Source organism: Brevundimonas sp. (assembly GCF_041911375.1).
Taxonomy (GTDB): domain Bacteria; phylum Pseudomonadota; class Alphaproteobacteria; order Caulobacterales; family Caulobacteraceae; genus Brevundimonas.
This window is the reverse complement of sequence record NZ_JAYRPA010000025.1, coordinates 107,626-160,410: the sequence shown is the minus strand read 5'-3', so window position 1 is coordinate 160,410 and position 52,785 is coordinate 107,626. Positions and strand designations below refer to the sequence as shown.

The 52,785-nt window shown below is 67.8% G+C and carries 61 protein-coding genes, 2 tRNA genes and 1 other RNA gene (2 of these 64 cut by a window edge); 31 read left to right on the top strand and 33 right to left on the bottom strand.

Annotation, left to right across the window (positions count from 1 at the left end):
• Nucleotides 1-1,016: the 5' portion of a pyridoxal phosphate-dependent aminotransferase gene (locus ACE3PU_RS05865; protein ID WP_374387623.1), read on the bottom strand. 190 nt of this gene lie to the left of the window's left edge; only the first 1,016 of its 1,206 coding nucleotides appear in the window; it begins with the start codon at nt 1,014-1,016; its stop codon lies off the left edge, out of view.
• Between the two features lie 123 nt (nt 1,017-1,139).
• On the opposite strand from ACE3PU_RS05865, the gene ACE3PU_RS05860 reads away from it, so the two are divergent.
• The 7 genes from ACE3PU_RS05860 (at nt 1,140) to rodA (ending at nt 8,529) form a co-directional block, all read left to right on the top strand.
• The gene (locus ACE3PU_RS05860) at nt 1,140-1,853 is read left to right on the top strand and encodes a TVP38/TMEM64 family protein (RefSeq protein ID WP_374387621.1); all 714 of its coding nucleotides are present in this window, start codon (nt 1,140-1,142) and stop codon (nt 1,851-1,853) included.
• Nucleotides 1,854-1,936: 83 nt separating this feature from the next.
• Entirely contained in the window at nt 1,937-2,362 is a 426-nt protein-coding gene (locus ACE3PU_RS05855) for a hemerythrin domain-containing protein (protein ID WP_374387619.1), read from the top strand.
• A gap of 203 nt (nt 2,363-2,565) precedes the next feature.
• The gene (locus ACE3PU_RS05850; RefSeq protein ID WP_201215772.1) at nt 2,566-3,606 is read left to right on the top strand and encodes a rod shape-determining protein; all 1,041 of its coding nucleotides are present in this window, start codon (nt 2,566-2,568) and stop codon (nt 3,604-3,606) included.
• Between the two features lie 120 nt (nt 3,607-3,726).
• Entirely contained in the window at nt 3,727-4,857 is a 1,131-nt protein-coding gene (gene mreC, locus ACE3PU_RS05845) for a rod shape-determining protein MreC (protein ID WP_374387615.1), read from the top strand.
• A complete protein-coding gene (locus tag ACE3PU_RS05840) occupies nt 4,854-5,372 on the top strand; it encodes a hypothetical protein (protein ID WP_374387613.1) in 519 nt (172 codons plus the stop codon). The genes mreC and ACE3PU_RS05840 overlap by 4 nt, the downstream gene beginning before the upstream one ends.
• Nucleotides 5,369-7,369, top strand: a complete 2,001-nt coding sequence (mrdA, locus tag ACE3PU_RS05835) for a penicillin-binding protein 2 (protein ID WP_374387611.1) — start codon at nt 5,369-5,371, stop codon at nt 7,367-7,369. The genes ACE3PU_RS05840 and mrdA overlap by 4 nt, the downstream gene beginning before the upstream one ends.
• On the top strand, nt 7,366-8,529 hold the full coding sequence (rodA, locus tag ACE3PU_RS05830) for a rod shape-determining protein RodA (RefSeq protein WP_374387609.1): 1,164 nt from the start codon (nt 7,366-7,368) through the stop codon (nt 8,527-8,529). Before mrdA ends, rodA begins: the two co-directional genes overlap by 4 nt.
• A gap of 81 nt (nt 8,530-8,610) precedes the next feature.
• Here the strand turns inward: rodA and ACE3PU_RS05825 are convergent, their stop codons facing one another.
• Nucleotides 8,611-9,963, bottom strand: a complete 1,353-nt coding sequence (locus tag ACE3PU_RS05825; protein WP_374387607.1) for an MFS transporter — start codon at nt 9,961-9,963, stop codon at nt 8,611-8,613.
• A gap of 226 nt (nt 9,964-10,189) precedes the next feature.
• Between ACE3PU_RS05825 and cyoA the strand changes: the two genes are divergently transcribed.
• The 8 genes from cyoA (at nt 10,190) to ACE3PU_RS05785 (ending at nt 17,395) form a co-directional block, all read left to right on the top strand.
• Nucleotides 10,190-11,380 (top strand): ubiquinol oxidase subunit II, encoded by a 1,191-nt coding sequence (cyoA, locus tag ACE3PU_RS05820; RefSeq protein ID WP_374387605.1) that lies wholly within the window; start codon nt 10,190-10,192, stop codon nt 11,378-11,380.
• Between the two features lie 12 nt (nt 11,381-11,392).
• Nucleotides 11,393-13,396 (top strand): cytochrome o ubiquinol oxidase subunit I, encoded by a 2,004-nt coding sequence (gene cyoB, locus ACE3PU_RS05815; protein WP_374387603.1) that lies wholly within the window; start codon nt 11,393-11,395, stop codon nt 13,394-13,396.
• 3 nt (nt 13,397-13,399) lie between these two features.
• Entirely contained in the window at nt 13,400-14,041 is a 642-nt protein-coding gene (gene cyoC, locus ACE3PU_RS05810) for a cytochrome o ubiquinol oxidase subunit III (RefSeq protein WP_374387601.1), read from the top strand.
• Entirely contained in the window at nt 14,038-14,430 is a 393-nt protein-coding gene (cyoD, locus tag ACE3PU_RS05805) for a cytochrome o ubiquinol oxidase subunit IV (RefSeq protein ID WP_374387599.1), read from the top strand. Before cyoC ends, cyoD begins: the two co-directional genes overlap by 4 nt.
• Before the next feature lie 105 nt (nt 14,431-14,535).
• A complete protein-coding gene (locus tag ACE3PU_RS05800; RefSeq protein WP_374387882.1) occupies nt 14,536-15,192 on the top strand; it encodes an SURF1 family protein in 657 nt (218 codons plus the stop codon).
• Nucleotides 15,189-16,520 carry an ATP-binding protein gene (locus ACE3PU_RS05795; RefSeq protein ID WP_374387597.1) on the top strand — a complete coding sequence of 444 codons (1,332 nt, stop codon included), beginning with the start codon at nt 15,189-15,191 and terminating at the stop codon, nt 16,518-16,520. The genes ACE3PU_RS05800 and ACE3PU_RS05795 overlap by 4 nt, the downstream gene beginning before the upstream one ends.
• Nucleotides 16,510-17,046: a response regulator transcription factor gene (locus tag ACE3PU_RS05790; RefSeq protein WP_374387595.1), complete on the top strand. Its 537-nt coding sequence runs from the start codon at nt 16,510-16,512 to the stop codon at nt 17,044-17,046. The genes ACE3PU_RS05795 and ACE3PU_RS05790 overlap by 11 nt, the downstream gene beginning before the upstream one ends.
• Nucleotides 17,047-17,101: 55 nt before the next feature.
• Entirely contained in the window at nt 17,102-17,395 is a 294-nt protein-coding gene (locus ACE3PU_RS05785) for a hypothetical protein (protein ID WP_374387593.1), read from the top strand.
• Here ACE3PU_RS05785 and ACE3PU_RS05780 read toward each other — a convergent pair.
• Nucleotides 17,392-18,090 carry an MBL fold metallo-hydrolase gene (locus tag ACE3PU_RS05780; RefSeq protein ID WP_374387591.1) on the bottom strand — a complete coding sequence of 233 codons (699 nt, stop codon included), beginning with the start codon at nt 18,088-18,090 and terminating at the stop codon, nt 17,392-17,394. The two genes, ACE3PU_RS05785 and ACE3PU_RS05780, sit on opposite strands and share 4 nt — an antisense overlap.
• A 61-nt stretch (nt 18,091-18,151) precedes the next feature.
• Nucleotides 18,152-19,762: an amino acid permease gene (locus tag ACE3PU_RS05775; protein WP_374387589.1), complete on the bottom strand. Its 1,611-nt coding sequence runs from the start codon at nt 19,760-19,762 to the stop codon at nt 18,152-18,154.
• A 148-nt stretch (nt 19,763-19,910) separates the two neighbouring features.
• On the opposite strand from ACE3PU_RS05775, the gene hrpB reads away from it, so the two are divergent.
• Nucleotides 19,911-22,361 (top strand): ATP-dependent helicase HrpB, encoded by a 2,451-nt coding sequence (gene hrpB / locus ACE3PU_RS05770; protein ID WP_374387587.1) that lies wholly within the window; start codon nt 19,911-19,913, stop codon nt 22,359-22,361.
• Between the two features lie 56 nt (nt 22,362-22,417).
• On the top strand, nt 22,418-23,698 hold the full coding sequence (locus ACE3PU_RS05765; RefSeq protein WP_374387585.1) for an MFS transporter: 1,281 nt from the start codon (nt 22,418-22,420) through the stop codon (nt 23,696-23,698).
• Here ACE3PU_RS05765 and ACE3PU_RS05760 read toward each other — a convergent pair.
• Both ACE3PU_RS05760 and ACE3PU_RS05755 read right to left on the bottom strand, forming a co-directional pair.
• Complete coding sequence (locus ACE3PU_RS05760) at nt 23,695-23,913, bottom strand: ribbon-helix-helix domain-containing protein (RefSeq protein WP_374387583.1); 219 nt, start codon at nt 23,911-23,913, stop codon at nt 23,695-23,697. The two genes, ACE3PU_RS05765 and ACE3PU_RS05760, sit on opposite strands and share 4 nt — an antisense overlap.
• A 7-nt stretch (nt 23,914-23,920) precedes the next feature.
• Nucleotides 23,921-24,334: a YbaY family lipoprotein gene (locus ACE3PU_RS05755; RefSeq protein WP_374387581.1), complete on the bottom strand. Its 414-nt coding sequence runs from the start codon at nt 24,332-24,334 to the stop codon at nt 23,921-23,923.
• 107 nt (nt 24,335-24,441) lie between these two features.
• Here ACE3PU_RS05755 and ACE3PU_RS05750 point away from each other — a divergent pair, with 107 nt between their 5' ends.
• Nucleotides 24,442-25,326: a DMT family transporter gene (locus tag ACE3PU_RS05750; RefSeq protein WP_374387579.1), complete on the top strand. Its 885-nt coding sequence runs from the start codon at nt 24,442-24,444 to the stop codon at nt 25,324-25,326.
• Between the two features lie 3 nt (nt 25,327-25,329).
• On the opposite strand, the gene ACE3PU_RS05745 is transcribed toward ACE3PU_RS05750, so the two are convergent.
• Complete coding sequence (locus ACE3PU_RS05745; RefSeq protein ID WP_374387577.1) at nt 25,330-25,506, bottom strand: DUF4169 family protein; 177 nt, start codon at nt 25,504-25,506, stop codon at nt 25,330-25,332.
• Between the two features lie 72 nt (nt 25,507-25,578).
• Between ACE3PU_RS05745 and ACE3PU_RS05740 the strand changes: the two genes are divergently transcribed.
• Nucleotides 25,579-25,815 carry a DUF2171 domain-containing protein gene (locus ACE3PU_RS05740; protein ID WP_374387575.1) on the top strand — a complete coding sequence of 79 codons (237 nt, stop codon included), beginning with the start codon at nt 25,579-25,581 and terminating at the stop codon, nt 25,813-25,815.
• 71 nt (nt 25,816-25,886) lie between these two features.
• Here the strand turns inward: ACE3PU_RS05740 and fumC are convergent, their stop codons facing one another.
• Nucleotides 25,887-27,278 (bottom strand): class II fumarate hydratase, encoded by a 1,392-nt coding sequence (fumC, locus tag ACE3PU_RS05735; protein WP_374387573.1) that lies wholly within the window; start codon nt 27,276-27,278, stop codon nt 25,887-25,889.
• 76 nt (nt 27,279-27,354) lie between these two features.
• Between fumC and ACE3PU_RS05730 the strand changes: the two genes are divergently transcribed.
• On the top strand, nt 27,355-27,717 hold the full coding sequence (locus tag ACE3PU_RS05730; RefSeq protein ID WP_374387571.1) for a RusA family crossover junction endodeoxyribonuclease: 363 nt from the start codon (nt 27,355-27,357) through the stop codon (nt 27,715-27,717).
• Nucleotides 27,718-27,720: 3 nt separating this feature from the next.
• Here ACE3PU_RS05730 and ACE3PU_RS05725 read toward each other — a convergent pair whose 3' ends face one another.
• The 4 genes from ACE3PU_RS05725 to miaA form a co-directional block, all read right to left on the bottom strand.
• Complete coding sequence (locus tag ACE3PU_RS05725; RefSeq protein WP_374387569.1) at nt 27,721-28,191, bottom strand: SspB family protein; 471 nt, start codon at nt 28,189-28,191, stop codon at nt 27,721-27,723.
• Between the two features lie 110 nt (nt 28,192-28,301).
• Nucleotides 28,302-28,671, bottom strand: a transfer-messenger RNA (tmRNA) gene (ssrA, locus tag ACE3PU_RS05720).
• 1 nt (nt 28,672) lies between these two features.
• Nucleotides 28,673-28,846: a hypothetical protein gene (locus tag ACE3PU_RS05715; protein ID WP_374387567.1), complete on the bottom strand. Its 174-nt coding sequence runs from the start codon at nt 28,844-28,846 to the stop codon at nt 28,673-28,675.
• 30 nt (nt 28,847-28,876) lie between these two features.
• Nucleotides 28,877-29,773, bottom strand: a complete 897-nt coding sequence (gene miaA, locus ACE3PU_RS05710; protein WP_374387565.1) for a tRNA (adenosine(37)-N6)-dimethylallyltransferase MiaA — start codon at nt 29,771-29,773, stop codon at nt 28,877-28,879.
• A gap of 65 nt (nt 29,774-29,838) precedes the next feature.
• Here miaA and ACE3PU_RS05705 point away from each other — a divergent pair, with 65 nt between their 5' ends.
• Nucleotides 29,839-30,906 (top strand): Mrp/NBP35 family ATP-binding protein, encoded by a 1,068-nt coding sequence (locus ACE3PU_RS05705; protein WP_374387563.1) that lies wholly within the window; start codon nt 29,839-29,841, stop codon nt 30,904-30,906.
• On the opposite strand, the gene ACE3PU_RS05700 is transcribed toward ACE3PU_RS05705, so the two are convergent.
• The 6 genes from ACE3PU_RS05700 to ACE3PU_RS05675 form a co-directional block, all read right to left on the bottom strand.
• The gene (locus ACE3PU_RS05700) at nt 30,903-31,223 is read right to left on the bottom strand and encodes a YbjQ family protein (RefSeq protein WP_374387561.1); all 321 of its coding nucleotides are present in this window, start codon (nt 31,221-31,223) and stop codon (nt 30,903-30,905) included. The genes ACE3PU_RS05705 and ACE3PU_RS05700 overlap by 4 nt on opposite strands.
• An 11-nt stretch (nt 31,224-31,234) precedes the next feature.
• Entirely contained in the window at nt 31,235-31,762 is a 528-nt protein-coding gene (locus tag ACE3PU_RS05695) for a dihydrofolate reductase (protein WP_374387559.1), read from the bottom strand.
• Nucleotides 31,759-32,064 carry a phosphoribosyl-ATP pyrophosphohydrolase gene (locus ACE3PU_RS05690; protein WP_374387557.1) on the bottom strand — a complete coding sequence of 102 codons (306 nt, stop codon included), beginning with the start codon at nt 32,062-32,064 and terminating at the stop codon, nt 31,759-31,761. The genes ACE3PU_RS05695 and ACE3PU_RS05690 overlap by 4 nt, the downstream gene beginning before the upstream one ends.
• Nucleotides 32,065-32,068: 4 nt before the next feature.
• Nucleotides 32,069-32,560: a hypothetical protein gene (locus ACE3PU_RS05685; RefSeq protein WP_374387555.1), complete on the bottom strand. Its 492-nt coding sequence runs from the start codon at nt 32,558-32,560 to the stop codon at nt 32,069-32,071.
• A gap of 157 nt (nt 32,561-32,717) precedes the next feature.
• The gene (locus ACE3PU_RS05680; protein ID WP_374387880.1) at nt 32,718-33,563 is read right to left on the bottom strand and encodes a thymidylate synthase; all 846 of its coding nucleotides are present in this window, start codon (nt 33,561-33,563) and stop codon (nt 32,718-32,720) included.
• A gap of 82 nt (nt 33,564-33,645) precedes the next feature.
• The gene (locus tag ACE3PU_RS05675; RefSeq protein ID WP_374387553.1) at nt 33,646-34,188 is read right to left on the bottom strand and encodes a DUF924 family protein; all 543 of its coding nucleotides are present in this window, start codon (nt 34,186-34,188) and stop codon (nt 33,646-33,648) included.
• Between ACE3PU_RS05675 and ilvC the strand changes: the two genes are divergently transcribed.
• Complete coding sequence (ilvC, locus tag ACE3PU_RS05670; RefSeq protein ID WP_374387551.1) at nt 34,187-35,206, top strand: ketol-acid reductoisomerase; 1,020 nt, start codon at nt 34,187-34,189, stop codon at nt 35,204-35,206. The genes ACE3PU_RS05675 and ilvC overlap by 2 nt on opposite strands.
• A 29-nt stretch (nt 35,207-35,235) precedes the next feature.
• On the opposite strand, the gene ACE3PU_RS05665 is transcribed toward ilvC, so the two are convergent.
• A tRNA-Pro gene (locus ACE3PU_RS05665) sits at nt 35,236-35,312 on the bottom strand.
• A 201-nt stretch (nt 35,313-35,513) separates the two neighbouring features.
• Here ACE3PU_RS05665 and ACE3PU_RS05660 point away from each other — a divergent pair.
• Nucleotides 35,514-35,587: transfer RNA gene (locus ACE3PU_RS05660), tRNA-Gln, on the top strand.
• A 154-nt stretch (nt 35,588-35,741) separates the two neighbouring features.
• Here ACE3PU_RS05660 and ACE3PU_RS05655 read toward each other — a convergent pair.
• Nucleotides 35,742-35,939, bottom strand: a complete 198-nt coding sequence (locus tag ACE3PU_RS05655) for a DUF2842 domain-containing protein (RefSeq protein ID WP_374387549.1) — start codon at nt 35,937-35,939, stop codon at nt 35,742-35,744.
• Entirely contained in the window at nt 35,939-36,190 is a 252-nt protein-coding gene (locus tag ACE3PU_RS05650; RefSeq protein ID WP_374387547.1) for a transglycosylase, read from the bottom strand. The genes ACE3PU_RS05655 and ACE3PU_RS05650 overlap by 1 nt, the downstream gene beginning before the upstream one ends.
• A gap of 131 nt (nt 36,191-36,321) precedes the next feature.
• On the opposite strand from ACE3PU_RS05650, the gene ACE3PU_RS05645 reads away from it, so the two are divergent.
• Nucleotides 36,322-37,422, top strand: coding sequence for a COX15/CtaA family protein (locus tag ACE3PU_RS05645; protein WP_374387545.1), 1,101 nt, complete (start codon nt 36,322-36,324; stop codon nt 37,420-37,422).
• Here the strand turns inward: ACE3PU_RS05645 and ACE3PU_RS05640 are convergent.
• Nucleotides 37,391-38,788: an alkaline phosphatase PhoX gene (locus ACE3PU_RS05640; protein ID WP_374387543.1), complete on the bottom strand. Its 1,398-nt coding sequence runs from the start codon at nt 38,786-38,788 to the stop codon at nt 37,391-37,393. The genes ACE3PU_RS05645 and ACE3PU_RS05640 overlap by 32 nt on opposite strands.
• A gap of 263 nt (nt 38,789-39,051) precedes the next feature.
• On the opposite strand from ACE3PU_RS05640, the gene rplM reads away from it, so the two are divergent.
• From rplM to msrB, 4 genes are all read left to right on the top strand, one after another.
• Nucleotides 39,052-39,525 (top strand): 50S ribosomal protein L13, encoded by a 474-nt coding sequence (gene rplM, locus ACE3PU_RS05635; protein WP_292135499.1) that lies wholly within the window; start codon nt 39,052-39,054, stop codon nt 39,523-39,525.
• A 2-nt stretch (nt 39,526-39,527) separates the two neighbouring features.
• Nucleotides 39,528-40,022, top strand: coding sequence for a 30S ribosomal protein S9 (gene rpsI / locus ACE3PU_RS05630; protein ID WP_374387541.1), 495 nt, complete (start codon nt 39,528-39,530; stop codon nt 40,020-40,022).
• Between the two features lie 88 nt (nt 40,023-40,110).
• Nucleotides 40,111-41,046, top strand: coding sequence for an N-acetyl-gamma-glutamyl-phosphate reductase (argC, locus tag ACE3PU_RS05625; RefSeq protein WP_374387539.1), 936 nt, complete (start codon nt 40,111-40,113; stop codon nt 41,044-41,046).
• A 49-nt stretch (nt 41,047-41,095) separates the two neighbouring features.
• The gene (msrB, locus tag ACE3PU_RS05620) at nt 41,096-41,599 is read left to right on the top strand and encodes a peptide-methionine (R)-S-oxide reductase MsrB (RefSeq protein WP_374387537.1); all 504 of its coding nucleotides are present in this window, start codon (nt 41,096-41,098) and stop codon (nt 41,597-41,599) included.
• Nucleotides 41,600-41,679: 80 nt separating this feature from the next.
• Here msrB and ACE3PU_RS05615 read toward each other — a convergent pair whose 3' ends face one another.
• Nucleotides 41,680-42,504 carry an NAD(P)H-hydrate dehydratase gene (locus ACE3PU_RS05615; protein WP_374387535.1) on the bottom strand — a complete coding sequence of 275 codons (825 nt, stop codon included), beginning with the start codon at nt 42,502-42,504 and terminating at the stop codon, nt 41,680-41,682.
• A gap of 116 nt (nt 42,505-42,620) precedes the next feature.
• On the opposite strand from ACE3PU_RS05615, the gene ACE3PU_RS05610 reads away from it, so the two are divergent.
• Together ACE3PU_RS05610 and glnA are read left to right on the top strand one after the other, a co-directional pair.
• Entirely contained in the window at nt 42,621-42,959 is a 339-nt protein-coding gene (locus ACE3PU_RS05610; RefSeq protein WP_054765773.1) for a P-II family nitrogen regulator, read from the top strand.
• A gap of 85 nt (nt 42,960-43,044) precedes the next feature.
• Nucleotides 43,045-44,451 carry a type I glutamate--ammonia ligase gene (gene glnA / locus ACE3PU_RS05605; protein WP_374387532.1) on the top strand — a complete coding sequence of 469 codons (1,407 nt, stop codon included), beginning with the start codon at nt 43,045-43,047 and terminating at the stop codon, nt 44,449-44,451.
• A 60-nt stretch (nt 44,452-44,511) separates the two neighbouring features.
• Here the strand turns inward: glnA and ACE3PU_RS05600 are convergent, their stop codons facing one another.
• The 4 genes from ACE3PU_RS05600 to ACE3PU_RS05585 are packed head-to-tail and all read right to left on the bottom strand — an operon-like array spanning nt 44,512 to nt 47,325.
• On the bottom strand, nt 44,512-45,561 hold the full coding sequence (locus ACE3PU_RS05600) for a serine hydrolase domain-containing protein (protein WP_374387530.1): 1,050 nt from the start codon (nt 45,559-45,561) through the stop codon (nt 44,512-44,514).
• 53 nt (nt 45,562-45,614) lie between these two features.
• Entirely contained in the window at nt 45,615-46,448 is an 834-nt protein-coding gene (tatC, locus tag ACE3PU_RS05595; protein ID WP_374387876.1) for a twin-arginine translocase subunit TatC, read from the bottom strand.
• A 44-nt stretch (nt 46,449-46,492) separates the two neighbouring features.
• Nucleotides 46,493-47,083 carry a Sec-independent protein translocase protein TatB gene (tatB, locus tag ACE3PU_RS05590; RefSeq protein ID WP_374387528.1) on the bottom strand — a complete coding sequence of 197 codons (591 nt, stop codon included), beginning with the start codon at nt 47,081-47,083 and terminating at the stop codon, nt 46,493-46,495.
• A gap of 23 nt (nt 47,084-47,106) precedes the next feature.
• Nucleotides 47,107-47,325: a twin-arginine translocase TatA/TatE family subunit gene (locus ACE3PU_RS05585; RefSeq protein WP_249750570.1), complete on the bottom strand. Its 219-nt coding sequence runs from the start codon at nt 47,323-47,325 to the stop codon at nt 47,107-47,109.
• Nucleotides 47,326-47,435: 110 nt separating this feature from the next.
• Between ACE3PU_RS05585 and rnhA the strand changes: the two genes are divergently transcribed.
• Complete coding sequence (gene rnhA / locus ACE3PU_RS05580) at nt 47,436-47,888, top strand: ribonuclease HI (RefSeq protein WP_374387525.1); 453 nt, start codon at nt 47,436-47,438, stop codon at nt 47,886-47,888.
• Here rnhA and ACE3PU_RS05575 read toward each other — a convergent pair.
• From ACE3PU_RS05575 to rfaD, 6 genes are all read right to left on the bottom strand, one after another.
• Nucleotides 47,885-48,769, bottom strand: a complete 885-nt coding sequence (locus ACE3PU_RS05575) for an MFS transporter (protein ID WP_374387522.1) — start codon at nt 48,767-48,769, stop codon at nt 47,885-47,887. The genes rnhA and ACE3PU_RS05575 overlap by 4 nt on opposite strands.
• Entirely contained in the window at nt 48,748-49,293 is a 546-nt protein-coding gene (locus ACE3PU_RS05570) for an MFS transporter (RefSeq protein WP_374387520.1), read from the bottom strand. The genes ACE3PU_RS05575 and ACE3PU_RS05570 overlap by 22 nt, the downstream gene beginning before the upstream one ends.
• A gap of 34 nt (nt 49,294-49,327) precedes the next feature.
• Nucleotides 49,328-49,786 carry an NfeD family protein gene (locus ACE3PU_RS05565; protein ID WP_374387518.1) on the bottom strand — a complete coding sequence of 153 codons (459 nt, stop codon included), beginning with the start codon at nt 49,784-49,786 and terminating at the stop codon, nt 49,328-49,330.
• A 12-nt stretch (nt 49,787-49,798) separates the two neighbouring features.
• A complete protein-coding gene (locus ACE3PU_RS05560) occupies nt 49,799-50,803 on the bottom strand; it encodes an SPFH domain-containing protein (protein WP_374387516.1) in 1,005 nt (334 codons plus the stop codon).
• A gap of 76 nt (nt 50,804-50,879) precedes the next feature.
• Nucleotides 50,880-51,986 carry a DUF3089 domain-containing protein gene (locus ACE3PU_RS05555; RefSeq protein WP_374387514.1) on the bottom strand — a complete coding sequence of 369 codons (1,107 nt, stop codon included), beginning with the start codon at nt 51,984-51,986 and terminating at the stop codon, nt 50,880-50,882.
• Nucleotides 51,986-52,785 carry the 3' portion of an ADP-glyceromanno-heptose 6-epimerase gene (rfaD, locus tag ACE3PU_RS05550; RefSeq protein WP_374387511.1) on the bottom strand. The gene runs 190 nt beyond the window's last position, so the window shows 800 of its 990 coding nt (coding positions 191-990); its start codon lies beyond the right edge, outside the window — the gene reads right to left on this strand; its stop codon occupies nt 51,986-51,988. Before rfaD ends, ACE3PU_RS05555 begins: the two co-directional genes overlap by 1 nt.

The window sequence follows — 52,785 nt, the reverse complement described above, 5'->3', positions numbered from 1 at the left end:
GTCGTCTTGCCGATCAGGCCGGCGATGGACGGATAGACGTAGAAGGCGCCCTCGGGCGTGGCGCAGGTGATCCCCGTCGCCTGGTTCAGCATCGAGACGACCAGGTCGCGCCGCTTCTCGAAGGCGTCCCGGCGTTCGGCCATGAAATCCTGCGGTCCGTTCAGCGCCTCGACCGCCGCCCACTGGCTGATGCTGGCGGGGTTCGAGGTCGTCTGGCTGGCCACCTTGCGCATCAGGTCGATCAGCGCCTTGGGCCCGCCCGCATAGCCGATGCGCCAGCCCGTCATCGCATAGGCCTTGGACACGCCGTTGACCGTCAGGGTGCGGTCAATCAGATCCGGCGCCACCTGGGCGATGGTCGTGTATTCGAAGTCGCCATAGACGAGATGCTCGTACATGTCGTCGGTCAGCACCCAGACATGGGGGTGGCGACGCAGGACCTCAGCCAGGGCCAGCAGCTCCTCGCGGGTGTAGGCGGCGCCCGTCGGGTTGGACGGACTGTTCAGGATCAGCCAGCGGGTCTTGGCCGTGATCGCGGCCTCCAGCACCTCCGGGCGCAGCTTGAAGCCGTCCTTCTCCTCGCCGACCACGGTGACCGGCTCGCCGCCCGCCAGCAGCACCATGTCGGGGTAGCTGACCCAGTAGGGCGCGGGCACGATGACCTCGTCGCCGGGGTTCAGGGTGGCCACCAGGGCGTTGAAGATGACCGGCTTGCCGCCCGGAGCGACGTGGATCTGGGCGGGCGTATAGTCCAGACCGTTCTCGCGCTTGAACTTGGCGCAGATGGCCTGCTTCAGCTCGGGCATGCCGTCGGCGTCGGTGTACTTGGTCTCGCCGCGGGTGATGGCGTCGATCGCCGCCTGCTTGACGTTGTCGGGCGTATCGAAGTCCGGCTCGCCGGCGCCCAGGCCGATGACGTCGCGTCCCTCGCGTTTCAGCTCGCGCGCCCGGGCGGTCACCGCGATGGTGGCCGACGGCTTGACGCGGGCGAGGGCGGAGGATTGCAGGCTGGACATGATTTTCCCGTGGATTTGGAAGTTTCTTGCCGGGGAGGGGCGAGGTTCCTTACGCGGCGACGCGTGTCGGGACAATGCGTCGATGCTCGCTAATGCGCGGATCGGGTGATATGGCGCGCGTCGATGCGCTGGATCCTCGATTTCCTGTCCAACATGGAGGCGCGTCGCTGGCGCGCTGCGTTGGCGACCGTTCTGCTGCTGGCCGGCACGATCGCCCTGTTCGCACTCGGGAAGAGCCAGCTGGGCCTCGGCGCCGAGGCGCAGCTGGAGGCCTGGCTGGGCGGGTTCCGCCACGGGCCCTGGGGTCTTCCGGCGGCGGTCGTGGTGTTCACCGTGGCCGCCTTCTTCGGCGCCCCGCAGTTCATCCTGATCGCCGCCTGCGTGGTGGCGTTCGGCCCCTGGTTCGGGTTCCTGTACAGCTGGATCGCCACGATCGCCTCGGCCGGCGTGACCTACTGGATGGGGCGCGGGCCCACGGCCCGGCTGCTGGCGCGGCACGGCGGGCGGACAGTGGGGCGACTGGCGCGATTCGTTGGCAAGAACGCCTTCTACGCCAGCTTCATGATCCGCAATGTGCCCTCGGCGCCCTTCATCGTGGTCAACATGGCGTTTGGGGCGGCGCGGGCGTCGTTTCCGATGTTCCTGGCCGGCTGCGCCCTGGGGGTGCTGCCCAAGACGGCGCTGGTCGCCTTCTTCGGCGGGTCCTTCATGACGGCCGTCAGCGGGGACGGCGTCTGGACCTCGGCGATCCTGGCGGGCGTGGCGCTGGCCTGGCTGGCGCTGATGCTGGCGGTGCGCGAGATCGTGCGGCGACGGGAGGCGGCGCGCGGCGACTGACGCCGGTCAGGGTTATCCCCTAACCCAAGGTTTATGCGCCCTTCACCACGGCGCGGCACGGTGGGCCTGAAGGGACGGGTCCGATGGATTTTCAGAAGCTTCATGGGCAGCACCGCGCCATCGTCAGGCTGGCCAGCGACCTGATGAGCGAGGTCGGAGAGGTGCGCACGCGCGAGGACGCCGTGGAGGCGCGCCTTCTGCTGGAACGCCTCGACCGGGTTCTGGGGCTGCATCTGGAGCTGGAGGACAGGACGATGATGCCGGCGCTGATGTCCAGTCCTGACCCGAAGACCCGCGCCCTGGCCGCCGACTGCGTCGAGGAGATGGGCGGCCTCGCCCAGGTCTGGAACGGGCATCTCGCGACCTGGGCCGTCGAACGGATCCATGGCGAACCCGACAGATTCGCCTCGGCCACGCGCAGTCTGATGGAGGCCGTGGCGCGCCGCGTGGACCGTGAGGAGCGCGATCTCTATCCCGTGGCGGAGGCCGTCGCGGACCGGGCCGCCTGATCGCCTGGAACGGTATCAACCGCCAAGCTGACGAGGCCGTTATCGGGGCTTGCCATCGCCCCCGCATGCGGGCAAACGGGCTTCAGTAGGCGTGGCGAAGACGATCAGGACGCGGATGGGGGAGGGGATCCCCATCGTGTGGGCGTCGCCAGGTCCACTGCGAACAAAGACGCCCTCGGCCCAGAACAACGGTATCCTTTCCCATGAGCTTTTCCCTTTTCGGCGCGATCTCAAACGACATCGCGATGGACCTGGGCACCGCCAACACCCTGATCTATCAGAAGGGCAAGGGCATCGTGCTCAACGAGCCGTCGGTCGTGGCGCTGAGAAACGTCGGCGGCCGCAAGATCGTCCACGCCGTGGGCATCGAGGCCAAGCAGATGCTGGGCCGCACGCCGGGTCACATGGAGGCCATCCGCCCCATGCGCGACGGGGTCATCGCCGACTTCGAAGTCGCCGAGGAGATGATCAAGCACTTCATCCGCAAGGTGCATAACCGCAAGGGCTTCGTGAACCCCAAGATCATCGTCTGCGTGCCGTCGGGCGCCACGGCGGTCGAGCGCCGCGCCATCAACGACAGCTGCCTGAACGCCGGCGCGCGCCGCGTGGGCCTGATCGACGAGCCGATGGCCGCCGCGATCGGCGCCGGCCTGCCGATCCACGAGCCGACCGGCTCCATGGTCGTCGACATCGGCGGCGGCACGACGGAAGTCGCCGTGCTGTCGCTGTCGGGCATCGTCTATTCGCGCTCGGTCCGGGTCGGCGGCGACAAGATGGACGACAGCATCATCAGCTACATGCGTCGCAACCATAACCTTCTGATCGGCGAGACGACTGCCGAGCGTATCAAGAAGGACATCGGCACCGCCCGCATCCCGGCCGACGGCGAAGGCCTGTCGATCGAGGTGAAGGGGCGCGACCTGATGCAGGGCGTGCCGCGCGAAGTGCGCATCTCGGAGCGTCAGGCCGCCGAGGCCCTGGCCGAGCCGGTCACCCAGATCATAGAAGCCGTGAAGGTCGCGCTGGAAGCGACGCCGCCGGAACTGGCCGCCGACATCGCCGACAAGGGCATCATGCTGACCGGCGGCGGCGCCCTGCTGCGCGGCCTGGACGTCGAGATCCGCGACCACACCGGCCTGCCGGTCTCGGTCGCCGACGATCCGCTGTCGTGCGTGGCCGTCGGCTGCGGCCGCGTGCTGGAGCATCCGCGCTGGATGAAGGGCGTGCTCGACGCGGCCTTCTGAGGCCGTCCACCCCGATAAGGCCTTCGTGATGGCGGTTTCATTCCCGCCGTGATTTTGCGATAGGCTGGCGCACTGGTGGAGGCGTCCACCGATTCCATTTTGCTGATTGGCAGGTCGCCCGTGGCGTTTCGCGACGGCCCTTTCGAAAACATCAAGGTCCCATTGACGTGGACGGCGGCCGTCGTGGTCGTTGTGGCGATCGTCGGGGCCATTCTGCTGCTGATCAGCGACCGTCAGGCTCCTGACGGCGCGCCCGGCCACGCTGCGTTGCGAGGCGGGACCGAGGCGGTCGTGGCCCCGGTCGGCAGCGTGCTGTCGGCGCCGGTGCGCTGGGTCGGCGCGGTGGGCGACTACATCGGCGGCTACTTCTTCGCCGTCTCCGAGAACCGTCGTCTGAAGGCCGAGATCGCCGAACTGCGCGGCTGGCGCGACGAGGCGATCGCGATGAAGAACGTCAACAGCCGCTATGAGGCCATGATGGGCCTGCGGACCGAGCCGCCCGTGCCCATGGTGACCGCACGCGCCATCTCGGATGCGCGCGGGCCCTTCAATCGCGCGCGGCTGCTGGACGCCGGGGCCGCCAAGGGCGTGCGGATCGGCAATCCGGTGTTGAACGAGTTCGGTCTTGCCGGGCGGGTGTCGGGCCTGACGCCCGGCGTCAGCCGCATGGTTCTGCTGACCGATGTCGCCTCTCGCGTGCCTGTCCTGATCGAGCGCACCGACGCGCGCGCCATGCTGGTCGGCGACGGCGGCGAGAATCCGCGACTGGATTACGTACGTGGCGCCGGCTCGCTGCAGCCCGGGGACCGGGTCGTGTCGTCTGGCGACGGCGGCGGCGTGCCGCGCGGCCTGCCGGTCGGCGTGGTCGCGCGCGGGATCGACGGATCCTGGCGGGTGAAGCTGTTCAGCGATCGCGGGCCGATCGACTATGTGCGGGTCCTGCTGTTCCAGAACTTCGCGCAGCTGATCAATCCCGAGGCGCTGAACGCGCCGCCGCTGGCCGGCCTGCCCACGGCGCCCGAGCCCACGCCCCAGCAGGCGGCCGAAATCGCCGATGTGGCCGCCCGCCGTCGGGCCGAAGCCGAAGCCCAGGCGGAGCGCGCCCGCATCGCCGCCGCCCAGGTCGCCCAGGCCCAGGCGGCGAGACAGACTGCGGCTCAGCCGCCCGCCGCGTCTCCGCCCCAGGGCCGGCCGCCGGCGGCCTCGCCTCCGCCGCAGCCCGCTCAGTCCGCCCCGGAGGACGTGACGTGAGACGGCCGGCTGCGGTCCGCGTCGTCGGTCCCCTGCAATGGATCATCTATCCGGCCTTGGCCGCGGTGGCCGCCACCATCGTCCTCGCAACTCCAGCTGAGCTGTTCGGCCTGCGACTGCCCGAGCCGGTGATCCCGATGGCCCTGGCCTTCGCCTGGCCGCTGATCCGGCCATCGATGATCGGACCGGCGATGCTGTTCGGGCTCGGGCTGTTTCTGGACATCTTCTGGGGCGGACCGCTGGGTCTTTGGCCGCTGTGCCTGATGGGCGTCTATGGGACCGTGCTGGTGTCGCGGAACCTGCTGGCGGGGCACGAGGGCGTGGTGCGGTTCGGCTGGTATCTGGTTTGCACGATCGCGGCCTTCGTCCTGGCCTACGCCATCGTGGCCCTGCGCGCGGCCAATCCGCCGGCGATCCTGCCGGTGCTGGGCCAGGTGATTCCGACCCTTCTGCTGTATCCTGTCGCCCACTGGCTGATCGAGCGTTTTGACGACGGCGACACGAGGTTCCGATGAGCGGCGAACCGTCCATCTTCTTTTCCGACGCCAACGAGCGGCAGGGCTCCTTCCTGCGGCGCACCTTCGTGCTGGGCGGTCTGACCGGCCTGGGCGCCGTGGCCCTGATCGGGCGGTTGGGCCAGTTGCAGGTCGTGCAGGCGCAGGAATATGCGACGCTGTCGACGCAGAACCAGTTCAACTTCCGCCTGGTGCCGCCGCCGCGGGGGCTGATCAAGGACCGCAACGGTGTCGTGGTCGCCGGCAACCGGCCCAGCTTCCGTGTCCTGATCGTGCGCGACGAAACCAAGGATCTGGACCAGACGCTGGACCTGCTGGGTCAACTGTTGCCGGACACGATGGAGCGCCGCCGCTCGATCATCCGTGACGTCAACGCGGCGCGGAAGTTCACGCCCGTGCCGGTCAAGTCGGACCTGAGCTGGGAAGAGTTCGCCAAGGTCAACCAGTACGCCAACGAACTGCCCGGCGTGATGGTCGACATGAACGACGCCCGCTACTACCCCTTCGGCGGCACTTTCGCCCACGTCGTCGGCTATGTGGCGAAGGTGTCGGACCGCGACGTCAAGGCGATCCGGGACGAGGGCAAGGCCCCGCCGGAAATCATGTTCAATCCGGCGTTCCGCATCGGCAAGCAGGGCGTCGAAAGGGCGCTGGACGAAGAGCTGCGCGGCGTCGCCGGCGGCAATCGGGTCGAGGTCGACGCGCGCGGTCGCGTGGTCGCCGAGGACATCGGCGGATCGCGGCCGGCGGAGCCCGGCGCCGAGGTGGTGCTGACACTGGACGCCGACGTCCAGAACCGCGCGCTGGAGGTCTTCGGCGAGGAGTCCGGCGCCTGTGTCGTGATGGACGTCCGCAACGGCGACATCCTGGCCATGGTCTCTTCGCCGTCGTTCGATCCCAATCTGTTCGTGGGCGGCGTGCCGTCCAGCATCTATCGCGCGCTGGCCGACTACGAGCGCCGGCCGTTGCTGGACAAGGCGCTGACCGGGACGTTCGCGCCGGGGTCGACCTTCAAGCCGGTCGTCGGCCTGGCGGCCATGAAGCGCGGAGCCGATCCGAACCGGCGCATCGTCTGCAACGGCGCCTATTACCTAGGGCGCCGCTTCGCCTGTCTTGGGCGCCACGGCTCGCAGGACATGCGGGAGGCGATCAAGAACTCCTGCAACGTCTACTTCATGACCCTGGCCGTGGAGCACGGTCCTGACGCCATCGCCGAGACGGCGCGCGAGATGGGCTTTGGCCAGACGTTCGACATCGGCATCCCGGGCCAGAAGGCGGGCCTAGTGCCGGATCGGACGTGGCGTCGCGAGAACCCCGTGCGGGGCGACGGCAAATGGTATCCCGGCGAGACGCCCAGCTACGGCATCGGCCAGGGCGCCCTGACCGTGAACGCGCTGCAGCTGGCGGTTTACGCCTCGCGGTTGGCCAACGGGCGCAAGGCGGTCACGCCGCGCCTGATCAAGTCTGTCGGCGGCGTCGAGCGCGAGGGCGGGTCGGCCTTCGCGGACCTGCCGTACGATCCGGCCTTCCTTCAGGTCCTGCGCGACGGCATGGAGGCCGTGACGGACGTCGGCGGCACCGGCTTCCGCAACAGCCAGCTGGGTCTTGGCGACATCCGCATGGCCGGCAAGACCGGAACGGCGCAGGCCCAGAACTACGGCGCCGGCTCGCGCAAGGGCGCCGGGCGGCCCTGGGCGCAGAAGGACCACAACCTGTTCATCGCCTTCGCCCCGGCCGACAACCCGCGCTATGCAGTGTCGGTGATTGTGCAGCACGGCGGCCTGGGCGGCGGGACCGCCGGCGCACCGCGCGCGCGCGAGGTGATGAAGGTCGCCCTGCTGAAAGATCCGGACATGCGCGCCCGCATCGAGCGGCCCCCGGCGCCCGATCCCGTCGACCCTTCACCCACGGCCGCCCCCGCACCCCAGGCCGCCGCGACGCCCCAGCCCCGGCCGACGGCCGGCCCGCGGCCATATAATTCCGAGGATCCGCGATGACCGCGTCGGCCCTGACCCGGCCTGGGCAGCGAGAGCGGCTGTCCAGCAAGCTGTCCGAGATCGACTGGCGGCTGGTCGGCCTGATCGCCGTCATCGCCGGCGCGGGCGTCGCGATGCTCTATTCCATCGCAGGCGGCGCCTGGCAGCCGTGGGCGCTGAACCAGCTGATCCGCTTCGTCGGCATGGTCTTCGTCATGCTAGCGCTGGCGCTGGTGAATCCGCGCTGGTGGTTCCGGGCCGCCTATCCGCTCTATGGCGTGCTCATGGTGCTGGTGCTGCTGATCGAGTTCACCCCGCTGGGGTATGAACCGGCCGGCGCCGGGGCCAAGAACTGGCTGAACCTGGGCTTCATCCGCATACAGCCGGCCGAGTTCATCAAGCTGGGCTTGGTGCTGGCCCTGGCGCGCTGGTATCACAACCATTCCGCCGAGGAGGCGCGCTGGCACTGGAAGCTGATCGTGCCGGCGGCCATGATCGGCGTGCCCTTCATCCTGGTGGCCAAGCAGCCGGACCTTGGCTCGGCGATGATCATCGGCCTGACTGGCGCCGTGGTCATGTTCATGGCGGGCCTAAGCTGGCGCATCATCGGCGCGATGGCGGCGGCCGCGGTCGTTATCGTGCCGCCGTTCGTCATGTTCGGCATGCACGAGTACCAGCGAAACCGGGTGCTGACCTTCCTCAGTCCCGAGAGCGACCCTAGCGGCACCGGTTACAACATCATCCAGTCCAAGATCGCCCTGGGCTCGGGCGGCATCCTAGGCAAGGGCTACGGCCTGGGCAGTCAGAGCCAGCTGGAGTTCCTGCCTGAGCGGCATACGGACTTCATCTTCTCGACGGTGGCCGAAGAGTTCGGCTTTGTCGGCTCGTGTTTCCTGCTGCTCTGCTATGTCGGGGTGATCATCATCGCCCTGCGGATCGCCTCGCTGGCCCACAGCCACTTCGGACGCATCGGGGCGGCAGGCATGACGGCCTTTTTCGCCCTGTTCGTCATGATCAACGGGGCGATGGTGATGGGTCTGGCGCCCGTCGTGGGCGTGCCCATGCCGCTGTTGTCCTACGGCGGGTCATCGATGATGACGGTGATGATCGGCTTCGCCTTCGTCCTGTCGATGCGGGTCCACCGCTACAACGAACTGCCGAAGGGTTCGGGCCTGTTCTGACGAAGGCCCATCGCCGCACGAAAACGCCGCCCGCTGGATGCAGCGGGCGGCGTCTTTGCATCCGCAGGGGGCTTGGCGGGATCAGCCGGCCTTGGCGGTCCGCTGCCGGTCCGAAGAGCTGCGGGCCAGTTCGCGGTTCAGCCAAAGCGCCAGCAGGGTGAAGACCGCGCCGGACAGCAGATAGGCGCCGGCGGCGATCAGCCCGAACTGGCTGGAGATCCACAGCGCCGCCAGGGGGGCGAAGCCCGCGCCGAACAGCCACGCCAGGTCCGACGTCAGGGCCGAGGCCGTATAGCGGTGGCTCAGGCTGAAGCTGGACGCCACAGGGCCCGAAGCCTGGCCGAACGACAGTCCCAGCAGGATGAAACCCGAGATCATGAAGGTCAGCTCGCCCGCCGCTCCGCCATTGAGCAGCTGGGGCGCGAAGCCCGAGAAGGCGGCGATGCCGGCGGCCGTGATCGCCAGCAGGGTGCGGCGGCCGTAGCGGTCGGCCAGCACGCCAGAGGCCAGGATGGCCAGCAGCCCGAACACGGCCCCGACCATCTCGATCAGCAGGAAACGGACCGGCGTCTCGCGGGTGAACAGATAGATCCAGGACAGCGGGAAGACCGTCACCATGTGGAACATGGCGAAGCTGGCCAGGGGCGCGAAGGCGCCGATCCAGATGCGCGGTCCCTCGGCGCGCACCGTCTGGAAGACGGGGGTGGGCTGCAGCTCGCGGCTCTCGAACAGCTTCTGGAAGGCCGGCGTCACCACGATGCGCAGGCGCGCGAACAGGGCGACCACGTTGATGGCGAAGGCCACGAAGAACGGATAGCGCCAGCCCCAGTCCAGGAAGTCGGGCGCCGACAGGGTGTTCAGGAAGAAGGCGAACAGGGCCGACGCCACGATCAGGCCGATCGGCGCGCCCAGCTGGGGCACCATGGCGTACCAGCCCCGGCGGTTCTCCGGCGCGTTCAGGGCCAGCAGCGAAGCCAGGCCGTCCCAGGCGCCGCCCAGGGCGACACCTTGGCCGATGCGGGTGATGGCCAGCAGGATCGGCGCCCACAGTCCGACCGTCTCATAGCCGGGGATGAAGGCGACCGACACGGTCGAGGTGCCCAGCAGGAAGAGCGCGGTCGTCAGCTTGGCCCCGCGACCGAACTTCCGGTCGATGGCGATGAACAGGACGGTGCCCAGAGGACGGGCCAGAAAGGCCAGGGCGAAGACCGCAAACGACAGCAGGGTGCCGCCCACCGGCCCCGCGAACGGAAAGATCAGTTGCGGGAAAACCACCACCGAAGCGATGGCGTAGACGAAGAAGTCGAAGAATTCCGACGTCCGGCCTATGATGACGCCGATGGCGATTTCGCCTGCATCCACCTTGCCGTGGCGCGTGTTGATGACAGCGGCGTCGCGTTCAAGGGATTCTGACGAAGGGGTCGAGGCGGTCATGAGCTCCGGTCGCTCCAGTTCGGCAACTTATACGGCGGATCGCCGTCGGTTTGAATGGCGCCCTTTGCGCCGAAAGGGCCGACGAGAGGATAGGACAGATTGTCCACTGTCGTTCCATGCGAAGCGGGACTACCAGCCGCGCCACAACGCCCCTGAACCGTCGCTGATCCTGCCCGTGGTCCGACGCCGACAGATTGGAGCCGCCGTGCGCCGTTTGCGCCTGCTTATGATTTTGCCCGTCGTGGCCCTGCTGTCGGCCTGCGACATGGTCGTGATGGCGCCGGCCGGCGACGTCGCCGCCCAGCAGCGCGACCTGCTGGTGGTCTCCACCCTGTTGATGCTGCTGATCATCGTTCCGGTGATGGGGCTGATCGTCTTCTTCGCCTGGAAGTACCGGGCGTCGAACAAGGAGGCGCAGTACGAACCCGACTGGGATCACTCCACTTCGCTGGAGCTGGTGATCTGGTCCGCGCCGCTGCTGATCATCATCTGCCTGGGCGCCCTGACGTGGGCCGGCACCCACCTGCTTGATCCCTATCGGCCGCTGGACCGGATCAAGCCCGGACAGGCGGTGGCGGAGGATGTCGCGCCGCTGCAGGTGAACGTGGTCGCGCTCGACTGGAAATGGCTGTTCATCTACCCGGAGTACGGCGTCGCCACGGTCAATGAACTGGCGGCCCCGGTGGACCGTCCGATCCGTTTCCACATCACGTCGTCGTCGGTGATGAACAGCTTCTACATCCCCGCCCTGGCCGGCCAGATCTACGCCATGCCCGGCATGGAGACGAAGCTTCACGCGGTCATCAATCATCCGGGCGAATACGAAGGCTTTTCGGCCAACTACTCCGGCGACGGCTTCTCGCACATGCGTTTCGCCTTCCACGGACTGGACCGGGCCGGTTTTGACCGCTGGATCGCGGGGGTGCGCCAGGGCGGTCAGCCGCTGGACCGCGAACGCTATCTGGAGCTGGAAAAGCCCAGCGAGAAGGTCCCGGCGATACGGTTCTCGAACGTCGAGGGCGGTCTCTGGGACGCGATCCTGAACATGTGTGTCGAGCCCGGGAAGATGTGCATGGGCGAGATGATGGAGATCGACCGCCGGGGCGGCCTGACCATGGCGTCGGTGCGCAACACCATGCCGCTGGTCTATGACAAATACGCCGGTCGCGGGTCGAACGCCGCCTTCTTCGGGTCGGACGACAGCTATGTCATGACCATCTGCACCCCGTTGCAGGCCGAGGCCGCCGCCGCCGAGCGCGCCCGTCGCTCCGAACTGCTGAACGCCTCGCGCGGACCGATTGATCGGTCGCCGCTGTCGGGCCAGGGCCTGACCCCGCAGGGCGTGCCGATGGCCTCGCTTTCACCCTTTGCGACGGGACCGGCCGAGGCCGGCGTCCGTTCCGCCCCCAACGCCTGAGCGACCCCCCCGATGTCCGCTGACCAACTGATCCCGCTGATCTTCGGCCGCCTGACCTGGGAGGCCCTGCCGCTGCACGAGCCGATCCTGGTCGTGACCATGATCGTCGTCGCCCTGGGCGGCGTCGCCCTTGTGGGTGCGCTGACCTATTTCAAGCTCTGGGGCTACCTCTGGAAGGAGTGGTTCACGACCGTGGACCACAAGAAGATCGGGATCATGTACATGATCCTGGGCATCATCATGCTGCTGCGGGGCTTCGCCGACGCGATCATGATGCGCCTGCAGCAGGCCATCGCCTTCGGCGGGTCCGAAGGCTATCTGAACGCTCACCACTACGACCAGATCTTCACCGCCCACGGCGTGATCATGATCTTCTTCGTGGCCATGCCGCTGGTCACCGGCCTGATGAACTATGTCGTGCCGCTGCAGATCGGCGCGCGCGACGTGTCCTTCCCGTTCCTGAACAACTTCAGCTTCTGGATGACCACGGCCGGGGCGATCATCATCATGGCCTCGCTGTTCGTCGGCGAGTTCGCCCGCACGGGCTGGCTGGCCTATCCGCCGCTGTCGGGCATCGGCTACAGCCCCGGCGTCGGGGTCGACTACTACATATGGGCGCTGCAGATCGCGGGGGTGGGCACGACGCTGTCCGGCATCAACCTGATCGCGACCATCGTGAAGATGCGCGCGCCGGGCATGAGCCTGATGAAGATGCCCGTCTTCACCTGGACTTCGCTGTGCACCAACGTGCTGATCGTGGCGTCCTTCCCTGTGCTGACGGCCGTCCTGGCCCTGCTGACGCTGGATCGCTACGTCGGCACGAACTTCTTCACGAACGACTTCGGCGGCAATCCGATGATGTACGTGAACCTGATCTGGATCTGGGGTCACCCCGAGGTCTACATCCTGATCCTGCCGCTGTTCGGCGTCTTCTCGGAGATCGCCTCGACCTTCTCGGGCAAGAAGCTGTTCGGCTACACCTCGATGGTCTACGCGACGGTGGTCATCACCATCCTGTCCTATCTGGTCTGGCTGCACCACTTCTTCACCATGGGCTCGGGCGCCTCGGTGAACAGCTTCTTCGGCATCACGACGATGATCATCTCGATCCCGACGGGCGCGAAGATCTTCAACTGGCTGTTCACCATGTACCGCGGGCGTATCCGGTTCGAGCTGCCGATGATGTGGCTGATCGCCTTCATGCTGACCTTCGTGATCGGCGGCATGACGGGCGTGCTGCTGGCGGTGCCGCCGGCCGACTTCGTGCTGCACAACAGCCTGTTCCTGGTGGCGCACTTCCACAACGTCATCATCGGCGGCGTTCTGTTCGGCCTGTTCGCCGGCATGAACTTCTGGTTCCCCAAGGCCTTCGGGTTCAAGCTGGACAAGACCTGGGGCCTGGTCAGCTTCTGGTGCTGGGTGGTCGGCTTCTGGCTGGCGTTCGCGCCGCTGTACGTGCTGGGCCTGATGGGCGTGACGCGCCGCATGCGGGTGTTCGACGATCCGTCGCTGCAGATCTGGTTCGTCATCGCCGCCATCGGCGCGGCCGTGATCGCGGTCGGCATCCTGGCCTTCCTGATCCAGATCGCCGTCAGCGTCCTGAACCGCGACAAGCTGCGCGACGTGACCGGCGACCCGTGGGGCGGGCGCACGCTGGAGTGGGCGACGTCCTCTCCGCCGCCGGACTACAACTTCGCCTTCACGCCCGTGATCCATGCCGGCGACGCCTGGTGGGACATGAAGAACCGTGGCTACAAGCGTCCGCTGAAGGGCTATCGCGACATCCACATGCCCAGCAACACCGGGGCGGGCGTGATCATCTCGGGCCTGTGCCTGGTGATGGGCCTGGCGCTGGTCTGGTACATTTGGTGGCTGGCCGCCCTGAGCTTCGTCGCCGTGCTGGCGGTCTCCATCGGCCATACCTTCAACTACAACCGCGACTACCACATCCCCGCCGATGAGGTGCGCGAGACCGAGGACGCCTACGCCCGCGCCCTCAAGGCGACGGAGGCCTGATCGATGAGCGCGACCGCCGTCCATTCCGCGTCGAACCCGATCGACGACAAGACCGTCTTCTATCTGGAAGAGGAGCCGCACCACGAGGAAGGCGCCAGCACCATGCTGGGCTTCTGGCTCTATCTGATGAGCGACTGCCTGATCTTCGCGATGCTGTTCGCGGTGTTCGGGGTGTTGGGCGGCAACTACGCCGCAGGGCCGGGGCCCAAGGAACTGTTCGACCTTGAACTGGTCGCGCTGAACACGGCCATGCTGCTGTTCTCGTCGATCACCTATGGCTTCGCCATGCTGGCGATGGACCGAAACAACCAGCGCCAGACGCTGGTCTGGCTGGCGGTCACCGGCCTGTTCGGCCTGGCCTTCCTGGGGATCGAGCTCTACGAATTCGCCCACCTGATCCATGAAGGCGCCACGCCGCAGCGCAGCGCCTTCCTGTCGTCCTTCTTCACGCTGGTCGGCACCCACGGCCTGCACGTGACGTTCGGCATCATCTGGCTGGTGACGCTGATGGTGCAGGTGAGCATGAAGGGGCTGATCCCGGCCAACAAGCGCCGACTGATGTGCCTGTCGATGTTCTGGCACTTCCTGGACGTCATCTGGATCGGCGTCTTCACCTTCGTCTATCTGCTGGGGATGCTGCGATGAGCACCGCCAAGTCCGACCATTCGCCGGAATCCCACGAGGTCGACCATCTGGGTCACGAGGGGCACAATCACGGCTCGTTCAAGAGCTACATGATCGGCTTCGTCCTGTCGGTGATCCTGACGGCGATCCCGTTCGCCCTGGTGATGACGGGCGTGCTGCCGACCCAGACGACGGCGCTCATCGTCATGGCCTTCGCCGTGGTGCAGATCGTGGTCCACATGATCTACTTCCTGCACATGAACTCGAAGTCCGAGGGCGGCTGGACCATGCTGGCGCTGCTCTTCACCGTCATCGTGGTGGTGATCGCCCTGTCGGGGTCGCTGTGGGTCATGTACCACCTGAACACCAATATGATGCCGACACACGACATGACGCAGATGGGCGGCTGAGGCCGGCCGAGCCGCGAGGAGCCCGCTATTTCGCCGAACCGGCCCCAGACGCCGCGCGCCGTTTCGTCCCTTGGCTGGGCCGGGGCGGGCGCGGCGTTGCTGTTCGTGGTCTTCGTCGGCCTGGGCGTGTGGCAGATTCAACGGCTGGCGTGGAAGACCGATCTGATCGCCCAGGTCGACGCCCGGGTCCATGCGGCCCCGGTCGCCGCCCCACGGCCTTCCGATGGGCCCGTGTCGCGCGCCGAGGACCAGTATCGACGCGTCGCGGTCCGCGGCGTCTTCCTGAACGATCGCGAGACCCTGGTTCAGGCCGTCACCGATCTGGGCGGCGGATTCTGGGTGATGACGCCGCTTCGGACGGACGACGGCTTCGTCGTTCTGGTCAATCGGGGCTTCGTCCCGCCGGACCGGCGCGATCCGGCGACGCGCGCCGCTCCCCAGGGGCGTCAGGCGGTCACGGGCCTGCTGCGCATCACCGAGCCGAACGGCGGATTTCTGCGCCGCAATGATCCGGCGGCCGACCGCTGGTTCTCGCGCGATGTGGCCGCGATCTCCCAAGCCCGGGGACTGGGCGGCGTCGCGCCCTATTTCATCGACGCCGAGGCCGGTCAGCCCGGCGACTGGCCGCGCGGCGGACTGACCGTGATCCGGTTCGCGAACAGCCACCTGGTCTACGCCCTGACCTGGTTCGGCATGGCGGCGCTGACACTGGTCGGCCTGGGGGTGTTCGTGCGCGAGCATCGGCGTAGGCGGCGCGCGTGACCTCCAACCTGGAACGTCTGCTGGGTTTGGGCGGCTGGCGCGAAGGCGTGGCCTCGCATGAGGGCGCCAACCGGCGCAATCTGCTGTTGCTGATCCAGTTGCGCTGGCTGGCCGTTGCGGGGCAGGTGGCGACGATCCTGATCGTCCACTACGCGATGAAGATCCCGCTGCCGCTGTTCTGGCTGCTGGTCGCGCCTGCGGCGCTTGCGGCGCTGAACCTGGCCAGCGCGCCGATCGTGGCCCGCAGGCGCGGCGTGGCCGACCAGGAGCTGATGCTGGCCCTGCTGTTCGACGTGGCGGCCCTGACCTGGCAGCTGTACCTGACGGGCGGCCCCGCCAACCCGTTCGTCTCGCTGTACCTGCTCCAGGTCGTCCTCGGCGCGGTGATGCTGGCGCCGCCCTACGCCTGGGCGCTGATCGCGGCGACCAGCCTGTGCTTTGCCGGACTGGGCCTGCACAACCAGGCCCTGGCCTTGCCGCCGACGCGGGAAGACGCGCTGCTGAGCCTTTACCTGCAGGGCAGCCTGATCAGCTTCGTGCTGATGGCGGTGCTTCTGGTGCTGTTCGTCACCCGCATCGGGGCCAACCTGCGCGAGCGGGACGCGGCCATGGCGGCGATGCGCCAGCAGGCGGCCGAGCACGATCATATCGTCCGCATGGGGCTGTTGGCTTCGGGCGCGGCGCACGAACTGGGCACGCCGCTGGCGTCTCTGTCGGTGATCCTGAGCGACTGGAAGCGGATGCCGGCGCTGGCGAAGGACGCGGACCTGGCGCAGGACATGGCCGTGATGCGGGCAGAGGTGGAGCGCTGCAAGGCCATCGTCACCGGCATCCTGATGTCGGCGGGCGAAGCGAGGGGGCAGGCCCCTGAGCGTACGACCGTGCGCGCCTTCCTGGCGGAAGTGGTCAGCGGTTGGAACGGCGGCGAGGTGCGGGCGGAGGTCCGGGACGGCCTGGCCTTCGATCCGGTCATCATCGCCGATCCGGCGCTGCGCCAGGTGCTGGGCGTGCTGTTCGACAACGCCGCCGAGGCCGGGGCCGGCCAGGTGATCGTTTCCACGGCGCTGGCGGACGACGTACTGAACATCGACGTGCGGGACGACGGCCCCGGCTTCGCCCCGGAGGTGCTGAAGCGCCTGGGCCAGCCCTACACCTCGACAAAGCCCCGCGCGGGCGCTGGACTGGGACTGTTCCTGCTGGTGAACGTGATCCGATCGCTGGGCGGGACCGTCCACGCCAGCAATCCGCCGGCCGGCGGCGGCGAGGTCCGGCTCAGCCTGCCGCTGGTGTCGCTGGCGCCCAAGGAGGAGACCCACGATGGCCGATGAGACGCGATTGCTGCTGATCGTCGAAGACGATGAGTCCTTTTCCGCCACCCTGCGACGATCGTTCGAGCGCCGCGGCTACACCGTCCTCAGCGCCGCCGGCCCTGAACAGATGGAGGAGGTGTTGAAGATCCACCGGCCCGGTTACGCCGTGGTCGACCTGAAGCTTGGAACCTCGTCGGGCCTGACCTGCGTCGAACGCCTGCACGCGTTCGATCCCGAGATGAACATCGTCGTGCTGACGGGGTTCGCCAGCATCGCCACCGCGGTGGAGGCGATCAAGCTGGGCGCCCGGCACTACCTGGCCAAGCCGGCAGGCACGGACGACATCGAGGCCGCCTTCGGCAAGGCCGAGGGCGACACGGCGACGCCGCTGGGCGCGCGGCCCACCTCGATCAAGACCCTGGAATGGGAGCGGATCCACGCCGTTCTTGTGGAGACGGACTTCAACATTTCCGAGACCGCGCGGCGGCTGGGCATGCATCGCCGGACCCTGGCCCGCAAGCTGGAGAAGCGCCAGGTCACCTGAGGCGGAACCGGCGGGCGGACGGCGGGTTCATCGCTCGACAGTTTCGGAGAGCCCCATGACCCAGACCCCCATCGCCCCGCCGAGCCCCGACGACATCGTGCTGGAAGACGACAGCCTGACGCACCGCCTGGACGTCGAGGCCGACGCCCTGATGGCCGAGGGCGAGCGTCGGTCGTTCGACCGCGTCGACTCGCTGCGGGGCGCCGTCAAGGCGGACGCCTCCCGCGTACGCGAAGGACTGGAAGACGGCCTGGTCCAGGCGCGCGAGCGCATCCGGCAGTCCCCGGAACGCGCGACCCTCTACGCCCTGGGCATCGGCGTGATCGTGGGCATGCTGCTGCGCCGTTAGGCTGGCCCGCTCGCCGGACGGGCCAGCGGCGCGCGCGTCAGCGCGGCGTCCGAAACGAACGGATTGGTGCGGCGCTCCTGGCCGAAGGTCGAGATCGGACCGTGCCCCGGAACGAAGGTGACGTCGTCGCCGAGCGGCCACAGCTTCTCCACCACGGACCGGATCAGCGCCGGCGGGTCGCTCATGGGAAAGTCGGTGCGCCCGACCGACCCCTGAAACAGCACGTCGCCGACCTGTGCGAAGCGTGCGGCGCGGTTGAAAAAGATCACATGGCCGGGCGTATGACCCGGACAGTGCCGAACGTCCCACGACGTTTCGCCCAGTTCGACAGTATCGCCGTCCTCCAGCCAGCGGTCGGGCGTGAAGACGCGCGCCTCGGGCAGACCGTACATCCGTCCGGTCTCGACGATGCGGTCGATCCAGAACTGATCGGCGGCCTGGGGGCCGATGATCTTGACGCCGGCCTTCTCCTGCATCTCCGCCGCGCCGCCCGCATGGTCCAGGTGCGCATGGGTGATCCAGATCTGGTCGAGCGTCAGGCCGCGTCGGGACACCTCGGCCAGCACCGCGTCGACCGAGCCGCCGGGATCGATCACGGCGGCCTTGTTCGTGGCGGTGCACCAGACGGTCGTGCAGTTCTGCTGCAGCGGGGTGACGGGCGTGACGAAGACGCCGATGGGCGAGGACTGGCTCATGTCTCATCCATAGAAGCGCGCCGGGCAAAAAAGAAGGCGGCCCGAAGGCCGCCTTCCGTGGTTATCGACGCTCTTCGTCCGAGCCCGGTGCCGGCGCGCCCGGCATCGGCGGCACCGGTCCCGGAGGCGCGTCCGGGGACAGTTCCGGCACATCGACGACGCCTCGTCCGACGTGGCTCTTGCGGAAGCCGTAGATGAAATAGATCACCAGGCCCAGGCCGCCCCAGATCGGCAACACCATCTTGGCGTCGTGCGGCAGGTTCCAGAACAGCGCCAGGCAGCCCAGGGCCGACAGAGGCGCGATGATCCACACCGCCGGCGTCTTGAACGGACGATGGCGCTTGGGATCCTTCACCCGCAGCATCAGCACCGCGATCGACACCATGAAGAAGGCGAACAGCGTTCCCGAGTTCGAGATGTCCGCCAGCTGACCAACCGGAAACAGCGCGCCGGCGACCGCCACCGCGATGCCGGTGAACAGCGTCACGATGTAGGGCGTCTTCCACTTGGGGTGCATCTTGGTCAGGCCTTCCGGCAGCAGGCCGTCGCGCGCCATGACGAAGAAGATGCGGGTCTGGCCGAAGATCATCATCAGGATGACCGAAGGCAGGGCCAGCAGGGCGGCGGTGCCCAGGGCGTTGCCGACCTGCGGATGGCCGATGACGCGCAGCACGTGGGCCAGCGCCTCGTTGGAGCAGACCAGGGCCTCGGCGTTGGCGGGCAGGGCGCAGGCGGCGATGAAGGCGGCCGAACCAGGCTGGACGGCGGCGCCGTCGGCGCCGAGCACCGGCTGGGCGCCGATCGCACCGGCCGCGCCCAAAGCGACCAGCAGATAGAAGACGGTGCAGAAGGCCAGCGAACCGATCAGACCGATGGGCACGTTGCGCTGGGGATCCTTGGTTTCTTCGGCGGCCGTCGAAACGGCGTCGAACCCGACATAGGCGAAGAAGATGGAGGCGGCGGCGCCGACGATGCCCATGCCCGAATAGGCGCCGAACAGTCCGTTGGGCGCGAAGGGCGACAGGTTCGCCGTGTCGATGGCCGGCAGGGTCAGCACGATGAAGATCGTCAGGGCGATGACCTTGATGGCCACCAGCAGGGCGTTGACGCGGGCCGATTCCGTCGTGCCCAGGATCAGCAGGCCCGTGACGGCCAGCGCGACGATGATCGCCGGAACGTTGATGATGCCGACCGAGAAGTCCGGCGTCGGCATGATGCCGTTCATCGTCCAGGCCGGTCCGGCGGATAAGAGGTCTGGGAAGTCGAACCCTAACCCGTTTTCTATCAGCCCCAGCACATAGCCCGACCAGCCCACCGACACGGCCGAGGCCGCGACCGCATATTCGAGAATGAGCGCCCAGCCGACACACCACGCCAGCAGTTCGCCCATGACGGCGTAGGTGTAGGTGTAGGCCGAGCCAGAAACCGGCGCCATCGAGGCCAGTTCGGAGTAGCAGAGCGCCGCGACGGCGCACACCGCGCCGGCGATGACGAAGCTGACCATCATGCCAGGCCCGGCCTTCTGCGAGGCCGCGGCGGTCAGGACGAAGATGCCTGTTCCGATGATGGCACCGATGCCCAGCAGGGTGAGTTGGATAGGACCGAGCGACCGGTGAAGCGATTTCTTCTCGGCCGTGGCCAGAATCGCATCGAGCGACTTAACGCGCCACATTAGGAATACCCCCACGTTTCATGGCAGCCCTGCGGCTGCATTGCGGCGGACGCTAGCGACGGATCGCCCGGCGTGCAACGCGCATGACGCGGCGGTTAATGTCGCACGACGCTTTCGTGATCGGGCCGCATCACGCTAGAGCCGACGCATGCTGCCGATCCACGCCGTTCTGGAGCCGCTGAAGGCCGCCCTGTCGCGGGCGAATACGGCCGTCCTGGCCGCGCCGCCGGGCGCGGGCAAGACGACCGTCGTGCCCCTGGCGCTTCTGGATCAGCCCTGGCTGGGCGACGGCAAGGTGCTGGTTCTCGAACCCCGCCGACTGGCGGCCCGGGCGGCGGCGGACCGAATGGCGGCCACCCTGGGCGAAGCGGCGGGCGGACGCGTCGGGTATCGCACGCGTCTGCAGAGCCGGATCGGGCCGGCAACGCGCATCGAGGTGATCACCGAAGGCGTCTTCACCCGGATGATCCTGGACGATCCGGGCCTGGACGGGGTCGGGGCGGTGCTGTTCGACGAATTCCATGAACGCAGCCTGGACGCCGATCTGGGCCTGGCGCTGGCGCGAGAGACGCAGGGCGCGTTGCGCGAAGACCTGCGCATCCTGGTGATGTCGGCCACGCTGGACGTCGTCGGCGTCTCCCGACTTCTTGCTGCGCCTTCCGGAGACGGCGCGCCCGTGATCGAGGCCGAGGGGCGGGCTTATCCGGTGGAGACGCGATATCTGGGCCGCAATCCCGCCGAACGGTTCGAGGAGGCGATGGCGCGCGCCTGTCTGACGGCGCTGGGCGAGGAGACGGGCTCGGTCCTGGCCTTCCTGCCGGGGCAGGGCGAAATCCACCGCGTCGCCCGACTGGTCGGCGAGCGGCTGCGGCTGCCGAACGTGGACGTGGTGCCCCTCTATGGCGGATTGGACCGGGACGAACAGGACCGGGCCATCGAACCCGCCGGTCCCGGCCGGCGTAAGCTGGTGCTGGCGACGTCGGTCGCCGAGACCAGCCTGACGATCGAGGGCGTGCGGGTCGTGATCGACGGCGGCCTGTCGCGCGTGCCGCGGTTCGATCCGCCCAGCGGCCTGACGCGTCTGGCGACGGTCCGGGTCAGCCGATCATCGGCCGAGCAGCGGCGCGGGCGGGCCGGTCGGACCGAGCCGGGCGTCTGCTACCGCCTGTGGGACGAGGAACAGACACGCGGACTGGTCCCGCACCAGAAGCCGGAAATCCAGGAAGCGGACCTGACCGGCCTGGCGCTGGACCTGGCGCGCTGGGGCGCGCGCACCACGGACGGGATGGCGCTGCTCGATCCGCCGCCGGCTGGGGCGATGGCCGAGGCGCGCAAGGTGCTGGCGCGGCTGGGGGCGTTGGACGACGCAGGCGGCCTGACGGCGCACGGGCGGCGGCTGACGCGGATTCCGCTGTCGCCCCGGCTGGCGCACATGGTCGCGGCGGCGTCGGACGCCGGCGACGCCCTGACGGGCGCGCGGATCGCGGCGGTGCTGAGCGAGCCCGGTCTTGGCGGGTCGAGCGTCGACCTATCGGACCGGCTGGTCGGCCTGTCGCGCGACCGTTCGCCCAGAGGGCGTGACGCGATGAAACTGGCCGAGCGATGGGCGCGGGCGGCGGGCGGCGGAACCGGCAACGCGGCCGAGCCCGGCCTGTTGCTGGCCGAGGCCTTTCCGGAACGGATCGCCAAAGCCCGCGGAAAGCCCGGCGAACTGCTGCTGGCCAGCGGTCGTGGCGCGGCCGTGGAGGCGACGGACCCCCTGGCGCGCGAGCCTTGGCTGGCGGTGGCGGAGCTGGGCGGCGGGGAGACGCGGGACCGTGTGCGGCTGGCGGCCGCGCTGGACGCCACGCTGGTGGAGACGCAGCTCGTGCGGCTGATCGAGACGCAGGAGCGACTGACCCGCGAGCCGTCGGGGCGGCCGGTGATTCGACGGGCGCGGCGGATTGGGGCCATCATCCTGGATGAACGGATCGTCGGCGCCCCCGACGCCGGCCAGATGTCGGCCGCCCTTCGCGCCGAGGTGGAGGCTGACGGGCTCGCCGCGCTGAAGTGGGGCGAGCAGGCGTCGGCGCTGCGCGCGCGGCTGGCGTTCCTGCACGGCCTGGACACCGCCTGGCCCGACGTGTCCGACGCGGGCCTGCTGGAGGCACGGGCGGACTGGCTGTGGCCGCTTCTGGAGGGGGCGCGGTCCCTGGAAGCGCTGGGCGACGCACGGCTGGCGGACGCCCTGCGCGGGCTCATCCCCTGGGACCTGCAACGAAAGCTGGATGAGCTGGCCCCGCCGCGGCTGACCACGCCCCTGGGGTCGGCGGCGATCGACTACGCCGCAGAGGGCGGGCCGCGCGTCGATATCCGGGTGCAGGAGCTGTTCGGCGTTACAACCCACCCGACGGTCGGCGGCGGCCGCGTCGCGCTGACGTTGGCGCTGCTGTCGCCCGCGCGGCGGCCGGTGCAGGTGACCAAGGACCTGCCGGGCTTCTGGGCGGGATCGTGGGCGGCCGTGCGGTCCGAGATGCGCGGGCGCTATCCCCGGCACCCCTGGCCCGAGAACCCTGCCGAGGCCCAGGCCACCAGTCGGGCGAAGCCGCGCGGAACCTGATCCCGCTTGACGCGGCGGCGCCTTGGAAGGCAGGCAGGGCGGACAAGGGGGAAATCATGGCCGACGCCGTCCTGCCGCAGAATTCGACCGGTCGCGTGCTGTTCGCCAGCCTGATCGGGACTACGATCGAGTTCTTCGACTTCTACATCTACGCCACGGCTGCGGTGTTGGTGTTTCCGGCGCTGTTCTTCCCCGGAGAGGATCCGCTAACCTCGACGCTGTCGTCGTTCGCCACCTTCGCCATCGCCTTCTTCGCCCGGCCCGTCGGGGCGGTGGCGTTCGGCCATTTCGGCGACCGCGTCGGACGCAAGGCGACGCTTGTGGCGGCGCTGATGACCATGGGCGTCTCGACGGTGGCGATCGGCTTCCTTCCGACCTACGCCCAGGCCGGCGTGATCGCGCCGCTGCTGCTGGCGCTGTGCCGGTTCGGACAGGGCCTTGGCCTGGGCGGCGAGTGGGGCGGGGCGGTGCTTCTGGCGACCGAGAACGCCCCGCCGGGTCGCAAGGCGTGGTTCGGCATGTTCCCGCAGTTGGGGGCGCCGATCGGCTTCATCCTATCGACCGCGTCGTTCATTCTGCTTACGGCCAACCTGGCCGAAGACGCCTTCCTGAGCTGGGGCTGGCGCATTCCGTTCGTGGCCAGCGCCGTGCTGGTGTTCGTCGGCCTCTGGGTGCGGCTGAAGATCACCGAGACGCCCGAGTTCAAGACCGCGGTGGAACGGGACGAGCGGGTGCGGGCGCCGGTCGTGACCCTGCTGGCGCGACACAAGGCGGCGCTGATCCTCGGGACGCTGGGGGCGACGACCACCTTCGTGCTGTTCTACCTGATGACCGTCTTCGCCCTGGGCTGGGCGACCACCGGCATGGGGCTGGCGCGCGCCGACGTGCTGCCGATCCAGCTGATCGGCGTCTTGTTCTTCGCCGCGCTGATCCCGGTCACCGCCTTGGCGGCGGACCGGTTCGGCCAGGTTCGGGTTCTGATCGCCTCGACCGTGGGCATCGGCCTGTTCGGCGCCTTGTTCGCGCCGCTGCTGCAGGGCGGGCTGAGCGGACTGCTGGTCTTCTTCGCCCTGGGCTTCGCGCTGATGGGGTGCACCTATGGGCCGCTGGGTGCGGCAATGGCGCGGCCGTTCCCCACGGCTGTGCGCTACACCGGGGCCTCCATGGCGTTCAACCTCGCGGGCATCCTCGGCGCGTCGCTGGCGCCGTATATCGCGCTGAAGCTGGCCAGGGAGTGGGGCCCGGCGGCGGTCGGCGGCTATCTGTCCGCTGCGGCGCTGATCACGGCCCTGGCGCTGTGGGGCATGAGCCGCGCCTTGCCCGAGGACGCCGCCTAGCCGCTCTGGTCCTTCACCCAGTCCAGCGCCAGAAGCCGGCAGGCCGACGCCAGCGGCCGTCGTCCCCGGCCGGCGTCGATCTCGGCCAGCAGCCCCGCCTTGCTGAGCCCGCGCGCCTCGGCGATCCGGTCCAGGACCGCCCAGAACTCTGGCTCCAGCGCCACGGAGGTGGCATGGCCGGCCAGCACGACCGACCGCTTGGTCAGACCCGACATCGGTCGCTCAGCGCGCGGACTTCAGGACGATGTCCGCCGAGGCGGTAGCGCCCTGCGTCAGGACCGCGTGCCGGGTGTCGGTGACGAAGACCAGTCGACCGGCCGCGTCACGGATTTCGGCGCGGGCGGCGTAGGTGTGGCGCGGATCGATCTGGCCAGTCGGCACGCCCAGGGTCACGACGTAGGGCGGGCCGCCGCTCAACGGCTGGCTGCTCTCGGCCAGCACCTTCGCCGGCGCGTCCGCCAGGCTGACATCTTCGATCCGCACCGTCAGGACGTGGCCGGGCGGCAGCAGGATTCGCTCGCGATAGGCGGCGGTGACGTTCACCACGGTCATGCCGGTAGACATCTCCGGGCCCGGCGTCGCGGCGCAGGCGGCCAGAACGAGGGCGGCGGGCAGGATCATCGACGCGTGGCGCATGGCGGTCTCCGTTGGGTCGGCTTCAGTGTGTCACAGTCCGGCGCAAGACGTGAGCGGCGCCTTAACGCGGTCGATGATAAGCGGACGCTCCCCACAGGAGTTTCGCCATGAGTCGCCCCTTCGCGATCGTCGCCATCGCCATCTGCGCCCTGATCTGGGGAACGACCTGGTTCGCCATCACCCTGCAACTGGGGCCGGTCGATCCCATCGCCTCCATCGTCTGGCGCTTCGGTCTGGCGGCCGTGGTGCTGTTCGTCGGCTGCGCCGTGATGCGCCAGTCGCTGCGACTGACGCGGGCGCAGCATGTGGCGGCGATCGGGCAGGGCGCCTTTGTCTTCGCGACGAGCTACGGCTTCGTCTATGCGGCGGAGGCGAACGTGGCCTCGGCCGTCGTCGCGGTGATCTTCGCGGCCTTGGCCTTCGTCAACCTGGTGCTGTTCCGCGTGCTGGCCGGGCAGAAGGCGGCGCCGGGGGCCTGGCTGGGCGCGGTGCTGGGCGTGGTCGGCGTCGCGGTGCTGTCTCTGGGGCAGTTGTCGGGCGCTGGCGCGGGCGCCGCGCCCGGCCTGGGCGTGGCCTTCGCGCTTATAGCGGTGATGGCGTCCGCTCTGGGGAACTGGTTCGCCTGGCGTGGCCAACAGGCCGGCGCGCCCGTCATCCCCGCCACCGCCTGGGCCATGGCCTACGGCACGGCCATGCTGGCCTTGTACGGCGTCGCGACAGGGGTCGAATGGCGGATCGAGCCCAGCGCGGCCTATGTGCTGTCGCTGCTGTACCTGTCGATCCTGGGGTCCGTCGTGGCCTTCGCCCTTTACTTCACCATCGCGCGCCATCGCGGTTACGCCCAGGCCAGCTACATCTCGGCCCTGACGCCGCCGATCGCCATGGTCGTGTCCGTCCTGTTCGAGGATGCGCGGTTCGGATGGACCGCCTTCGTCGGCCTGGCGCTGGTGCTGGCTGGTCAGGCGCTGCTGATCCGCGCACCCAAGGCCTGAGCGTCAGTCCTCCCGCCTGTGGTCGTCGACGTGGCGATCGGCGCGCTGGCGCTCCAGCCGGGCGATTTCCTTCTCGGCGCGGGTGCGGCCGTGAGCGACGCGGTTGACCGCCGCGCGCGCCTTGTCCTCGGCCTTGGCGCGGTCCTTTCGCGCCCGGTTCAGATTGACGATCTCGGCCATCCGCAAGCTCCGCCGTTCGAAACCCGTCGCCGCCCGGAGCATTGTTTGGGCAGGCAACGTAAGGAAAACACCATGCTAGACTCCTCGCTCATCAAGGAACATCTCGAAGTGGTCGGCTCGGACGGCGAGCACGTCGGTCGCGTCGATCACGTGAAGGGCGATCAGATCGAGCTGGCCAAGATGGACCTGGCCGGCGGCTTCAAGCACCACATGATCCCCGTTAGCTGGGTCGAACGCGTGGACGAAAAGCACGTCCACCTGAACCTGACCAAGGACGAGGCCAAGGCGCGCTGGACCGAAAAGCACTGACGCCAGCCGAATGAAACGAAAAAGGCCCCGCCGAACCAGCGGGGCCTTTCTCATGTCCGGGATCCGGCGCCTTATTGCGGCGCGATCATCTTTTCGGGGCGCACGTATTCGTCGAACTCCTCGTTCGTCAGATAGCCGCCGCCCACCGCTTCTTCGCGCAGGGTGGTGCCGTTCTTGTGCGCCGTCTTGGCGATCTTGGCGCAGGTGTCGTAGCCCAACTTGGCGTTCAGCGCGGTGACCAGCATCAGGCTGTTCTCCAGCCCGCGCTTGATGTTGTCCTCGCGCGGCTCGATGCCGACGACGCAGTTCTCGGTGAAGCTGATCGCCGCATCGGCGACCAGGCGCACCGACTGCAGGAAGTTGTAGGCCATCACAGGGTTGAACACGTTCAGCTCGAAGTGGCCCTGCGAACCGGCGAAGGTCAGGGTGGCGTGGTTGCCGAACACCTGGGCGCACACCTGCGTCAGGGCCTCGCACTGGGTCGGGTTGACCTTGCCGGGCATGATCGAGGAGCCCGGCTCGTTTTCCGGCAGGGCCAGTTCGCCCAGGCCCGACCGCGGACCCGAGCCCAGGAAGCGGATGTCGTTGGCGATCTTGAACAGCGACGCGGCGACCGTGTTGATCGCGCCGTGGCTGAAGACCATGGCGTCGTGCGCCGCCAGGGCCTCGAACTTGTTCGGCGCGGTCTTGAACGGCAGGCCGGTGATCTGGGCGATGCGATCCGCCACCCCTTCCGCAAAGCCGATCGGCGCGTTCAGGCCGGTGCCGACCGCGGTGCCGCCCTGGGCCAGCTCCATCAGCTTGGGCAGGGTCTGCTCGATGCGCTCGATTCCATTGCGCACTTGCGCCGCGTAACCGCCGAACTCCTGGCCCAGCGTCAGGGGCGTGGCGTCCTGGGTGTGGGTCCGGCCGATCTTGATGATGCCCTTCCAGGCCTCGGCCTTGTCGTTCAGCGCATTGCCCAGCTGCTGCAGAGCCGGGATCAGGCGATGCACCACCTCTTCCGCGCAGGCCACATGCATGGCCGTCGGATAGGTGTCGTTGGACGACTGGCTCATGTTGACGTGGTCGTTGGGGTGGACGGGCTTCTTGGAGCCCATCTCGCCACCCAGGATCTCGATTGCGCGGTTCGAGATCACCTCGTTGGCGTTCATGTTCGACTGGGTGCCCGAGCCGGTCTGCCACACCACCAGCGGGAAGTGGTCGTCCAGCTTGCCTTCGATCACCTCATTGGCCGCCTGGACGATGGCGTCGGTCAGTTTCGCGTCCAGCTTGCCCAGGTCGCGGTTCGTCTCGGCCGCCGCGCGCTTGACGATGCCCAGCGCCCGCACGATCGGCAGGGGCTGCTTCTCCCAGCCGATCTTGAAGTTGCCCAGCGACCGCTGCGCCTGGGCGCCCCAATAGCGATCGGCGGCGACCTCGATCGGGCCGAAGGTGTCGGTTTCGGTGCGGACGTTGCTCATCGTGGACTCGTCTTCCGGCGTGGCTTTGCGATGCGCAGGCGTGTAGCACGGACGCCATGCAGGGCAAGGCGAACGCATGACGGCGGGCTGGATCGGCACGGGCAAGGTCCGCGCGCGCGAGGACGGCGAGGCGGTCGAGATCGTCATCGACGGGCTCACGACCCAGGCGAAATACTATAAGCCGCTGGTCTATGAGTTCATGCGCAAGGAGTGGCGCGGCGCACGGCCGGCCTGGAGCGACCATGTCGTCGAGATCCGCATGGAGCACGTCGGCGATCCGCCCTGGATGGACCTGGACAACCTGGCCAAGGCCCTGCTGGACGCCATCAAGGGCTATCTGTTCCACGACGACGCCCAGGTCGCCCGTCTGGTGGTGGAGCGTCATGAGGGCGAGCGCGAGCGGATCACGATCCGCAGCTATCCCCGGTCGCCGGGCTGAGCCCTATTTCTTCCTGAACTGGTCCAGCGACACGACCTTGGGGCCGTCGTCGGAGGGCGAGGCCGGCGTGGGCGGCGTGGGCTCCTCGACAGGCTCCACGATCTCGGGCGCCTCGAACTGGAGCAGGAACTGGACGCTGGGATCGTAGAATCGCGTGATGGCCGAATAGGGCATGGCCAGAACCTTCGGCACGCCCCCGAAGCGCAGCTTCACCGAGAACCGGTCGGCGTCGACGCGCAGGTCGTCGTACTGATGCTGAAGCACGACCGTCATCTCGTCGGGATACTTCGCCAGGATATCGGGCGAGACGGACACGCCGGGGGCCCGGGTCTTGAAGGTGATGTAGAAGTGGTGCGCGCCGGGCAGGCCGTCGGTCAGAACCCGTTCGAGCGCGGCGCGCACGACCCCGCGCAGCGCCTCGTGGGCCAGCTGCTCGTAGTTCATCTCGTCGACCGGAGGGGTCTGGTCGGTCATCGTCACCTCGCTTCAGAGCGCGACTGATAGCGGCGACCGTGCCCGGACGAAAGATGGCATGAGGGTAAAGCGCCGTGATTCTGCGCCTGTCTCTCGATCCTGTCCGGGAAAGTGCCGGGGGTTCTGTTGCCAGGCCCCCCGACGAGCCCCGCCCAGGGATCTGAACCCCTAGGACTTAAGATTCGAAATCAACCGAACCGCATTACGCGGCGAGGCGGACTTCTCCAGCGAAGTTATCGTTCGCAGTTAGATAAAGGCCCGATACGGTGGGCCAGGACGAGCGAAAGCAATCCTCTTTACACGTCCGTCGATGCTAGTCGGCCCCATGCTGCCTCCGCCGATAACGCGGGGAAGAAGTTGGTGGAGCCGCCGGGAATCGCACCCGGGTCCGGTCCGCTTATTACAAGCGCGTTTATCGCCATAGTCCGGCCGAAACCGGACAGGACCAATATAGGCGCGTCGCGGCCGACTTCCAAGAGCCTCAGCCGCCGCCGGTGCGCGCCGTCGCCTTGCCCGTGCCGTCGCAGACCGGACAGGCCTCGCCATCCGGCTTCACGCCGACGCCCTGGCATTCGGGGCAGGCGGCGGCGTCCTGCAAGGCGGCGGGATCGGTGTCCGGCGCCAGCCACCGGTCTTCGATTTCATGCTCGTTCATGAGCGGGAAACGGCTGACGAACCCGCAGGTTCAAGTGCGCCGGGACCAATCCGGCGTCTGGTTGCGGAACCACGTCAGTTGCCGCTTGGCGTAGTTGCGCGTGGCCTGCTTCAAGGCGTCGATGGCTTGGTGCGGCGGCATTTCGCCGGCCAGCCAGGCCGCCAGTTCGCGCACGCCGACCGCCTTCATCGCGGGCAGGGCGGGATCCAACCCCCGGGCCAGCAGGCCGCGAACCTCCTCCAGCACCCCGTCGCGGATCATCAGATCGACCCGCGCGTCGCATCTCGCATAGAGGACCGATCGTTCCGGCTCGACCACCAGCCCGGTCCAGGAGCCAGGCGTCAGCAGCGGCCTCGTGTCGGCCTTCCAGTCACTCAGCGATCGACCTGTGGCGGCTTGCACGCTCATCGCCCGCACCAGCCTCTGACGGTCCCCGCGTTCAATGGACTTGGCCGCGTTCGGATCGGTCAGCCCCAGGCGGGCCCGAAACTCCGCTTCCCCGAGGGCCCCATAATCGGCCTCCACCGCGGCGCGAACGTCCTGTGGAACATCAGGAATGTCGGCCAAACCCTTGGTCAAGGCCGTGAAGTAAAGCCCGGTTCCTCCCACCAGGATCGCCGGCCGTCCCTCGGCTGACAGTTCCTCCAGCATCGGCAGAACGGCCCGGCTCCAGCGTCCGACCGACCACGCCTCCGCCGCGTCGGCGACGCCGTAGAGCCGATGGTCCGCCTGGGCCTCCTCATTCGGCGACGGCCGCGCCGTCAGCACCCTCAGGTCCGCATACAGTTGCTGGCTGTCGGCGTTGATGATCACCGCGCCGGATTCGCGCGCCATCTCCAGCGCCAGCGCCGACTTGCCTGACGCGGTCGCGCCGGCGATCAGCGTCACTAATGGCGGTTGGGACAAATGCGGGCTCGCAGGCGGCATCCGACGGCGATAGAACGCGCGCCTCATCGCCCGCAAGCGCCTGAGCGTCTTTTGAGGAGGCCGCCTTGGTCGAACGTTCCGCCGTCATCGCCGCACTGGACGCCGTCGTCGACCCGGTGTCGGGGCAGGGCCTGGTCGCCGCAGGCCTGGTTCAGGGGCTTGTGGTCGGCGAAGACCGCGCCGGCTTCGCTCTCGAGGTGGATCGCAGCCATGCGGCTGCCTATGCGCCGGTGCGCGACGCCGCCGAGGCCGCGCTGAAGGCGATCCCCGGCATGGCGCGCGTTTCGGTGATTCTGACGGCCGAGGCCAAGCCGGCCGCGGCGCCGCGCACGGCGGGCCTGTCGAAGGCGGCCGTCGATCAGGGGCGGCCCAAGGCGCCGGTCCCGACGGATCGGCCGGCCCACGTCCGCCGCGTTCTGGCCGTCGCCAGCGGCAAGGGCGGGGTAGGCAAGTCCACGGTCGCGGTGAACCTGGCCGCCGCCCTCGCGGCGCGGGGGCTGTCGGTCGGCGTGCTGGACGCCGATGTCTATGGTCCCTCCCTGCCGACCATGCTGGGTATCTCCGGCCAGCCCGCCTATCAGGACGGCGCCATCGTCCCGCACGTCGCCCATGGTCTGAAGGCCATGTCGGTCGGCCTGCTGACGAAGATGGACGACGCCATGATCTGGCGCGGTCCGATGGCGTCCCAGGCCATCACCCAGATGCTGACCCAGACCCGCTGGGGAACCGAGGCTGCGCCGCTGGACATCCTGGTGGTCGATCTGCCGCCCGGCACGGGCGACGTGCAGCTGACCCTGATTCAGAAGACGCCGCTGGACGGCGCTGTCATCGTCTCGACCCCGCAGGAGGTCGCGCTGGCCGACGCCCGCCGCGCCCATACGCTGTTCCAGAAGGTCGGCGTCCCGACCTTGGGCCTGATCGAGAACATGAGCGGCCCCGTGTTCGGTCAGGGCGGCGCCGAAGCGGAGGCCGCCCGGCTGGGCGCGCCGTTCCTGGGCGATCTGCCGCTGGACGCCGCATTGCGCCACGCCGGGGACGCGGGCCGGCCCCTGGTCGCGGCCCTGCCGGAAGGCGACATCGCCCGGCGCTTCGACGCCGTCGCCGCGCGGGTGGTGGCGGGCCTGGGCCTCTAGACCGGTTCCACGATCACAGCCGAGCCGTAGCACAGCACTTCGGTCACGCCCGGCATGATCTCCGTGGCGTCGTAGCGGACCGCAAGGATGGCGTTCGCCCCGTGCGCCTGCGCATGCTTGACCATTTCGTCATAGGCTTCCTGCCGACCGGCCTCCGCCAGCTTCACATAGGCGCCGACCCGGCCGCCCAGCATTGACTGCACGCCGCCGATGGCGTCCGAAATCGCGTTGCGCGAACGCACGGTGACGCCGCGCACCAGGCCGATCTGGCGCGTGACGCGGAAGCCGGGCAGGTCATTGGTCGTTGCGACATACATCGTTCAATCTCCTAGCGACGCTCCAGCACGCGGAAGGTGAAGGGGTGATCGTCCTTCTCTCCGACCGGATGGCGTTCTGACGATACCTGGACCCAGGCCGCTTCGTCGAACGCCGGGAACACCGCGTCGCCGTCCGGCGCGGCGTCCACCTCGGTGATGTACAGGCGTCGTGCGCGGGGCAGGGCCGCCTCGAACAAGGCGGTGCCGCCGATCACGCAGATCTCGTCGACCCCGTCCTCCTCGGCCGTCTCGCGCGCGATCTCGATCGCTTCGTCCAGCGTGGCGCAGACCACGGCGCCCTTCGACATCCCATCGGCCTCATAGGACTGGTCCCGCGTCAGCACCAGGTTCAGCCGGCCGGGCAGGGGCTTCAACGGCAGGCTCTCCCAGGTCTTGCGGCCCATCAGACAGGGCTTGCCCACGGTGATGGCCTTGAAGCGTTGCAAGTCGCTGCGCAGCCGCCAGGGCAGGTCGCCGTCACGGCCGATGACGCCGTTTCGGCCCCGCGCGACGACCAGTGCGATGACGGGCGCGCTCATGCCGCTTCGCCGGGCTCGAGCCAGCGCAGCCATTTGCGCCGCATCGCCTCGTCCAGGTCGATCCCGGCGCGGGCGCAGTAGATCAGCAGCATCCCCAGCACGTCCGCCGCCTCGTCGCCCAGGACTTCCGCGTCGGGCTCGCCGCGCGCCCGACTGGTCAGGCGCAGGTGCTCGGCCGTCAGCTCGCCCAGCTCCTCCTGCAGCTTCAGCAGGGCCCAGTCGCGGTCCCGGTCGATGCGGTGCTCGGCGGCGTAGATGTCGGAGATGCGCAGGACGGAAACAGTCAGTTCAGAAAGGGTCACGATCTTAGCGATACCTACATGTCTCGATTGCCATCGCCTTCATGATGCGATCTCGGTCTTCAAACAAACTAATCCGTTGTAGAGTAAATGAGCGTAAGCACGGACACATTTGGGCGTCAGAGAAAATTTCGAGGATATAGCCATCATATGACGCGTTGATCATCTGCTTTAGAAAAGAGATGATCGTCTTTTCAATCATGTCGTGAAATGTTTCGGGAAAGGACATTTCAGATATGGCCGCAACGCTTAACTCCAAGTGAGCTATAAGCTGGGCGAGGTCTCGTCGAAATTTATCTACATCAAAGGGATTGGATCCTGCCGAGTTGACACACTCGGCCCATCGTTCCCTAGATTCGGTGATGAATTCACGAGCTGTCTCTATGGCGGCCAACCGCGTGTTATGGCGGATTTGCGCGAAAACGAGCCCAAGCCCAAGCACTGCGGCAATCGCGGTGACCCAGTCCGCGACGTTTGGCGGCTCGATCCCGGCCGACATTACCGATTCGGTGGCGGTGGCGGTGGCGGAGGAGGCGGTGGTGGTGGCGTTGGCGAACGCGGCACAGGGACTGAGCTACGCTCTTCACGTCTAGGAGGTGGAGACTGTGGCGGGCGCATAATCGTTCTTTCGTTCTCTTATTTCGTCGCTGACTGCATCAGACCGACACGGCCGCCTTGATGTGCGGCCACGGCGCATAGTCGCTGAGGACGAAATCCGACACCTGGTAGGCGAACAGGTCGTCACGCGGCGTGATCGTCATGGTGGGCAGGGGCAGGGGCTCGCGCGTCAGCTGCAGCTCCGCCTGTTCGAGGTGATTCAGATACAGGTGCGCGTCGCCGAAGGTGTGGATGAACTCGCCCGGCTCCAGTCCCACGACCTGCGCCATCATCATCGTCAGCAAGGCGTAGGAGGCGATGTTGAACGGCACGCCCAGGAAGACGTCCGCGCTGCGCTGATACAGCTGGCAGCTCAGCTTGCCATCGGCGACAAAGAACTGGAACAGGCAGTGACAGGGCGGCAGGGCCATGTCGTCCACGTCCGCCGGGTTCCACGCCGAGACGATGTGGCGCCGCCCGTTCGGATTGGTCTTCAGGCCGTGGACCAGCTTCTGAATCTGGTCGATCACCCGGCCGTCCGGCGCGGCCCAGGATCGCCACTGCTTGCCGTACACCGGCCCCAGCTCGCCCTCGGCGTCGGCCCATTCGTCCCAGATGCTGACGCCGTTTTCCTTCAGCCAGCCGATGTTGGTTTCGCCGCGCAGGAACCACAGCAGTTCGACAATGATAGAGCGCAGGTGCAGCTTCTTGGTCGTCAGGACCGGAAAGCCCTTCGACAGGTCGAACCGCATCTGGCGTCCGAACACGCCGATCGTCCCGGTGCCCGTCCGGTCGTCCCGCCGCGCGCCGTTGTCCAGGATGTCCCGCAGCAGGTTCAGATACTGCCATTCCGGATGATCCGCCGGCGCGGCGCCCGTGCGGGCGTGAACGTCTGCCGAGATCATCTGAACGGTCATGCAGACAGGATGCCGCTGATTCGCGCGTCCCGACATGGGGCGTGATTCGCTGTCCACACCTTTGAGCGCGTCAGCCGCCGAAACCGCCTTCGTCCAGAAAAGCCTGTTCCTCGGCCGTCGTCTCGCGCCCGAGCGCGGCGTTCCGATGCGGAAAGCGGCCGAAGCGGACGATGATGTCGCGATGGATGCGGCCCCATTTCTCCAGCTCGGCGTCGCCGGCGGCCAATTCCATGTAGCGGTCCTGATCCTCGAGTCGCTCGGAATGCTCGAACGGCAGAAGGATGAAGTTGCGCAGCTGCGGCTCGAACGCCAGATGATGGCCCCGCGCCACCGCTTGTCGGGCGAACATCAGCGCCAGGGGGTCTGTGGCGAACTGATGCGCCGTGCCGCGGAAGCTGTTGCGGGGAAACTGGTCCAGCAGAATCATCAGCGCCAGCGCGCCCTCGGGCGTCTCCATCCACCCGTCCAGTTCACGCCGCGCCGCGGCGACATGCGCATCATGGAAGCGCCGACGGAACTCGGCGTCGAACGCATCGTCCTTGGCGAACCACTTTTCGGGTCCCGCCGCTTTCCAGAAGGCGACGACGGCGGAAGGCGTTATGTTTGGGGTCATGGACCAGACCCTACCCAACCCGCTTCCCGTCTTCCATGACCGCGATTGCGACCTTTCGATCCTGCGCGGCAAGCGCGTGGCCGTGATCGGCTACGGCAGTCAGGGGCGCACCCATGCGCTGAACCTGCGTGATTCGGGCGTGGCGGACATCGTCGTGGGCCTGAAGGTCGATTCGAAGACCCGTGCGCTGGCCCAGGCGGACGGCTTTCCCGTGCTGACGGCGGGCGAGGCGGCGGCCCAGGCCGACGTGGTGGCCGTCATGGTCTCGGACGAGGCTCACCGCGATCTGTGGCGCGACGAGCTGGAACCGAACATCCGCCCCGGCGCGGCCCTGGTCTTCGCCCACGGCCTGTCGGTCCGCTTCGGCCTGGTCGAGCCGCGCGCGGATCTCGACGTCATCCTCGCCTCGCCCAAGGGAATCGGCCCGCGCATCCGCGACCTGTACGAGGCCGGGGAGGGGGTCTTCTGCCTGTTCGGGGTGCAGCAGGACGCCACGGGCGGCGCCCACGCCCTGGGCCTGTCCTATGCGGCGGCGCTGGGCTGCGGCCGCAAGGGCATCCTCGAGACGACGATGAAGGACGAATGCGAGAGCGACCTGTTCGGCGAGCAGGTCGTCCTGTGCGGCGGCGTGGCCGAACTGATCGACGCGGCCTTCATGAAGCTGGTCGAAGCCGGCTATCCGCCCGAGGTCGCCTGGTTCGAATGTTTCTATGAAACCAAGCTGGTCACCGACTTGATGTACCAGCGCGGCATCGCCGGGGCCTTCGCGCGAATCTCCAACACGGCGGAGTACGGCGCCTATCTGACCGGGCCACGAATCATCAACGCCGCCTCGCGGGCGGCCATGGACGACGTGCTGGCCGAGGTGCGGGGCGGCGACTTCGTGCGCCGCCTGATGGCGGATCATGACGCCGGTTCGCCCGAACTGCTGGCGCACCGCAAGGCGCTGGGCGAACGCTACATCGAGCGCGTCGGCGCGCACCTGACCAGGGTCGCCGAGGCCGCCAACGACGCCTGAGACGCAAAATTCTGAAAGAAGAGAGAGAATGGTCGGAGTGAGAGGATTCGAACCTCCGACCCCTGCGTCCCGAACGCAGTGCTCTACCAGGCTGAGCCACACTCCGACCGTGGGGACGGGCCTAGCGGCGACGCCCCGAAGTGAGGACGCGGCTTATAGCCATGGGTTTCGGAGGCCGCAAGCACCCTTTTCGACCCGTCGTCGCCGGCCGCGAAAATAGTCCCAAACAGGGGTGTTGCATCCGAAAACGGCTTGGCGTATCTGACCGCCTCCGCCGGGCCACGGCCCAGCGGATACGCCGATCCGCTGGGGAATGGTGTAATGGTAACACTACGGTTTTTGGTACCGTCATTCTAGGTTCGAGTCCTAGTTCCCCAGCCATCGCCCTCCCTTCATTCGAGCGCCGTCGCACCTGCTGCGAGAGCGCGTCTTAGGGCTTCCGTTCGTCAGACGGTGCATCGAGCTGCTTATGCACCCCGTCCGAGCATCGCTGGCGGGAGCGTCGTCTTCAGAGGCAGGCCGGCGCAGTCGCCGTTCAGCGCCCGCGCTCGGCCCATTTCAGCAGCGGGATCACCGGCAGGCCCCAGGCCGTGCCGCCGACGGCGAAGAACAGGAAGTCGATCCATTGCGAGGCGGGCAGCAGGCCGCGCAAGGCGATCAGGGCCCAGACCCAGAAAGCCAAGAAGGCCAGCACGCCGAAGGCGGCGACGAGGCGACGCAGACGCGCGGGCATCAGCGCTTGCCCCGGAACAGGAAGAAGGCGACCAGGCAGACGACCGAGCCGACCAGCGACCACGGGATCCAGACCCAGCTGTCCATCGTGCTGACGGCGAAGACCCGCACGGCCAGAAACCACCCGCACAGCAGGCCGACGCCCGACACCAGGGTGGCGCCGCCCAGGCCGCGCCGGCCCGTCAGCAGGTCGGCGACCCAGGCCAGCAGTAGGCCGCCGGCGGCGGCGGCGACGATATCCAGATACTGCAAGCCGATCTCCCCGGGCGGGCCGCCCTTCACCTAAACAGACTCGATCTTGGCGGCCGAGGGGGGCATACCGCACAGGTCGCTTTCGATCGCCGTCGAAACGGCAGCATATCCGTGTCAGCGTCGAGCGTCGAATGAGCCGTTTCGGGAAACCAGATCGTAATCGCGCCGTGGCCGTCTGGCTGTTCGCCACCGCAGCGCTGGTGTTCCTGATGGTGGTGGTGGGCGGCATCACGCGTCTGACGGGCTCGGGCCTGTCGATCACGGAGTGGAAGCCGATCATGGGCGCCGTGCCGCCGCTGAATCAGGCGGACTGGATGGTGGCGTTCGACAAGTATCGCCAGATTCCGCAGTACGCCCAGGTGAACGCCGGCATGACGCTGGACGAGTTCAAGTTCATCTTCTTCTGGGAGTGGTTCCACCGCCTGCTGGGCCGACTGATCGGGTTGGTGTTCTTCCTTCCCCTGGTGGCCTTCGTGGCCTTCCGCGCAACGCCGCCGCTGTCGCGCCTGCACCGCTACGCCCTGCCTGGTCGCCTCGTCTGGCGCTGCGTGCTGCTGCTGGCCCTGGGCGGGCTGCAGGGGCTGATCGGCTGGTGGATGGTGTCCAGCGGGCTGTCCGAACGGGTCAGCGTGGCCCCTGAACGGCTGGCGGTGCATCTGGGACTGGCGTTCGTTCTGTTCTGCGCCCTGATCTGGACCGGGCTGGAGGCGTGGAGCGGAGAGGATCATGGACGCCCGCCGGCGGGCTGGGCGCGGGGGGCGGCCGTCCTGCTGGGCGCCGTGTTTCTCCAGTGCCTGCTCGGCGCGCTGGTCGCGGGCGGCAAGGCCGGACTGGTCTATACCGACTGGCCGCTGATGAACGGGGCCGTTCTGCCGCCGGCGGACTGGAGCCTGGGGGCGGGCGCCTTCCTGCATGACCAGGCGCTGACCCAGTTCAATCACCGCCTCGTCGCCTATGGCCTGCTGATCGGCGCCAGCGTCTACGGCTTCCAGGCCTGGCGGTGGCGGGTGGCCGAGGGCATGGGGTTTGGCGCCTTCGCCCTGGCTGGAGCCGTGTGGCTGCAGGCGCTGCTGGGGATTGTCACCCTGATGCACGCCGTGCCGCTGGGTCTGGGCGTGCTGCACCAGGCGGGCGCGGCGATCGTGCTGGCGATCGCCACGGCCAATCTGTGGGTCGTGCTCAGGGCTCAGCCTCGGCTGTTCATGTCCGGACCGAGGTCCATGGCCCTCTGATCGCCAGGGTCATGCCCGGGTACATGATGTTGACGAACAGCACCTCGCCGTCGGGCGAGAAGCAGGCGCCGGCGAACTCGGCATTGCCGGTGAAGACGTTGCGGCCGATCGTATAGACCTGCCCCTGGGGCGTGACGCCCTTCAGATGATTGCGGACATCGCTGGAATAGTTGTCTTCGCAGACCACCAGATGGCCCCAGGGCGCGATGGTGATGTTGTCGGCCATGTTCATCGTCTTCATGTCCGCGCTCTCGACGAACAGCTGAAGCCGGTCGGCCGCGCCGTCGAGCCCCGGAACAAGCCGCAGGATCTGACCGCGGCGGATCGGACCGCCCGAGGTGGCGGTGAAATACAGCTCGTCGTCGCCCCACCACACCCCTTCGCCGCGCGCGACCAGGGCGGCGCCGGCGGCATGACCGCGCTGAGCCAGGTCGCCGTTCGGCGATTCGACGTCCTGCAGGTCGATCCATTCGATTTCGCGCCAGTCGCCGACGGCCCAGGCGGGGGCGTCCTGGTTGCGGGTGTCGGCCGAGGGCGCGCCCTTCCAGGCCATCGCCTGCAGCTTTCCGCCTTCGGCCAGCTTGCCGGGCGTCGTCGGGATGAAGCGGTAGAACAGGCCGTCGTTCTGATCCTCGGTCAGATAGACGAACCCGGTGCGCGGATCGACGCAGACAGCCTCGTGGTCAAAGCGGCCCATGGCTTTCAGCGGCACGGGGTCGACAAGGCCGTTCGCGTTCGCCGGAACCTCGAACACCCAGCCGTGGGCCTTGGTCACGTCGGCGTCGGCGGGGGTTTCCAGCGTCTCCTCGCAGGTCAGCCAGCTGCCCCAGGGCGTCGGGCCGCCGCAGCAGTTTGTCGACGTCCCCGCCAGCGTCAGGTGCTGGCTCACCTTCCGGCGGGTAGCCAGATCGTAGACGATGGTCGAGCAGCCGCCGGGCAGGGGGCGCCCGTCCTTGTAGGTGTCATAGGCGCGGGCCGCATCCAGCCGTCCGATCCGTTCCTGGCGCAGGCCGCCGGGCCCCAGATTGCGGTGCAGGGCGCTGGAGCCCTTGAGCTCATGGTTCACGACCAGCGCCACAAGCGAGCCTTGCAGCGGGAAACAGGCCATGCCGTCGGGTTGGCCCGGCGCGAACAGGCCGTCGTCCATGGTGTCGCCGCTCTGCGCCACGACCTCGTAGGAGAAGCCTTCCGGCAAGTCGAGCAGACGGTTGGGATCCCGAACCAACGGGCCGTAGCCGTGAACCTGATTGACGTAGGTTTCCTCGCCCCCGGTCCGGGCGGCGGTCTGGGCGGCGGCGTGGCGGGCCATGCCGGCGAAGGCGAGGGCGGCGCTCGAGGCGATCAGGCCGCGACGGTCGAGGAACATGGGAGACTCCAGCTACGTTGGGAGCCGCCATGCCGGGGAAAGGTCATGGTTTGATGACGGAGAGGAGCGAAAGGAGCCCCGAAGGCGGTCGGTTTGCCGGGTATTTTAATACCTCACTCCGAAAGTCTTTTGTTTTCCGCCAATTAGACTGATGTCGCCATCCGAAGACGCATTGACGCGACCGATCGCCTCCTGTATCAGCCCGCCTTCCTTCGGTTCCTTCGGGAGCCGGGCCCGATTTCGTCTCCAGGAACAACCTCATGCTGAAGAGCACCACGGCTTCGCTGAAGCCGGCCGAGGTCGAGAAGAAGTGGATCCACATCGACGCCGAAGGCGTCGTGGTGGGCCGTCTCGCGACCTTCATCGCCAACCGTCTGCGCGGCAAGCACCGCGGCGACTACACCCCGCACGTCGATTGCGGTGACTACGTCGTCGTCACCAACGTCGACAAGGTGGTGTTCACCGGCAAGAAGAACACCGACAAGGTCTACTATCGCCACACCGGCCACCCGGGCGGCGTCAAGGAAACCACCCCGGCCAAGGTGCTGGGCGGCCGCTTCCCCGAGCGCGTGCTCGAGAAGGCCGTCGAGCGCATGCTGCCCAAGGAAAGCCCGCTGGCCCGCAAGCAGATGACGCACCTGCGCCTCTTCGCCGGCGCCGCGCACGATCACGAAGCCCAGCAACCGGAAACGATCGACTTCAAGTCGGCGTCGCCCAAGAACACCCGGAGCGTCTGAGCATGACCGACGTGACCAACACCGAAACCGCCACCGGTTTCGACGCCCTGAAGGGCCTGAGCGCCTCGGCCGAGAACGACGCCCCCGTCTATGTCCAGAAGCTGGACGCCCAGGGCCGCGCCTATTCGACCGGCAAGCGCAAGAACGCCATCGCTCGCGTGTGGGTGAAGCCCGGTTCGGGCAAGATCACCGTGAACGGCAAGGAACTGGCCGCCTATTTCGCGCGTCCCGTTCTGCAGATGATGGTCGCCCAGCCACTGACCGTTTCGGACCGCACCAGCCAGTACGACATCGTCTGCACTGTCGAAGGTTCGGGCCTGTCGGGCCAGGCCGGCGCCATCCGCCACGGCCTGTCGCACGCCCTGACGCACTATGAGCCGGAGCTGCGCAAGGTCCTGAAGCCGCACGGCTTCCTGACCCGCGACAGCCGCGTCGTCGAGCGCAAGAAGTACGGCCGCGCCAAGGCCCGCCGCAGCTTCCAGTTCTCGAAGCGCTAACTGGCGACCGCCAGTCGGTTACGAAGGGGCGCTTCGGGGAAACCTGGAGCGCCCTTTTTATGTCCGCAGTTCAGGTGAGAGCGGAGACATGACCCACACCATCTTCATCGACGGCGAGGCCGGCACCACGGGCCTGGAGATCCGCGAGCGGCTGGAGGCGCGCCCGGATCTGGACCTGCTGCTGCTGGGCGATCGCCGGCGCGATCCCGAGGCGCGGCGCGAGGCGCTGAACGCCGCCGACGCCGTGATCCTGTGTCTGCCGGACGACGTGGCGCGCGAGGCGGTGGCGATGATCGAGAACCCGTCGGTCAAGGTGATCGACGCCTCGACCGCCTATCGTGTCGCGCCCGGGTGGACTTACGGTTTCGCCGAAATGGACGCGAGCCAGCACGAGCGGATCGCCGGCGCGCGGTTCGTCTCGAACCCCGGCTGCTATCCGACCGGCTTCATCGGCCTGATGCGGCCCTTGGTGAAGGCCGGACTCGTGCCCGCGGACTGGCCGGTTTCGGTCAACGCCGTGTCGGGCTATTCCGGCGGCGGCAAGGCGATGATCGCCGAGTTCGAAGCCGGGGAGGGGGCGCCGCCCTATCGCGCCTATGGCCTGTCGCTCAGGCACAAGCACGTGCCCGAGATGACGCAGCATTCCGGCCTGTCACGACCCGTGCTGTTCACGCCTGCGGTCGGTCATTATCGCCAGGGCATGCTGGTGGAGATCCCGCTCCACCTGGGGGCTCTGCCCGAGACGCCGTCGATCGAGCGCCTGCACGGCGCCCTGGTCGAGGCCTACGACGGCCTGCGCTTCGTCGAGGTGGCCGACATCGAGGAGACGGAGGCCATGACCGGGCTGGATCCTGAAGGCCTGAACGGAACGAACCGCTTGCGGCTGCACGTGTTCGGCGACCGGGGCGGAGACCAGGCGCGTCTGGTGGCGCTGCTGGACAATCTGGGCAAGGGCGCCTCGGGGGCGGCGGTCCAGAACCTCAACATCATGCTGGGACTGGACGAGGCCATCGGTCTGAGCTGACCCGTTCAGCCCCTGAAACCATTTCGCGGCTCCCATCGTAGTGGGAGTCATGGAACCGTTCGCACATCTTCATCGCCGCCGACTGCTGATGGGCGCGGGCGCGCTGCTCGCGTCGGCCTGTTCGCCGGAACCGGCCGACGCCGGAGAGGCGCAATATGCCGCCTCGCCATACCGCCGCGTCTCCGACGCCGAATGGCGACGTCGTTTGGGCGAGGACGCCTGGCGTATTCTGCGCCACGAGGGAACGGAGCGTCCTTACGCCAGTCCGCTGAACCAGGAACGCCGGCGGGGAACCTTCGTTTGCAGGGGCTGCGACCTGCCGCTGTTCCGGTCCAACTGGAAGTTCGATTCGGGCACGGGCTGGCCCAGCTTCTACACCGTCATGTCCGCCAACATCGGCCGCAAGCGCGATCGGGCTATCGGCATTCCGCGGACCGAATACCATTGCGCCCGTTGCCTGGGCCACCAGGGCCACGTCTTCAACGACGGCCCGCGACCGACGGGGCTGCGCTACTGCAACAACGGCGTCGCGCTGAAGTTCGTCGCGGCGTGACAAGCGATGGCTGCGACGTGCATCGCCTAAGATATATTATGCGAAATAGAGATGCATCGGGCCGATGACGTGCAGCCCGCCTAGGACTCTTTCCAGAGCGATTTGAGGATCTTCGGCAGCATTTCCGTCAGGTCCTCTGAAATCAGTCCCGGTCCAAAATCATCCGCCGCCTCGGCATGCATCCAGACGGCGGCGCACGCGGCGTCGAAGCTGTCCATGCGCTGGGCCAGCAGTCCGCCGATCATGCCGGCCAGGACGTCGCCTGAGCCCGCGGTGGCCAACCAGGGCGAGCCGTTGGTGTTGATGACCGCGCGACCGTCGGGCGCGGCGATGATTGTGCTGGCGCCCTTGAGCACGACGATGGCGCGGGCGCGTCTGGCCGCCTCGAGCGCCGCCGTTTCCCGGCCTTGCTCCAGCAGGTTCGGAAAAAGGCGTTCGAACTCGCCCTCGTGCGGCGTCAGGACATCGTCGCGGTCCAGAGCGGCGAACAGGTCGTCGCTGCGGCCCTTGAAGACGCTGAGGCCGTCGGCGTCGATCACCAAGGCCGCGCCGCCAAGCGCCACCGCGTTGACGTTGGCGACGGTCAGGTCGTCCAGACCAGCCGCCGGGCCGATCACCATGGCGTCCATCTGCTCGGCCTCTCGCGCCAGAGCCTCGGCGTTGGAGAACGGCGTCAGCATGATCGCCTCGATCGACGGCGCGATCGCCGCGGCCGCCTCCGGCGGACAGAAGATGCGCACCAGGCCCGCACCGATCCGCAGCCCAGCCCGCGCCGCCAGTCGCGCCGCACCTGTCTGGGTGGCCCGTCCGGACACCACGCCCAGCCGTCCCCGCGTATGCTTGTGCGTGTTCGCGTCCGGCCAGGGAAGATTTTTGCGCCAGATCGCGGGGTCGTTGGATTGCATCATCGTCTGCCCGTTATCAGTGAATTTTCTGCGAAAACCGCTTGCGTTCAGAGGCCTTGCCGTGTCCCATTCCCGCCCGAGCGGCGCTGCATTCCGCACGTCGTTCCGGGGTCGCCATGAAGAAGATCGAAGCCATCATCAAGCCTTTCAAGCTGGATGACGTCAAAGAGGCGCTCCAGGATGTGGGCGTGCAAGGCATGACGGTGCTGGAGGCCAAGGGATACGGCCGCCAGAAAGGTCATTCGGAGCTGTATCGCGGCGCCGAATACGTCATCGACTTCCTGCCCAAGATCAAGATCGAGGTCGTGGTCGCCGACGACCTCGCGCCTGCCGTGGTCGAGGCCATTCAGACCTCGGCCCGCACGGGCAAGATCGGCGACGGCAAGATCTTCGTCTCCGACGTCGCCGACGTGATCCGCATCCGCACCGGCGAGACCGGAGCCCAGGCCGTCTGAGTTCGCGTACCCTCCCCGTCGCTCGGCTCTGCGGGGTCGATCGTTCGGTTCCTCCCCAAAGACCAAGAAAACAGGACTTCCGAGAATGAGCGCCAGCAAGATCCTTAAGGAGATCAAGGAGAAGGACGTCAAATACGTCGACGTTCGCTTCACCGACACCCGCGGCAAGCTGCAGCATGTGACCTTCGACGTCGACCTGGTCGACGAGGATTTCCTGAACGAAGGCACCATGTTCGACGGTTCGTCGATCGCCGGCTGGAAGGCCATCAACGAGTCCGACATGCTGCTGAAGCCGGACCTGACCACGGCCTACATCGACCCGTTCTATCAGCAGACCACGATGTTCCTGTTCTGCGACGTGCTGAACCCGGACACTAACGAGCCCTACAACCGCGACAGCCGCTCAATGGCCAAGAAGGCCCTGGCCTATGTCCAGTCCTCGGGCGTGGGCGACGTGGTCTATTTCGGCCCGGAAGCCGAGTTCTTTATCTTCGACGACGTGCGCTGGTCGACCCAGCCGCACGACACCTCCTATTCGTATGACTCGACCGAGCTGCCGGCCAACACCGGCGCGGAGTATTCCGAAGGCAACATGGGCCACCGCCCCGGGCCCAAGGGCGGCTACTTCCCGGTCAATCCGGTCGATTCCGGCCAGGACCTGCGCGGCGAGATGCTGGGCGTCATGCGCGACCTGGGCCTGCAGCCCGAGAAGCACCACCACGAGGTGGCGCCGGCGCAGCACGAGCTGGGCCTGAAGTTCTCGGACCTGCTGACGATGGCGGACCGCCTGCAGCTGTACAAGTACGTGATCCACAACGTCGCCGCCGCCTACGGCAAGTCCGCCACCTTCATGGCCAAGCCGATGTTCGCCGACAACGGCTCGGGCATGCACGTGCACCAGTCGATCTGGCGCGACGGCAAGCCGCTGTTCGCGGGCGACAAATACGCCGGCCTCTCGCAGGAATGCCTGTGGTACATCGGCGGCATCATCAAGCACGCCAAGGCCATCAACGCCTTCTCCAACTCCACCACCAACAGCTACAAGCGCTTGGTGCCCGGCTATGAAGCCCCGGTGAAACTGGCCTACTCGGCCCGCAACCGCTCGGCCTCGATCCGGATCCCGCACGTCTCGTCGCCCAAGGCCAAGCGCCTGGAAGCCCGCTTCCCCGATCCGATGGGCAACCCCTATCTGACGTTCGTGGCCCTGCTGATGGCCGGCCTGGACGGGATCGAGAACCGCATCGATCCGGGCGCGCCCGCCGACAAGAACCTCTACGATCTGCCGCCGGAAGAGCGCGGCTCGATCCCCGAGGTCTGCGGCTCGCTGCGCGAAGCGCTCGAGAACCTCGACAAGGACCGCGCCTTCCTCAAGAAGGGCGGCGTCATGGATGACGACTTCATCGACGCCTACATCGAACTGAAGATGGAAGAGGTGATGCGCCTGCAACTGCATCCCCACCCCGTCGAGTTCGACATGTACTACAGCTGCTGATCGACAGCAGGGACTGAAGGCGGAGGCGCCGGACGGAAACCGTCCCGCGCCTTTGTCGTTCTAGGCGACGGCGCCCTGCTCCGCCGCCGGGACGACGCCATGGTCCAGCAGCGCGTGCAGGGCGTCGACATGGCCGTCACGGCTCTGGACCGGCGCGGAATCGGACGTCATCACGACCGTCAGGCGCAGGTCCGGCACGACGAAGACCATCTGTCCGCCATAGCCCCACGCGAAGAAGACCTCGTAGCGACCGGAGCGGCGAATCCACCAGCCATAGCCGTAGGGGTTGCCGCTCCAGCGCGAGGTCCCCCTGCCCCGCCACGACGCCTCGACCCAGCCCTCCGGCAGGACGCGGCGCCCTTGGTGCAGGCCGTCGTTGCGATAAAGCTCGCCAAAGGTCAGCAGCGCGACGGGCGACAACCGCATGTCATTTCCGCCGAAATAAACGCCCTGCGTATCTGCCGGCCAGGAGGGTATGTCGATCCCCAACGGCTCGCCCAGCCAGTCGCGGGCCAACGCCAGGGTCGAGCGGCCGGAGGCCCGCGTCAGGCAGGCCGAGGTCAGATGAGATGTGCCGGTGGAATAGACCATGCGCCCGCCGGGCTCCGCCTCGAACGGTCGCGCCAGGGCGTATCGAACCCAGTCACGGCTCGAGACCCACGCGCCGTAGTTCGCCCCCGAGGTGGACCCCAGGCCTGCCTGCATCGACAGCAGGTCGCCGATAGTCACCTCCGCCAGGCGCGGGTCCGGCGTCGCCGGAAAACGGTCGGCCAGAAATGCGGAGATCGGCTGCTCGACACCTTGGAACACCCCCTGCCCGATCGCGATCCCGCCCAGGGCGGCGATCACCGACTTGGAGGCCGACTTGATGTTGACCGGCGTCTCCAGCGAAGGACCGCGCCAGGTGCGTTCGAACAGACGCTGGCCGTCGCGGGCGACGATCATGGCGTGCAGCTTGGGCAGCGCCTCCGCGCTGGCCGCGACGCGGTCCATCACGGCCGCATTCAGGCCTTGCGTGGGCGCAGGCGGCGGCAGGACGTCGGCCGCCTGGCTGCAGCCGTGTCCAAAGGGAAGGGTCAGGCCGGCGGCGAGAAGCGTACGTCGATGCATCGGCGGTTCAACAGGCGAGGCGCCCGCTTCGTTGCCGCCTGCGACGAAGCGCGTCAGGCCGCCTCGGCCTCCAGCGCATCGGCCTTGTCGCGCCGCAGCTCGATGATGCGCACGCACCAGATCGAGATCTCGTAGAGAATGACCAGGGGCACGGCGAGCATCAGCTGGCTGATCGGGTCTGGCGGCGTGACGACGGCGGCCACCACGACCACGGCGACGATGGCGTAGCGCCGCCCGGCCGACATCAGCTTGGAGTTGATCAGCCCCGCCAGTCCCAGCAGCGTCATCACGACCGGCAGTTGGAAGCACAGGCCAAAGGCCAGCAACAGCGCCGTGACCAGGCTGAGATAGTCCGACACTTTCGGCAGCAGATTGGCCTGGATGCCGTCGCCGACGATCTGCTGGCTCAGCGAGAACCACATGACGAACGGCAGCATGACGAAATAGACCAGAGCCGCCCCCAGCAGGAACAGCAGCGGTGCGGCGATCAGGAAGGGCGCGAAGGCGCCCCGTTCGTTGCGGTAAAGCCCCGGCGCGACGAATCGGTACAGCTGCCAGGCGAGGATCGGAAACGCGACGAAGACCGCGCCGAAGCCGGCCAGCTTCATCTTGGTGAACAGGATTTCCAGCGGCGCCGTGTAGATCAGGTTGACCGTCTGCCCGTCGATGTGCGGCAGCGCCTTCAGGCCCGCCGTTCCCAGGATCAGGTCGATGGGTGACACGTGGCCGTGTGGGCCGACCGAGGCGTAAAACGCTTGGGCCGCCGCGAACGGCTTCACCAGAAACAGGTAGATCGGCTCCGAGAAGGCGAAGCACAGGATGAAGCCGGCCGCGAAGGCGATCACGCAAACCAGCAGCCGGCTCCTGAGTTCGATCAGGTGGTCCATCAGCGGCGCGCGCGACGCCTCGATTTCGTCCTCGTCGCGATCGGTCACTGCTCGGCGGCCTTCTTGCGCTGGGTCTTTCTGGCGGGCGCAGCCTTGGTCGCAGCCGTGGGCTTCTTCGCCGGCTTCGAAGCGGACTTGGGCTTGGGCGCGGCCGTCTTGGCGGCGGCCGGCTTGGCGGCGGCCGGCTTGGCGGCGGCGCCACTGGACTTCGGCGTGGAGCCGACCGGGGCCGCCGGCTCAGGGCGCTCGGTCGCGGGTTCAGCCACCGGCGTATCGGGCCATTCGTCGGCTGCCGGAGTCATCTCCGGGACGCTGGCCGCCGACGGCGCCTCAAGCGGCTTGGTCAGTTCGCTGTTGATGTCCTTGAAGGCGTTCTGCGCCTCCTGGCCCAGCGGATACATCCCCTGCCCGGTTCGCAGCGCCTCGACCTCCTTGCGCAGGTCGTCCAGTTCGGACTGGCGCGCCATCTCGTCGAAGCTGGAGCGGAACTCGTTGGCCATGGCGCGCGCCTTGGCGACCATCTGACCGACGCGACGCATCAGCACAGGCAGATCCTTTGGCCCCACCACGAGCAGGGCCACCAGACCGATCACGACAATTTCGAATCCCCCGATACCGGGGCCAAGCCCGCCCATGCGTCAGCCCTTGCAGACGACGACTAGCGCTTGATCTCTTCCTTCTCGGCGTCGGTGCGCGGCAGCGAGCTGACGCCGTCATGCGGGCCGTCCTTCTTGCCGTCGTCCGACAGGCCGTCCTTGAAGGCGCGAATGCCCTTGGCCGCGTCGCCCATGATGCTGGACAGCTTGCCGCGACCGCCGAACAGCAGGGCGATGACGACAATGACGATGGCCCAATGCCAGATGCTCATGGAGCCCATGGCGTATTCTCCTCGCGAGGACCGATGGTCGGTCCCGTCCACTATTCTTCGCCCCGCATATAGGCCGAGTGATGGCCCCGCGCCAAGGGAGGCTGTAGGTCTGCGCGACCATGAGTCTCTCCGATCACGTCATCATCCACACCGACGGCGCCTGCAAGGGCAATCCCGGCCCCGGCGGCTGGGGCGCCGTGCTGCAGACCGGCGGCGGGCATCAGAAGGAACTGTGGGGCGGCGAACCCAATACGACCAACAATCGCATGGAGCTGATGGCCGCCATCATGGCGCTGGAGGCGCTGAAACGGCCGTGCCGTGTCGAGCTGCATACCGACAGCAAATACGTCATGCAGGGCATCACCGAATGGATGCGCGGCTGGAAGGCGCGCGGCTGGCTGACCGCCGACAAGAAGCCCGTCAAGAACGCCGAACTGTGGCAACGGCTGGATGCGGCGCGGGCCCGCCACGACGTCAAATGGCGCTGGGTCAAGGGACACGCGGGGCACGAGTTGAACGAACGCGCCGACCAGTTGGCGAACCGCGGCGTGGCGGAACTCCCCCGGCGTTAAACCGCCTCGACTTCCTTGTCCGGTTCGGACGGTCGGCGCCGGATGCGCGAGCCGCTCATGACCGCGCCGAACAGGGCCGCGACGGCGGCGAGCTGGAAGCCGTGCCCCACGCCCGCCACCGGCGCCGTCGCCAGCAGGAAGGCGACCACGACCGCGCCCAGCGACTGGCCCAGCACCCGCGCCGTGCCCAGGGCGCCGCCCGCCGCGCCCGCCCGCTCCCTGGGGGCCTCCGACAGCATGGCGCGGTTGTTCGGCGACTGGAAGAAGCCGAAACCGGCCCCGCAGACGGCCATGCGCCAGATGACGTCGAACTTCGACGCGTCCGGCTCCAGGAAGCTGAGCGCCATCAGGCCGCAGGCGAACAGGCTCAGGCCGATCGCGCCCAGGACGCCGGCGGAATGCCGGTCGGACAGCCAGCCGGCCAGGGGCGCCGCCACCATGGTCGCCAGCGGCCAGGGCGTCATGAGAAGGCCCGTCTCGACCGCGCTGAGCCCCAATGACCCTTGCAGGAAGAACGGCAGGGCGACGAAGGCCATCATCTGGGCAGTGAAGGATATGATCGATGTGGCCACGGACAGGGCGAACATCGGTCGGCCCAGAAGATCCAGCGGGATCAGCGGCGCCGCGCGGGGCTTCTCGTGTCTGACCAGAAGGACGCCAGCCGCCAGACCCGCGCCGGTCAGACCGAAGCCGAGCACGGACGCCTCCCCGTGCGCCAGGGCCTGCAGACCCGTGATGACAAGCCCGAACGCCGCCGCGCTCAACGCTGCGCCGGTCCAGTTCAGCGCTCGGTTCTGAAGTGGATTGTGCGGCAGGGTGAAGCCCGCCAGCGACACCGCCAGCAGGCCGATGGGAATGTTCAGGGCGAGAGCCAGCGCCAATGGCCCACGGATAGGATAGCGCCGGCGATCGTTGGTCCGGCCGCGGCGGCCAGCGAAACGATCACGGCGTTGATGCCCACCGCTCGGCCCAGCATCCGGTGCGGATAGGTGAAACGGACCAACGCGCCGTTGACGCTCATGATGCCCGCCGCGCCGAAGCCCTGAACCACGCGCGCCAGGCTCAGGGTCGCGATGGAATCGGCCAGCACGCAGCCGATCGAGGCCAGGGTGAAGACCGCCAGTCCAGCCTGGGACACGCGGCGATAGCCGACGATCTCGCCCAGCGACGCCAGCGGCAACAGGGCCACGACGATCGCAATCTGATAGGCGTTGACGATCCAGATGGACGCCGCCTCGGACGCTCTCAGATCCTGCGCGATCGACGGCAGGGCCACATTGGCGATCGCCCCGTCCAGCACGGCCAGGGTGATGCCAAGGCCGATGGAGACGATGGCCCAGTAGCGCCTGGGAACCGGAAGCCCGTCCTGCAGGGGTGGAACGGCGACGGACGAGGAAGCGGTCATGCCCGTCCAACGGTCGTCGACGGCTGACGTTGCCTCAGGCCGACGCCCTGACCTTCAGCAGCGATCCGTTGATCTGGTCGACGATCACGTCCTGCCCCGCCGGCGGGGCCTCGCCCTCGATCTCGGCCGACCATTCCGCGCCCGAGATGAAGACGCGCCCTCGGCCGTGAACGAACGGCTCCACCACCCGCGCGCGCTGGCCGATCAGGCGAACGTCGCAGTCGTTCACGTCGGGTCCGGACGGATTGGCCTTGCCGACCAGACGGCGCGACAAGAGCGTGGCGACGACCGTCAGTATGGCGAAGATGGCGACCTCGGCGGCCAGGCCTGGGCGAAATCCGACGGCGGTCAGCACCGCCACGATCCCGGCCGAGACCGCCGGCCACAAGAGCCATTCGGTCGACAGCATCGCCTCGATCGCCAGCAGCAACACGCCGATGGCCAGCCAGATCCAGAAGGGCTGGACGGCGTAGAGCTCGACAAGCGCATTCATGGTTCAGCCTCCTCAGGCGGTCGGCGGCACGACGCCGCCGGCGGCCGGGCGACGCGGCGGGCGGGGCGCAGCCGACGGGGTCGTCGGGGTCGGCCCCTCGCGTTGCTGGCCCTTGGCCAGTCCGACCATCTCGCCGATGCCGGCGATGGTGCCGACCAGGGCGCCCATCTCGGCGGGCACGATGACCGTGCGCTGTTGCGGGCTGCGGGCCAGTTCAGCGAAGGCCTCGACGTACTTCTGGGCCACGAAGTAGTTGATGGCGTTCACGTCGCCGCGCGCGATCGCTTCCGACACCATGGCGGTGGCGCGCGCCTCGGCCTCGGCTTCGCGTTCGCGGGCTTCGGCGTCGCGGAAGGCGGCCTCCTTGCGGCCCTCGGCCTGGAGGATGGCGGCCTGCTTGGCGCCCTCGGCGCGCGCGATGGCGGCGGCCTTTTCGCCATCGGCTTCGGTGATGACGGCGCGACGTTCGCGCTCGGCCTTCATCTGCCGGGCCATAGCGTTGGTGATGTCGGTCGGCGGCGTCAGATCCTTGATCTCGATGCGGTTGACCTTGACGCCCCACGGCTCGGTCGCCGCGTCGATGACGTGCAGCAGACGGGTGTTGATGCTGTCACGCTGGCTCAGCACCTCATCCAGCTCCATCGACCCGACCACGGTCCGCAGATTGGTCATGCACAGTTGCGAGATGGCGTAGGGCAGATCGTCGACGCGATAGGCGGCCTTGGCGGCGTCCATCACCTGGATGAAGACGATGCCGTCGACCTTGACCATGGCGTTGTCTTTGGTGATCACTTCTTGCGTTGGAACATCAAGCACTTGTTCCATCATGTTCATGCGTCGCCCGACCCTCTCGATGAACGGGGTCAGAAAGCCGATCCCCGGCGACAGGGTCTTGGTGTATTTGCCGAAGCGCTCGATCGTGAACTCGCGTCCCTGCGGCACGATCTTGATCACGCTGAACAGCAGGGCGACGGCCAGCAGCAGCACGACGCCGGCGAAGATTGTGGTCACGTCCATCCAGTTCCTCCTCTTGCAGGCGAAGCGTACTCGCCTCGCGCGAGCGGCGCCATAGAAACCCGACGGCGTTCGCCGATTAGGCGGCGGCGGCCTGCTGGACGTAAGCGGTCAGTCTCGCCGCAACGTCAGCTTCAAGATCGCCGTAGAAAAGGTTGTAAGGGCGGGTCTTTCTTCGATCGGACCAGTTGCCGCGCTCGCGGAAGGACTCAAGGTCGGGCCGGCTGTGGCGCAGAAGGCCGTCGCGGCATTGGGCCGACACTTCCCGCGCGATCAGGGCCGGGCGGGCGCCCCATTCCAGTCCCGTCGCATTGGTTGCGCCGCGATGCATGCGCGCCGAGGCGTCCTCCTGCCCGGTCGAGCCGGTGATCGGATTGACGCACAGCGCCGCGCGGCCGTTCAGCTCGACCAGTCTTCCGCGGTCGTCCCACACCAGCGCGCGCCTCATGCGTCGGTTCGCCGCCCCGTCGTCGCCTTCGCCGACTTCCGACCACGCCACGATGCAGTGGATCTGGCGTCGGGTCGCGCAGGCCGGCGTGCCTGGCGCCAGACGGTCGGCGGCGACGATGGCGTCCATCAGATAGGCGGCCACCAGTCGCCGACGCAGCGCCGGGTCGTTCGCCACCCGCTCGCGCACCAATCGGTCCAGGAGATCGGCGCCCTGCTCGACGCCCGCCAGAACAATGGGGCCTTCAGGGTGCCGCTGCAGCCATGTCTCGAAGGCGGCCTCCACGTCGCCGTAAGCGAAGGCTCGCGCCTCGCGCGCATCGTCACGCAGGGTCAGGCGGGTGTATAGGCTGGCCTGTCGGTAATGGGGGGCGCTGACCGATCCCGCCCGGGCGAAGGGGGCGGCGTAGTTGGGCAGGACCACGCGGCGCAGATAGGCGTTCGCCTGCGCGTCGCCGATCGGGGCGTTCCAGTCCCGCCCTCCGTCGAAGGTGGTGGAATGAACGAAGAAGACCGCGGCCGGCCCGGCGCCCTCCACCCGCGCATCCAGCATCGCCCAGGACGCCGCGCTTTCATAGTTCGGGGCCGGCGGCGGATCATAGGTCTGGAACGGCACCTGCGGATCCAGCGCGGCTCTCAGGATGTCGCCGCGCCAGACGGCGACGGCCAGGGTCAGCAGAAGAATCAGGCCGAAGCCCGAATAGCCGACCCATTGCCTGAAGCTCAGCCGGCTCTGCATCAGCGATAGGGGTCCGGTCTGGACAGGAAGTCCTGGACATAACGCCGGACCCCCTCCTCCAGCGGCGTGGACTGGCCGCCGAAACCGGCGGCGCGCACGCGGTCCATGCGGGCTTGAGTGAAGTACTGGTACCGGTCGCGGATGACCTCGGGCATGTCGACATAGGCGATCGACGCTTCCTTGCCGGCGGCCGCGAACGTCGCTCGCGCCAGGTCGGCAAAGGACCGCGCCTGGCCGGAACCCGCGTTGAACACGCCCGACACCTCGGGCGACTGCAACAGCCATTCGACGATGTCGACCACATCGTCGACATAGACGAAGTCCCGCAACTGGCCGCCATCGGCGTAGTTCGGGTTGTGCGACCGGAACAGGCTCACGGTCTCGCCCGCCGCGACCTTGGGCCAGATCTGGGCCACGACGGATTTCATCCCGCCCTTGTGGCCCTCGTTCGGGCCATAGACGTTGAAGAACTTCAGCCCGGCCCACTGACGCGGCGCCTGGCCGCGGTCCGCCTGTCGCACTGCATACTGATCGAACAGAAGTTTTGAATAGCCATAGGCGTTTAGCGGGCGAAGCTGAGACAGAGACTCCGCATCGTCATCGTCGTTGAAGCCGGTGTCGCCGTCGCCATAGGTCGCCGCCGAGGAGGCGTAGAGCATCCGGGCCCCGCGCAGAGCGCACCAATCCCAGATGTCGCGCGACAGGGTGAAGTTGGTCCGCAGGATCAGGTCCGCGTCCGGCTCGGTGGTGGACGAGATCGCCCCCATGTGGACCACGGCCTCGATCCGGTCGGCGTGGC

What these genes read in the sequence shown, in the direction of transcription:
- ACE3PU_RS05860 (WP_374387621.1), top strand. Translation starts at nt 1,140, where the DNA reads ATGCGCTGGATCCTCGATTTCCTGTCCAACATGGAGGCGCGTCGCTGG.
- ACE3PU_RS05855 (WP_374387619.1), top strand. Translation starts at nt 1,937, where the DNA reads ATGGATTTTCAGAAGCTTCATGGGCAGCACCGCGCCATCGTCAGGCTG.
- ACE3PU_RS05850 (WP_201215772.1), top strand. Translation starts at nt 2,566, where the DNA reads ATGAGCTTTTCCCTTTTCGGCGCGATCTCAAACGACATCGCGATGGAC.
- mrdA (WP_374387611.1), top strand. Translation starts at nt 5,369, where the DNA reads ATGAGCGGCGAACCGTCCATCTTCTTTTCCGACGCCAACGAGCGGCAG.
- rodA (WP_374387609.1), top strand. Translation starts at nt 7,366, where the DNA reads ATGACCGCGTCGGCCCTGACCCGGCCTGGGCAGCGAGAGCGGCTGTCC.
- ACE3PU_RS05825 (WP_374387607.1), bottom strand. Translation starts at nt 9,963, where the DNA reads ATGACCGCCTCGACCCCTTCGTCAGAATCCCTTGAACGCGACGCCGCT.
- cyoA (WP_374387605.1), top strand. Translation starts at nt 10,190, where the DNA reads ATGATTTTGCCCGTCGTGGCCCTGCTGTCGGCCTGCGACATGGTCGTG.
- cyoB (WP_374387603.1), top strand. Translation starts at nt 11,393, where the DNA reads ATGTCCGCTGACCAACTGATCCCGCTGATCTTCGGCCGCCTGACCTGG.
- cyoC (WP_374387601.1), top strand. Translation starts at nt 13,400, where the DNA reads ATGAGCGCGACCGCCGTCCATTCCGCGTCGAACCCGATCGACGACAAG.
- cyoD (WP_374387599.1), top strand. Translation starts at nt 14,038, where the DNA reads ATGAGCACCGCCAAGTCCGACCATTCGCCGGAATCCCACGAGGTCGAC.
- ACE3PU_RS05790 (WP_374387595.1), top strand. Translation starts at nt 16,510, where the DNA reads ATGGCCGATGAGACGCGATTGCTGCTGATCGTCGAAGACGATGAGTCC.
- ACE3PU_RS05785 (WP_374387593.1), top strand. Translation starts at nt 17,102, where the DNA reads ATGACCCAGACCCCCATCGCCCCGCCGAGCCCCGACGACATCGTGCTG.
- ACE3PU_RS05780 (WP_374387591.1), bottom strand. Translation starts at nt 18,090, where the DNA reads ATGAGCCAGTCCTCGCCCATCGGCGTCTTCGTCACGCCCGTCACCCCG.
- ACE3PU_RS05775 (WP_374387589.1), bottom strand. Translation starts at nt 19,762, where the DNA reads ATGTGGCGCGTTAAGTCGCTCGATGCGATTCTGGCCACGGCCGAGAAG.
- hrpB (WP_374387587.1), top strand. Translation starts at nt 19,911, where the DNA reads ATGCTGCCGATCCACGCCGTTCTGGAGCCGCTGAAGGCCGCCCTGTCG.
- ACE3PU_RS05765 (WP_374387585.1), top strand. Translation starts at nt 22,418, where the DNA reads ATGGCCGACGCCGTCCTGCCGCAGAATTCGACCGGTCGCGTGCTGTTC.
- ACE3PU_RS05760 (WP_374387583.1), bottom strand. Translation starts at nt 23,913, where the DNA reads ATGTCGGGTCTGACCAAGCGGTCGGTCGTGCTGGCCGGCCATGCCACC.
- ACE3PU_RS05755 (WP_374387581.1), bottom strand. Translation starts at nt 24,334, where the DNA reads ATGCGCCACGCGTCGATGATCCTGCCCGCCGCCCTCGTTCTGGCCGCC.
- ACE3PU_RS05750 (WP_374387579.1), top strand. Translation starts at nt 24,442, where the DNA reads ATGAGTCGCCCCTTCGCGATCGTCGCCATCGCCATCTGCGCCCTGATC.
- ACE3PU_RS05745 (WP_374387577.1), bottom strand. Translation starts at nt 25,506, where the DNA reads ATGGCCGAGATCGTCAATCTGAACCGGGCGCGAAAGGACCGCGCCAAG.
- ACE3PU_RS05740 (WP_374387575.1), top strand. Translation starts at nt 25,579, where the DNA reads ATGCTAGACTCCTCGCTCATCAAGGAACATCTCGAAGTGGTCGGCTCG.
- fumC (WP_374387573.1), bottom strand. Translation starts at nt 27,278, where the DNA reads ATGAGCAACGTCCGCACCGAAACCGACACCTTCGGCCCGATCGAGGTC.
- ACE3PU_RS05730 (WP_374387571.1), top strand. Translation starts at nt 27,355, where the DNA reads ATGACGGCGGGCTGGATCGGCACGGGCAAGGTCCGCGCGCGCGAGGAC.
- ACE3PU_RS05725 (WP_374387569.1), bottom strand. Translation starts at nt 28,191, where the DNA reads ATGACCGACCAGACCCCTCCGGTCGACGAGATGAACTACGAGCAGCTG.
- ACE3PU_RS05715 (WP_374387567.1), bottom strand. Translation starts at nt 28,846, where the DNA reads ATGAACGAGCATGAAATCGAAGACCGGTGGCTGGCGCCGGACACCGAT.
- miaA (WP_374387565.1), bottom strand. Translation starts at nt 29,773, where the DNA reads ATGCCGCCTGCGAGCCCGCATTTGTCCCAACCGCCATTAGTGACGCTG.
- ACE3PU_RS05700 (WP_374387561.1), bottom strand. Translation starts at nt 31,223, where the DNA reads ATGTATGTCGCAACGACCAATGACCTGCCCGGCTTCCGCGTCACGCGC.
- ACE3PU_RS05695 (WP_374387559.1), bottom strand. Translation starts at nt 31,762, where the DNA reads ATGAGCGCGCCCGTCATCGCACTGGTCGTCGCGCGGGGCCGAAACGGC.
- ACE3PU_RS05685 (WP_374387555.1), bottom strand. Translation starts at nt 32,560, where the DNA reads ATGTCGGCCGGGATCGAGCCGCCAAACGTCGCGGACTGGGTCACCGCG.
- ACE3PU_RS05680 (WP_374387880.1), bottom strand. Translation starts at nt 33,563, where the DNA reads ATGATCTCGGCAGACGTTCACGCCCGCACGGGCGCCGCGCCGGCGGAT.
- ilvC (WP_374387551.1), top strand. Translation starts at nt 34,187, where the DNA reads ATGGACCAGACCCTACCCAACCCGCTTCCCGTCTTCCATGACCGCGAT.
- ACE3PU_RS05675 (WP_374387553.1), bottom strand. Translation starts at nt 34,188, where the DNA reads ATGACCCCAAACATAACGCCTTCCGCCGTCGTCGCCTTCTGGAAAGCG.
- ACE3PU_RS05655 (WP_374387549.1), bottom strand. Translation starts at nt 35,939, where the DNA reads ATGCCCGCGCGTCTGCGTCGCCTCGTCGCCGCCTTCGGCGTGCTGGCC.
- ACE3PU_RS05645 (WP_374387545.1), top strand. Translation starts at nt 36,322, where the DNA reads ATGAGCCGTTTCGGGAAACCAGATCGTAATCGCGCCGTGGCCGTCTGG.
- ACE3PU_RS05640 (WP_374387543.1), bottom strand. Translation starts at nt 38,788, where the DNA reads ATGTTCCTCGACCGTCGCGGCCTGATCGCCTCGAGCGCCGCCCTCGCC.
- rpsI (WP_374387541.1), top strand. Translation starts at nt 39,528, where the DNA reads ATGACCGACGTGACCAACACCGAAACCGCCACCGGTTTCGACGCCCTG.
- argC (WP_374387539.1), top strand. Translation starts at nt 40,111, where the DNA reads ATGACCCACACCATCTTCATCGACGGCGAGGCCGGCACCACGGGCCTG.
- msrB (WP_374387537.1), top strand. Translation starts at nt 41,096, where the DNA reads ATGGAACCGTTCGCACATCTTCATCGCCGCCGACTGCTGATGGGCGCG.
- ACE3PU_RS05615 (WP_374387535.1), bottom strand. Translation starts at nt 42,504, where the DNA reads ATGCAATCCAACGACCCCGCGATCTGGCGCAAAAATCTTCCCTGGCCG.
- ACE3PU_RS05610 (WP_054765773.1), top strand. Translation starts at nt 42,621, where the DNA reads ATGAAGAAGATCGAAGCCATCATCAAGCCTTTCAAGCTGGATGACGTC.
- glnA (WP_374387532.1), top strand. Translation starts at nt 43,045, where the DNA reads ATGAGCGCCAGCAAGATCCTTAAGGAGATCAAGGAGAAGGACGTCAAA.
- ACE3PU_RS05600 (WP_374387530.1), bottom strand. Translation starts at nt 45,561, where the DNA reads ATGCATCGACGTACGCTTCTCGCCGCCGGCCTGACCCTTCCCTTTGGA.
- tatC (WP_374387876.1), bottom strand. Translation starts at nt 46,448, where the DNA reads ATGGACCACCTGATCGAACTCAGGAGCCGGCTGCTGGTTTGCGTGATC.
- tatB (WP_374387528.1), bottom strand. Translation starts at nt 47,083, where the DNA reads ATGGGCGGGCTTGGCCCCGGTATCGGGGGATTCGAAATTGTCGTGATC.
- ACE3PU_RS05585 (WP_249750570.1), bottom strand. Translation starts at nt 47,325, where the DNA reads ATGGGCTCCATGAGCATCTGGCATTGGGCCATCGTCATTGTCGTCATC.
- rnhA (WP_374387525.1), top strand. Translation starts at nt 47,436, where the DNA reads ATGAGTCTCTCCGATCACGTCATCATCCACACCGACGGCGCCTGCAAG.
- ACE3PU_RS05570 (WP_374387520.1), bottom strand. Translation starts at nt 49,293, where the DNA reads ATGACCGCTTCCTCGTCCGTCGCCGTTCCACCCCTGCAGGACGGGCTT.
- ACE3PU_RS05565 (WP_374387518.1), bottom strand. Translation starts at nt 49,786, where the DNA reads ATGAATGCGCTTGTCGAGCTCTACGCCGTCCAGCCCTTCTGGATCTGG.
- ACE3PU_RS05560 (WP_374387516.1), bottom strand. Translation starts at nt 50,803, where the DNA reads ATGGACGTGACCACAATCTTCGCCGGCGTCGTGCTGCTGCTGGCCGTC.
- ACE3PU_RS05555 (WP_374387514.1), bottom strand. Translation starts at nt 51,986, where the DNA reads ATGCAGAGCCGGCTGAGCTTCAGGCAATGGGTCGGCTATTCGGGCTTC.